This is a genomic window from Parabacteroides sp. PH5-46 (genome assembly GCF_029892785.1).
Classification (GTDB): domain Bacteria; phylum Bacteroidota; class Bacteroidia; order Bacteroidales; family Tannerellaceae; genus DFXE01.
In genome coordinates this window covers 1-57,671 of sequence record NZ_JARXXA010000001.1, presented here as the reverse complement: position 1 = coordinate 57,671, position 57,671 = coordinate 1, and the positions used below count along the sequence as shown (strand labels likewise).

Sequence of the window (57,671 nt, the reverse complement as noted above, 5' to 3'; positions counted from 1 at the left end):
CATCCAAAGAGCCCTCCCGAAGAGGTGGCAGAGCCACTATACTCAGACGCATCGTTTATCTTCCCTGAAAAAGAGGAATTCCCCTTCTTGTTTTTAATGGTTTGATTGCGGTCTACATCAAAATAGACATCTCCGACAAACACACAATTAACTGCTCTTCCGGCAATTCCACCGACAGCATCGGCGCCATTCACCGACACCAATTTATCGATGCTAAAGCTAGCGGGAGATACATCGATCTCCTTTTTTATATTCTTTACATAGCCAAATACCCCACCGGCCGATTGCTCCATCGCCGTGATACCGTGAACCGAAGTGATTGCATTACCACTCACCTTGTCTTTCTGCCAGTCTGCCCCATTCATATAGCCGATAAGCCCGCCGACAGCCTTGGTTGTTCCGCTGACAGAAGCTTGTTGAGTTAAATCCTTCAACGCATTCACCTTAACATTCTGCCAGGAGCCCACAAAGCCGCCTACGTCGTTCGTTCCACTGATACGGCTTTGCAATACCTCATTCTTCACCAACTCGATACCGATACTGGATTTGTCCGTATTCAGGTCACCGATATAAGCCGCAACATAGCCCACTCCCTTGATCGGAAGCTTTATCGTCGAACCGCTGATCGAGCTATTTCCCGTCAGTTTTGCCTTCCCGATCATTCCACCGAGATAGTTGCTCGTCGCTTTCAGAATGGCAATATCCTCATCTGCCTGTTCGACGCTGTATTTTAAGACAACATCCGCAATCGTAAAGCTACCTTTGATATCTCCTATCAAACCACCAACAAAGCCTTTCCCCTTGACAAAGAAAGAGGTTGTGCTTTGCACCTTAGAAATAGTTGTACTCAATCCGCTCTCCCCCTTTCCTATCAAGCCTCCGATACGTTCTCCTTCTCCCGACACATCAAGTTTCAGGGTTACATCCTCTATCGAAAGATTACCCGAAGCCGTTCCGATCAGACCACCTACGTTATTTGTGCCCTTCACAGAGCCGGAGACCGTGATATTCTTCAGCTTCACCGTACCCGACGAATGAGCAGCGACAGCGCCCACATTGGTTCCGGCATTGGAGATCTTCACGTCCCGAAGCACCACATTCGAGATAGAAGCCCCATTGAGCAGCGCACTGAAAAGGCCCACGTCCGAGTCTTTCGTTTCGTTGGATGCTCCATTATATGTCAGGCTCAGGATTTCGTTGCCGCCCCCATCATAGTTTCCGGCAAATGGATAGGAGACATGTCCCCTTCCGTCGGTAGCATCTCCTTGCATAGGTACTACCAATTCCGAGACGTCTTGTTTAAAGTATATCCCTTTGGCGTGGGTCGAATCATCTTTTAATACCAAGGACAACTTCAACATATCGTCAACCAGGTAGGGATTGTCTTTCGTTCCTTCGCCTTTGAAAATCTTATAATTCGGCTCTCGTTGTAAGATGGTCGAGACCATATCGTTCTCGAACGTCAGTTTGAACTGAGTGGCTACGATATGCGAATCGTCCACGGCAGCTAAAAGCAGCCAGTAATCACCATCCGGGATTACTTTGTCGACAGGAATATGCAATTCACAGATAATATCAGAGGACGTGATTTCTTTTACCCTTCCGTCAAATTCGTATTGGGCGTCATTGGTTAGCGAGCGAAGCTTGTGCCTGATCATCATCAAGCGGTCTATTGCCAACTCTTTATTAGGCAGTTTGAAAGTGCTCACTTTTATATCGCCGACCACTTCTATTTGCGAACCGGCCTCATTGGTAATTATTTCCGGCTGATTCTCCTTTTCGCAGGAAGAGTAGAAAAGCAACAGGAGGCATAATACAAAGGGATATACTATTTTATTCATTGGATAATTGTTTTTTATGTAATTATTGCATTTCTGATAGATTAGGAATCGGGTAGTAACCTTTTGAAGAGGAAGGGATACGCCACTTTGACCCATTACCTATCGACCAGCCCGTATAAAAAGAAGGCTGCGCGAGACGTTCCAGAGAAAGGGTATAACACTCCGAATTCGACAAGAGTGTATAACAACCCCTCTCAGTAATACTATTAGTCATATGGAGGTCATCTTTCCAGTCAAGGCCGCCGTTCAGGCAGTTTTCAATCACTGCATCGGAGCGCATATAGGCGAACGCATAGCCTTTCTTTCCGTCGCCATTACCCAGATTAATGCAGTCGTTTATTTGACAGTTTTGTTCCAGTTCACCCACGATACCACAGACCCTATCAGACATTCCTGTTATCTTACCCGCGTTGACACATTGGGTAATGATAGCGGAGTTTTCCGTATAGTCGGTTGCCGTTGAAACGACTGTATTTACTCCACCGATAATAGAGGCTGCACCGGCAGCGAAAGTAGCAAGTGCGGCGGCTGATCCTCCCGCTGTGACCACTAAAGAGGCAACGAATGCAATGCCGGCGACAGCGGAACATACACCACCAATCACCGAGAAAACCATCTCTTTATTCTTCTCTTTCAATTCCACCTCTTTTGCCCGATCATTCCGCTTGGTGTTCATCTTATCAATAAAACGTTCAGAATTGGCATACTCTTTGTCGGTGTTAGAGATATATTTGATTACATCGTTATACGATCTTCTGTAACTGTCAGTGATGCCATTGCTATTTAACTGTGAGTTGATGCTACTGAGCTTCATTCCTTTCAATAAGTTATCCGTCTTGTCCTGAACGATCTTTGTATATTGCAGATTTGACTGAGACGCATCTTGTTCCATAGAGGCAAACCAGCTTTCTAACTCCTTGTTATTAGCATTGACAAAAAGACTCACTACAGAGTTGGTCATAGAAGAGGCAACCAAGGCAGCATCAGCAATCGATTTGCCAATCTTAACAGCTTTTAAGATTTTATCAAATCCTAAAGTAACCCAATCGCCAACACCCGACACAATATAGATAGAGCCGATTACAAGATCCGCAATCTCCGTTGCTGTCCAGTCGTTTACATCTCCAATCATACCTACAATACCACCGGTGTTTCCATCAGCATTGTTGGCAACATCTCCAAAGTTACCACTATAATGAATCATCGTGCTATTACCGCCCAAGCCCAGAATACCACCAACGTGCTTGCCTTTTGCCTGAATGGGTGAGAAATTTTGGGTTAAAGCTAATATGGCCATATCCGCCTTTCCTACAATACCACCACAGTGTGAGGTGGCGTCGAGGCTTCCCACATTCGAAGCATTCAGGACAACACCACCGGGAAGGGCTCCCATAATGCCACCTACAAATTTTTTCCCCGTTATCATACCCTCATTCAATAAAGCGTAACAGTTCGCTTGTGATTCTCCACAAATACCTCCAACGCTCTCCTCTCCACTGATAGCACCGCTATTGATGGACGACTGGAGAACAACGCTGTTATAAATCGGGTGGGGATCGGTTCTTAAGCGGGTACTACCTAAAATACCGCCTACACCAATTTTCCCTTCTATCGTTTCCGAATTAGAGCAAGCTGAAATCAGCGCGATGCCCGAAGCTCCGGCAATTCCGCCCGTTCCCATCCGTGTATCCTTGCTGTTGGCTGTCGAACCTATAACCGGTGTTTCGTTTATGCACGATTGCACAATCAACGTATCCGCCGAACCAATCAATCCACCCACGCAGGACTGACTTCCTTCAACGATCTTGCTGCTGTTACGACAGTTCGTAATCTGACAGAAGGAGTATATCTGCCCCAAGCCCAATATCCCTCCTACGTTAAAGGAGCCTTTTATTGACGTACCCCCACTCACTTCGCAAGAATCCACCAATAGCTTGACGCGGGAGTCTACCGCCCCGATGATGCCCGCCGTTCCAAAGCCTCCTTCTTCACCGTCGATGGTGGAACCGGTTACCTGGCATTTGCGGATAATGGTGGCATCCCGACTGTTGCCGGCCGTAACGGCAGCACCTACGAGGGCAGAAGTAGCAAAAAGACCCAATACTTCGGCACGGTCAATATGTACATTGCTTATGACTGCGTTATTAACGTATCCGAAGAGTCCGACGCCAAAGGTAGATCCACGATGGCTCCACAGGTCTTCAATTTTATAGCCGCCACCATCGTAGTATCCCTGAAAAGGTAATCCCGGCTCATGCCCGATTGGAATCCAGCCATTGGCATTATCCCCTTTGAAGGAAACAAAATACAGATTGATATCCGCTACTTGTTGGTAGTATGCAGTCGGACTGAGTTGGTCGCGATTACCATCGAGGTCATTGACCAGCTTTTGCAGTCTATACAGATGATCATCGCTACTTATGATATAGGGATCATCCTTCGTGCCTGTACCAACGAAACCGACATTCTGGCTGTATGTGCTACGTTTGACAAAACCCTGAGGGTTCACCTCCAACAGATTACCCATACCATACGATTCTGTGATAGTGTCCCCTTCCGTCTGGTATGAATACTGCAGATAAAGCAGGCGATAAAGGCCTTCTTTGAGTCCGGCTTTCATCTCAAAATGGGATGTATCGCGCATACGCAGGTGGGTCGCTTCACGTTTGATGATTTCCCCGCTCTCGGTCTGGAAATAACAGGCCAACTCTAACGAATGGAATTTATCCGTTTCGTCGGTAAACATTAATTGGGAATGAATCCCATAATATGCATCCTCCTCTGGAGGTGGAATAATTTGTGGATCATCATCTTCGGTACAACCTTGCAGGAAGGAAAAATGAAACATTAGCACTAATCCGCATAAAAATAAATAGAGAGGACCTCTTTTTGTCATAAAAATAGGATATAAAAAGAATTATGTATATTTTTTCGCGGCAAAGATACTATCTTTTCTCTTACTAAAGCATAAACCATGTCAACATATTCTACACAAAAAGACAGCATCTACAATATTCCTGCCAAAACAAATTCAACATAAAAAGAAGCGAGCCTTCATTTCACTAAACAAAGACTTGCCAATGTGTCTAAAGATTAGTATCTTTAAGTGTCATTGGAAAACCCAATATGTGTTGACCCCTTAAGCCAAAATAGCTTTGACCTCTGAAAATTATTTAATATTGACCCCAAAGTATCCTGATAAGTGGGGTCATTTTTATTTTAGAAAATCATCATTAGGCTATAAACCATTGTTTTTCCTTTTTTTTAATTGATATACATTTCATTCATGGAAACGATAGAAAAGACAAAGAGATAATATATTTGTGTCGATTAACCCCACGCTCCGGCTTCGCCTCTGTGTGTGGGGGAAGGGACAGGAGCGTGAGAGGCACACATACCAAAATATAAAAACCCGCTTAAGTATTTTAAATACTATTAACGGGTTTTATTAGCATTAATTGTTATATAAACAGATTGTCTGTATATTACATATTATTATTTGTATGTTTTGTCATATCATTTATATTTCCATAATTCTAAACTATTCCATATTTTTTCAGCTTCTTTATGACCAGACGAATACGATTTTTCTATCCACTCTGCAGATTTTTTATTATTCTTGGTTGTACCTTTCCCATAATAATACATCAGCCCTAATTCATATTGAGCATCAGCGTTAGCATTTCCAGCACTTTTTTCAAACCATGGTAAAGCTTTTGTTAGATTATTCGCTTCTTTATAAATAAGAGCAAGTTGATATTGAGCATCAGCATTCCCCAAATTAGCACTTTTTTCAAAAAATTCTATTGCTTTCTGTGGATTTTTTAATACTCCTAAACCATTTTTATGCATATAAGCAAGATTCAAGATGGCTTCGGCATCACTCTGATCAGCAGCCTGTTGGTAATAAGATAAAGATTTTGAATAGTCGTTTGTCTCAATATAATAATCTCCTAATACTACATTAGCATGACTATATCCTTGTTGTGCACTTTCATTTAAAAGTTCTATCCCTTTACTTATGTTCTTATTTACCCCTAATCCTTTCAGATACATATATCCAAGATAATATTTACTACTTCCTTCTCCTTGTCTAACACTTTTTTCAAACCATTCTGCAGCCGTTTCATAATTTGCTGTAACTCCACGACCAAAATAATACATCAATCCTAATTTATTTTGGGCAGAGGCATTATCTTCACTAGCAGCTTGAGTATATAAAGTAAAGGCTTTTTGATAATCTTGACTCCCTAAATGTCCATAATAGAATATTTCTCCAATCATAACCTTAGCATCTACATTTCCCTGCTGAGCACTTTTATAAAAATGATCATATGCTTTTTGTATATCTTTTTGAACACCGATACCGCTATAATACATTAGCCCCATGTTGCATAAGCCTTCTGAACTTCCTTGTATTATACTTTTTTCAAACCATTTAATAGCCTCATCATATTCTTCTTTCTGACAATAATAGACACCAATCATAGATTGGGCATCAGCAAAATTTTGTTCTGCACTTTTTCTATACCATTCAAAAGCCAGATCCGAATTATGCGAAATACCTATACCATCATAATATCTTTTTCCTAATTCATACTGCGCCTTAGCATCTCCTTGTTCTGCTTTTATTTTTATATCTTGTGTTTCTTTAATCAGCTTTTCTTGTTTAATACGAAGTAAATCAGCTTTTGTGTATATTGGTACATTTTGAAAAGTATAGCAAAACCCATAAAATCCTTTTTCTAAACGTAATAAAAATCCAATATTTACATTTTGAAAAGATTTAGCAGAAGCATGAGTGAGAATACCGATAGTTCCTTTTAACCAAACATCAGTAGGTAAATCTATAGTCATCCTTGCTGGATAACTATCGCTATCTGGAATGCTTGATTCTGTTCCCAGAGTCAGAGATCTCATTATATAAGAATTTCCAATATTATCAACAATATTAGTTTTGCAGGCGGGATCATTATCATCAAAAAAATCCTCTCTCGATCCTATATTGACCATTTTTATAGGCTGACCAATATTATTTTTTATATAATATGTAATTAGAGTTAAATTCCCTTCTTTTATACAACTTTCAAATCGTATATCCAAATCTTTAATGGAACTCCTTACTTTCACCATTTCATATTCTTGAGCATGCGTATATGCACAAAAAAATAAAAAAACATATAACAACAAAAATATTTTTATCTTCATAATCAATGATTTAAATAGTTTATTTTAATAATATATCTACTCTGTGAAAAATTTAAATTAAATTCTAATTCTTGATTATTAAGAAGAAGACCTCCCTTAGAATCAGAAGTAACTGTTGCTAAATATTGATTTTCAATTTTAGTTAGTAAAAAATTTATTAGTGATTCTTTTTTTCGGGTTGATATTTTTTCTTCATTAAATCTAATCTCATATTCTATAGATGAAATTCGTGTTTCATTAATTTCGAATGATTCATATTTTCGAGTGTAATAATTATATTCATTTTTAGTTAACGGATTTAGGAAATTGAAATTAATTCGTGAAATATAAACATCGCTTGACAGATTTATTCTATCGTTAAATTGCCGCAATGATGAATTAAAGCGATAAGGTGTTGATATATTGGGGAATTGATTCTTTAAATCAGAATAAGTAAATGTTTTGTCTATCCCTCTAAATGCATTCTTCTGAGTAAATTGAATAAATTCATCCACAATCTCCTCTGTATTAAAGAAATCCGTCTCTACTATAGAAGGCCTTGACTCACCAAATATAGCAGTTATTATATCAACAGAAGAGTTTTCATAAATCGGATTTATCACATACTTACCACTATTGTCAATTATCCCAAACTTATCACTTATTTTCACAACTGCCATTCCATTATAAAATGGAGCAATAAAATCAAATTGAGGATTAATGATCATTTTCCCTTTAGAGTCAATAACACCCCATTTCTCCCCATCCATTGTCGCTCCTGTGAACTTGCTGTTGAAAAACGGTATTAAGTCATTAAAATCCTGAGGAATAATCATTTCATCTTCAACATTAACAAATCCGCTTTTTTTTCCATCTGTACTGACTAAGAAATTATCACCATCACTTATTATTGAATAATATTTTGGATTAATCTGATAGCTTCCTTCTTTATTAATCACTCCTGTTCTTTCATTTGCTAATGAAACTATAGCATATCCATCAGAAGTAAATTTTTGTGCCGAATAGAATTGCTCCTTAATAGTCATTTCTCCTTTTTTATTGATATAGCCAAATAATTCATCGAAAGAAGCATATGCTAATCCATTTGAAAAATCGCCAACAACACTGAATGAAGGCTCAATTATAATTTCTCCTTTTTTATCTATAAAACCCCATAGTTCAGTTCCGTCTTCTCTAATTCTTGAAAAAGCAGCAAGTCCTTCTCGAAAACACCTTACTTTTGCTGCTTTAGGCATGGAAAACATTTCTTTCCCTTTTTCATTTATGGCTACTGGATAACTATTAGCTTTTACAACCCAAGCTATACCTTCACTAAAAACTGTAGCATCAAAATATTCTGCAGGTATTTCTAATTCACCTTTACGATTTAGAAATCCAAATGCATATCCTTTTCCAATAGCATTGATGGATTTCCCATTTCCCTGATCGGAATTAACAGATACTAATGCATATTTCCCTCTGAACACAGAAGTTTCTTTAACTTTCACACTAGGTTTTAACACTTTACCTTTTTTATCTATATACACGAATGTTTCACCATCATAAAGTGGTATTAAATCCATTTTTTCACTACTAGTACAAGATGTTAACATAAGAAAAAAAACAAGATAGAGCTTAAAAGTTTTCATGATAAGTTTATAATTAATTAAGCAATGTTCATTTTAATAAAAAAATATTCAACAAAATATCAAGAGTGTTATGATATACTATTTTATCGCAATTCTTCCTCATCTCTTTGACAGAGATAGAGAAATAAATATTCTATAACACAACGAATTAAACAAGGATTAGGTTTCTATATTTTATATATGGAAATAATATTTTGTAATTTATTTTGATTTCTCATAAAAAAAACACTTACTTTGTGTTGTATTATCTTTAATAATACATAGTTTTCTCTATCTCTGTCAAAGAGATGGAGTTTTTTATTTTAAAGCCTTTGTAGTAACTCCTTTTGTTTTTGATGTTTTTCCTATGATTTTACGATTGGCCTGGTCTATCAGCGTATGGTTGAGAGAAGCTAAGTAGATACGAGTGGTTTGTTCGGAAGTATGTCCCATTCCTTCACTGATTACGGGTAGAGGGATGCCTTTGTTACGAGCAATGGTGGCCCATGTATGGCGAGCTGTGTATGTTGTCAATGCTTTTGATAGTTTTAATTGAGCTGAAATTATCTTTAAGCGATGGTTTTGGGAACGAATTGCTGTCTCGTATTTGATTTGTTGTCCGGTTTTGTATAGGATAGGAAATATAAAATCAGTTTCATTTGTTTCATTAACATATCGTTTGATGATCTCTTTCATACAGGGTTCAAGCCCTATTGATATTTGTTGTCCGGTTTTGGAACGACAATAGGAAATTATATCATTTGATACATCTTTTTTTTTCAAATTGGCCATATCAATAAAAGACATTCCACGGGTATAAAAACTGAATAAAAATAAATCACGTGCAAAAGCAAGGGTAGATTTTAACGTTATTCTTTGTAATTCTCTAATAACATTTTCATCCACAGCTCTTTTCTGTGTTTTAGCAACTCCGGTATATACTTGTTTAAAAGGATTTCCAGGAGGAATTATTGATTCATTAATAGCCCTGTTATAAACCGCCCGCAGAATCCGCATATAAAAAGAAATCGTATTCATAACCACTCCTCTTCGGATAAGGTATTCTTCAAACAACTTGAGTTCTTTAGATGTTAGTTGTTCCATGGAAACATCTTTCATCTTCCTGAATGAAGAGAAGCAACGTAAGGTTACTTCATATTTTTTTGCTGTATTTTCTTTACCTTTTTCTTTCAACTCCACAATTTTACTCTGCATAAAAACAAAAAACATTTTGGATGGATACTGTTTACGCCATTTCTGAATAATAAGTCCTTTTAATGATACCATAAATATTTATAATTAAGATTAGTGAATAAAAATCATATAAATGAAATAATAATGTATCTTTCACAAAGATTATTTTCTACATATGGATAAGAAAACGCATTTGAATTTGCTTTAAAGAGGTAATGTATTTGCGTCGAAGACGCTAACTATAGTTCTTGTCCTTATATATTATACATTTCAATAGTGAAAAACAAAATAATCATCAAACAGGATATTTCGTGTCACTATTTAAATATAAGGTATTTTTTGCTAACTCGTACTTTGAACAAAGTTGATGACTTTTTTGGTCATTATCGAAACTAACTCGCGGATTATTGGTATATTTACAATGTTTTTGTTGGATTTTTTTCAAAAATGAGCGAAATCATTTGGATGTTTTAGCACTTTCATTTGGATTATTTACCGAAATCATTTAGATCAATGAGCAGAGTGATCCAAATGAAGTCGCAAAATGAAGGGAAAAAGTCTCTAAAATAGTCATTTTTGGCTCAAAATCATCAAAAAACAGGCTCAAAATTGAATTAACAAAAAGAAAGGGGATCGAAGGAAGAATATAGAATAATGAATAAAGATTAGCCATATATTGTTTTTAATATTCAACTCTCACTACCGAATGCTTACAAAGTGTTAATTCTCAAGCTTCGATTTCAGCGTTTTTTTTGCATACTACTCCGGTCTGGGGTCAAATAGCACCGGATTTTGAGGGGTGTTTTGACAGATTGTAAATTATAGCAGATTGTGACAAAATGTTTTTTTGTGTCAGGGTGTTTTTTGGCTTTAAACGATCTATTGAAATATTTAACATATTTTTATTATTGTAATCTGAAAACTTTTGTTACGTGCCAAGGGACGGTACTAAGAAGACAAAGACGGAATACTTATTGTAAGATACACATATAAGGTTTACATATCTGCTAATATAACAAGTAGATAGGAGTCATTTAATTTCCTATTTTCGCCCAAATACTATTATTGCTAATGCTATTATAAACTTAAAAATTACAATTATGTCATTAAAACAATTTGCGGTTATTCCTATTATCATCGGTGTTTTGGCATTCCTTATTCAAGTGGTAGATCAACTATTGGCACCTATGATGCCTCCTGCTACAAATGTGGGCTTTAGTTGGATATGCTTCCAGTCGTGGGCTGTTTACTTCTTCTCGGGCTGTACGCTGAAGGGGGGTATCAAAGCCTTTATATCGTATGCTTTGGGTATTATAGTTTCTATCCTGATTATGACCATGGGAGGAGCTATGAGTCCGATACTTGGTTTCTGTGCCGTACCACTTGCCGTAGGAATAATGGCTTGTGCTGCTATCTTCCTCGAACGCAACGAGTGGACATCCTGTATCCCTGCCTTATTCATCGGAGCAGGCGCATTCTTCGCCTTTATGAATTATGTTCCGGGAGCTACCTTCGGCAATGCAGCATTCACTATCATGGTTTACTGTTTCATCGGGCTTCTGTTTGGTTTCATCACGATATTCTTCCGTTCCAAATATGAAGAGAAAGTAAAATCGGGTAAATAAACCAAAAAAATAGAATAAAGATGCATGCTTTTACAAACAAAGCATGCATCTTTGCTTATATAACTACTCAATTCTTATAAGATACATGAAAACAATAAAGGCTTATTTCTGCTTGCTTGCACTTCTATTTCCAATGTTTATAACAGCGCAAAATACCACCCCTCCCCTTCGGTTGGGAGTGGCCGGAATATCCCACGGGCATTTATGGGAAGTGATCAGCCGTGTAGACAGAGGCGACTTTGTTATTGTAGGTGTAGCCGAAAAAGACGACGAATTGCGCGCCAATAACGGCCTGCGGGGCAAAGTAGACGCTTCCCTGTTCTATGCCGACCTGGAAGAGATGCTCGACAAAACCAAGCCGGAAGCTGTCATCGTATATGAATCCATCTTCGACCATCTGCGCGTAGTAGAAGCCTGTGCTCCGCGAGGTATTCACGTAATGGTGGAAAAGCCCTTGGCTGTCAGTACCGCTCATGCCGAACGGATGGCCGAACTGGCACGGAAACATAGGATCCATTTACTGACAAACTATGAAACAACCTGGTATAACACCAATCACGAAGCGTATCGCTTAATAAACGAGGGCGTAATCGGCTCTATTACCCGGATCAATGTGTACGACGGACATCAGGGCCCGATTGAAATAGGTTGCGGCAAAGAGTTCTTAGACTGGCTCACCGACCCTGTATTGAACGGCGGAGGGGCAGTGATAGACTTTGGCTGCTACGGTGCGAATCTGGCTACCTGGCTCTTAAATGGGCAGAAACCCAAGAGCGTGTATGCCGTCCTCAACCAACAAAAACCGGCTCTATACCCCAAAGTAGACGATGATGCAACCATTATCGTTGAATACCCGAATGTAACTGTCCAGATCATGGCTTCATGGAACTGGCCGATGAACCGGAAAGACATGCACATATACGGCAGCAAAGGCTATATCTACCAGGATACCCCTACCGAAATGCGCATTTATGCCGAAAAGAAAGAAGTAAAAGAAATCGCTCCCTCGCTAAAGGCTCCCTACAACGATTCGTTCCTCTATTTCAGAGCCATTGTACGAGGCGATATCAAAGTAAAGCCGACAGATTTATCATCCCTGGAAAACAATCTAACGGTAGTATCTATCCTGGAAGCGGCCATTCGTAGCTCCCAAACGGGGAAGCCAATCTTATTCGATTAGCAGAACGTAGAACGGAACACGCAGAACGGGATGAGTCTTCAGCCTTCCGTGCTGCGTTCTGCGTGTTCCGTTCTGCCTTTTTAACTTTTTTTGCTTACTGTATAGCTACGGAATCCGGTCGTTAATGATAAGTTATAGTATATAGTACAATATTAATGACACCTTATTGTAGAAGAAACAGCATTCTTTATTTTATTTTATAAATTTTCAATAAGTTATATCTTCTTTTAAAACGAAAAGTATCATTTTTTTGCTTACATTTGGGGCATAACCTACTCATATTTTAAAGTATTATATCATGAAAAGAAGAGATTTTCTCGCAGGGTCGGCTATGTTAGGTGCAGGAATTCCTTTAGGAATGGCTCCAACAGTACTATCTTCCTGTAGCGGTACAACAGACAGCAAGACCAGCAATGTAAAAACCAAATCACCCGAAGAACTGGGTATGTATTCATTTGTAGACATCGCCCCCGACGGCAAGCCATTGAAAGCTGCATTAATAGGATGCGGAGACCGTGGTACAGGCGCTGCTACTCAATTCCTTAAATCTGGTCCTAATGTTTCAATCACAGCTTTGGTGGATGTTTTCCCCGACAGAATGGAAACCTGCCGCAAAGTATTGAAAGAAAAATTCAACAACGAAGTAGCTGATGCTAACTGCTTCTTTGGTTTTGATGCGTATAAGAAAGTGATGGAAATGAGCGATATCGAAGTAGTATTGCTTTGTACTCCTACCCATTTCCGCCCGGAACAATTCAAAGCTGCCGTAGAAGCCGGAAAGCATATCTTTATGGAAAAACCTTGTGCTGTAGACCCAACCGGTATCCGTACCGTAATTGCTTCTGCTAAGATCGCAACCAGCAAAGGCCTGACAGTTGTTACAGGTAACCAAAGACGCCACAGACGCGACTATTGGGAAGCCTATATACAGGTACAAAACGGTATGATCGGTGATTTAGTTTCCGCATCTGCCCATTGGGATCAGGGAGCTTGGTGGAACAAACGCAAACAAGCAGGATGGAGCGACATGGAATATTGCATCCGTAACTGGTTTAATATCCTTTGGCTAAGTGGTGACCACTTACTAGACCAAGCCATCCATAATATAGATATCGTAACCTGGTTCATGGGAGAACGCCCAACAAAAGCTGTTGGTTTCGGAGGACGCGCTCAACGTCTGACAGGTGATATCTACGACTTCTTCAGTGTAGACTATTACTATAACAATAACAAGCGCATGCTGGCAACAGCTCGTCAGATTGACGGATGCGACGGTAACGTATCTGAACAAGTATACGGAACCAAAGGGATGGTTCAACTCAATGACAGAGGCGAAATCAAGATCTTGGATTATAGCGGAAATGTAATGTGGGAATATGACTACAAGAGCAAACCGGTAAAGAATCCATATGATCAGGAACACGTACACTTGGTAGAATCTATCCGCTTGAACAAGAAAATCAATCAGGCAGAAGACTTGGCTTACTCAACTCAGGTGGCTATCCAGGGACGCGAAGCGGCTTATACAGGAAAACCAATCACATGGGATGAAATCATGGCTTCTAACCTACGCTATGGACCTGAAACCTACGCTATGGGCCCACTTCCTTTCTACAAAGAAGGTGTTGCTCCTAAGCCGGGTAAAGCTCCTGAAGCTCCTATCATGTAAAAAGCTCGTTGAGCTTTTTACAGTAGAACGGAACACGCAGAACGCAGAACGGGATATCACTTTTTCCGTACTGCGTACTGCGTGTTTTCGTTTTGCGATTAATATTGAGAGAAGGATTTGGAGACAAACTCCATGACCAACGGGAGTTCCATACGCCAGTATGACCAGGTGTGGGCTCCGTCTTTTACGCGGTATTCATGAGGGATTTCCTTCTTTTTGAACAGAATGTGCATCAGTGAGTTGCCTTCGTACAGGAAGTCGTCGTCGCCACAGCTCATATACCAGCGGATTTGTTTGATTTGTTTCAGTTGGTCTTCGGAAGCCGCTTTGATAATCTCTTCCACACTATGCCGTTTGTAATAGGCTTCTTTCTGCTTATCCGTTACTTTTACGCCTTCAGGGATTCTTAGTTGATCTAAGCTCCAACTACCCGTAGAAGCGCTCAGAGGAGCTGCTGCTGCAAACATTTCCGGATGGTGTAGGGCATAGAAGATAGTTCCGCCGCCACCCATCGATAGTCCGGCTACAGCCCGGTAGCGACGTTCCGTACGTACACGATAGGTCTTCTCGATATGGGGGATCAGCTCTTTGAAGAAGAAGTCTTCATAATTGAAGTCTCCCCTGATATCATTAAAGTAGCCCCGACGCTCGGTGTTGGCATCCGGCATCACGATAATCATACGGGATGCCTGTCCTTCGGCGATAGCCTTGTCGGCAATGTGCTGTACCTGTCCGAACTGTACCCAGCCGGTATGGTCGTCACCTCCTCCATGCAGCAGGTATAAGACTGGATACGACTGGTCGCTCTTCTCATAGCCGTCGGGTAGATAAATAGCGAATTTACGATCCATTTTCAGGATACCACTCTTTACGGTAAGTGTTTCAAATACTTGCCCCTGGCCAAAGGAAGCCATTGTAACAGCAAAAGCCATTACGAATAATCCAACTAGTTTTTTCATACGTTTAATATATTAAGTTCAACACAAAATTATTCTTCGGCAAATAAGGTAACAAAACTAATCGCCGGCATCTCGAAGGAGATACTTCCCTGACTACTCTGCACATCCGTTATTTCTGCCATCTTAAGCTGACTGTTCGTAGCATACACCTTTACTTTAGAGGCGGAAGGCAAACCTTTTATTGTCACCCGGCGAGAGGCTCCGTTATTCACCACATGAACGGCATACTTGCCTTGTGCAAGATTACCGAAGGCAGCACAATTCAAGCCTTCCTTATTGCAGTTAAACGGAAGGGCAAAAGACTGCTCAGGCGTATTGGCCAACTGCTTCAGGTTCCAGAAACGCTGCGTAGGACGCATGGGTCCATCCGAGCCAAAGATACCATCTCCCCAAAGGACAGAATAGTCTGAAGTGAGCTGCCATTGAAGAATAGAAAGCGGTTGACTGATCGCGCAGATACGGATATACAGATTGATCTCGTACAAGGCAAAGGTACTCTCTTTGAATATCTGCGGATACCTCCAGGCGGCGGCATCGGTGCTTCCTTCGCCTACGATGAGCGGCACATTCAGTTCGCGGGCTGCATTTCCCCATTTCTTCAGTGTTTCGTCGTCGCAACCTCTCCAGGAGTGGAAGGATACGGCGCCGATGTATTTATGAGTTTCCTTGTCTCGCATGGCAGGCAGGATAAAGTCGAATGTCGTAGCGTCTGAATTATCGCCCAGCAGCATCTTGGTAGCCAAGCCTTTGGAGGCCATATAAGCACCCAAGCCTTTGATGAAGTCCGCATGCTCCTGTGGGGTATGCAAGACATCGATCCCCAAGTCTGACTCATTGAACGAATACATCACGGCTTCTACGCCATAAGCCTGCTTCAGGTAGAGTAAATAGCTGGTCAGCGATTGGTATATCTTTTCTGTTTTTTGCGGATCCAAGCGGAAGGCTTGCACACCTCCGTTACTTACATACGAGGCCGGATCACCTTCAATTGCCCACTCAGGAGGGAACCAGGCGCTGACAATCACCGGCATACCGATAGCAGCCAGGCGCTGAGCCATCTTCATGGCAGCTTCTACGCGCGGGTCCATCTTGCCGCTACGAGCTTGGGCGAGGGGATCTGTGTTCTCTTCCGGATGCCAGTTGCGCCAGGGCATTTCCACACGTCCCCAGGCTACGCGCAGGTTGTTCAGGCAATAGTCCACCACTTGTGGGTCTTTTTGGCCTTGCAAGCGAAAGTTTCCTCCAAAGCCTTCAAACAAGCGTCCGGGATTCGTACGGTCTACTACTATCTCTGCTGCTTCATGGTCTATCTCGCCACTGGCTTTGATGGTATAGTTTAGCTTGGCAGACTGTCCTTTCTTTACGTTATCTCCCAGCAGATGAATGTAAATTGTTGCTACATCGCCTTCTTCTTTGGCAAAGGCAATGATGCGTTTAGAGAAGGTAAACACCAATTCATTTGTCTTTCCTTTGACAGAAAGGGTGGTTCCGGAAGCGGGCTGTAAGTCGGTAGTCTTAGCAGGCCAGATCTGCTCTTGCCCCACTTTGATGGTACCTTCGCCGTACGTTTTGAGCGGTAACTCAAAACATAAATAGGCAGCTACGGATTTACGGGTTGTATCAGAGGCAACAAGCAGGGATACATCAGCCACGCCCTTATCCTTATCTTCCACTATTTGTTCAAAGCGGATCTGCTCTACAACTGTCTTAACGGTCTGTTTCTGTCCGTTGCGGGTATATTCGGGGCGATACTGCCGTTCCTTTCCTGTTTCCGACAAGACATTCAAATCTTTATCTACCACTCGGAACTTCGACTCAAACTCCATCAATTGCCCGTCTACGCGGATACCGCTCATATTGCCCCAGGCCATTACTTCGGTTTGATCCGGAACAGAGAGGCTTGCTTTCAGCCTTTCATACATTTCAAAGCCCATCCGGCTGTTGTGATAGGGGCATCTCCACATACTAACCTTTGGTTGTCTTTTATCCGGCTGGCCTTCTTTGTTCAGTCCATAATACCATTCGCCATATTCATGGTCTATCAAGTTCTCCTTTATCCATTTCCAGGTTGTTTTTGCGGCATTGGCATACTTGGGATTATTAGTGATCTGCCAGGCATTTACAAAGGCTACTACCGACTCGGCCTGTGGCCACCAGTCGATCTTCTCTATCAAGCGCCCGTCTGCCTTTTCATAATACATATAGCCTGCTTTATTCCAGCCTTCTTTTAGCTGCACATCCGCCAGGCGAACTGCCATATCCTTGGTTTTCTCTATCAGGGCTTTGTCCTTCAATACCTCTACGGCTTCATACAGTAGCCACGACAGTTCGATATCATGCCCGTACGAGTCGATATCTTCCAGATTCTGCCAATCCATAGTAAGGAAGAGTCGTTGGTGATATCTTTTCCCATCTATTATCTTGTCATAAAATACATTGACTAATTCCGCCAGTTGCTCCTGCAAATGTGCATCCGGCCAAACGCGATACAGGCTGGTAAAGGCTTCCAATACATGTAGGTGGGTATTCATTGTCTTGGCGGCAACTCCTTTTCCGTCGTAGCCAAAGCGTTCCGGCAAACTCCAGTTTCTGGTAAACGATTCGATATATCCTTTGTTCACAGGATCGTATGCCTTTTGGAACAAGGTACGATACAAGGCTATAGCCTGTTCAAGGCTCTTGGTATCAGCCGTAGCCCGGTAATGTTCCGACAAACCGTAGATGGCATACGCTATTCCATAGGTTTGCTTCTCTGTGTTGCCCGGACTTCCATCCGCCTTCACACTCCAATAAGCTCCGCCATAGTCAGGATCGATAAAGTAATCAAAGAGATATTTCCTGGCACGGTCTGCCAGCAGTTTATGATTTTCGTTTTCAAACAAACGATAGGCTGCAGAAAATGTCCACAGAATACGGGCATTCAATACCAAACCTTTCTCCGCATCAGCTACCGGAGTGCCATCGTGCAGGATAGTTCCATAGAAGCCTCCTGAAGGGTCGGGCGCATACTTCTCCCAAAAAGGAAGGATGTTATACTGCAAATCATCTACTATTTCTTCACGCATCTGAGAGAGTTCAGCCTTATCCTCTGTTGCCGGAGAAGAAACGGGCAATAAGGAAAACAGAGCAAGCAATACTTGTACTAACATGGTTTCTACTTAATAAATAAACATTAGGGTTTCTATTTCTTTTTACCTCGTAAAAATAAGAAAATATTATGAAGGAACGGACGTTCCTCTAATCATTTCACCTAAAAAGATTGCCCAAACCCAACATCCGATAATCTTTTTGTCCTAAATGATTACAGGAACAGCCGTTCCGATAATCTTTTTACCCCAAATGATTACAGGAACGGCCGTTTCGGTAATCTTTTTTATATAAATGATTATAGGATACATCTTTTTACACTTTTTATTATGTCATTTGATAAAAAATAGTTAATTTGCAGACATTATTTATTATTATCGACACTATGAAAAAAGTAATCGCCCATCAAGGATTGTTTAAAGCATTAACAAATGCAGAACATTTTGATACGCATGATGCAATCATTAACTATGGAATGGATAAGCACATGCTTATTCCGGGACTTACTGCTGTATGGAATACGTATACGGCTAATTTTCTTGTTGAGAGCAAGAAATTTTGTCAAACTAAATCGCGACTGCCTACAAAAGAGCTGGCTCAATTAAATGTCTTGCGTAATGACAGCTTACGTAGTATTAATCGTACGGTAGAATATTATACTTTCAGCAAGAATAAGGCTAAAAAAGCAGCTGCTATACAATTAAAAGACTGTCTCTTACTATATAAAGGCACCGGCAGCAAATCCTATACGAAAAATTCGACTTTGATTACAGATCTTGTTATCAACCTGAAGGAAGAACCCAATAGGACGGCTGCAGGGTTACTTGAACTGGAGGAAGAAATAGATTTGCTGGAAACGCATAACAATGCCTTCAAAGCCCTTTATCGTACACGCGCACAGAAGAAAATGGAGGGACAGCGGCTGAAATTATACGATGTAAGGCGTACAGTGGATTTCTCGTTCAGCGCAGTGGCCGATGCATTGCTTGTTATCCGTCAAAGCATGCTGCTGATAACGCCCGGATCAGAGCACATTCCACTGATAACCAGTCTGATTGACACCTTCAATTCGTATATCATCACGGCGTCTGAAAACCTGTCGCGACGCACCTCTCGATATACCTTATCACTTGACGACGCTCAAGACGTAGCCCTTCCCTACGAGGGAAGTGATGCTGATAGAGGGATCGTTACGGAGGGCTTTGCGGAGGTAAGTGATTTGAACGTTCAGGGCCAGGGAGTTGGCGTAGGACTCGTTTCTCCAGATGCTGCCGAGCAGGAGATCGCGGCTGACGGCGACATTCAGATTGGTAGCCAGTATGCGGAGGATTTCGGCCTGGCGCGAGGTGATCAGTGTTTTACTGTTGCCGGTGCGCAACTCGTTGGTACTGTAGTTGAAGACGGTATTGCCGATACGGAAGACTTCTTCCTGTACACTTCCCGCAGCATTCATATCAAAACGCTCTTTGATACGGGCTAATAGCTCTTCGGGATAAAAGGGCTTGGCGATATAGTCATTCCCCTTGAGGCTGAAGCCTTTCAGTCGGTCGCTTTTGTCGGAGCGGTCGGACAGGAAGAAGATCAGCGTATGTTTGTCTTTCTCGCGTATTTTCTCGGCTACTTCAAAGCCGTTTAAGCCGGGCATATTAATGTCTAATAGTACCAGGTCGGGCTTCACAACAGGAAACTGCTCTACGGCCATTGTTCCGTTTCCGGTATAGGTTACGTCGTAGCCTTCCTTTTCCAGAAAGCGCTTTATTACAAGGGAGTACTTCAGGTCGTCGTCGGCAAATAATATTTTCAGGGCTTGTTTCATTGTGGCAGATATAAGGTTACAGATGTTCCTTTTCCCAAATGGCTCGACAGCGATACGTTGCCGTGATGCGCTTCGGTAATCAGTTTTACATAACTCAGTCCCAATCCGATACCGGGAACATCATTTCCCGGCAGGTTGGTTCCCCGGTAGAATTTGGCAAATACCTTCTCTTGTTCGGCATAGGGGATGCCGATGCCATTGTCTGAAACCGTCAGCCACAATTCGCGTCCCTTCTGCCGGGCATTGATTTCGATATCTACTTCGGCTCCCGAGTATTTTACGGCATTCTCTATCAGGTTGCTCAGTATATTGGCGATATGCACCGGGTCGGCCTCTATCCAGGGGGATTCCATTTCGTAGCGGGCTGATATCTTTACGTTCTTGCCACTTGGTGTATGCGTCAGGCGGATCACCTTTTCAGTCAGTTCTTCCAAGTTAAACTTCAAGAGGCGAAGGGGTGTTGATTCGTTGTCGGCACGTACCATGTCTTTCAGTTTATTCAGATAAGCCGAGAGGTTATCTAGTTCGAACATAGAATCTTGCAATACCTGCTCCGTAGCTGTTTCGTCGGCACGCATCTCTTTGTCTCCCAGGAAAGAAACAAAGGTCTTCAAAGTCTGCACAGGACGCCTGAGTTCGTGAATCATGGTATTGACGAAGCTCTCCCGCAATTCGCTGAGTTTCTTTTGCTTCAGAATGGTTTTTATCTGTAAAACCAGGCAAGCAATCAGCAGCAGTATCAATCCCAGAGCCAGCAGCAACTGGATAGTCATCCGCTTGAATACCGGCTGAGACGGAATACCAACCTCTATGAGTATCCCCTTTTTCTCAAACGGGCTATAGACATAAGATACAGCTATAGCGGGATGCAGCAGACTGCCCGACTTTTCCCATTGGGAAGTATACGGCACGGTATCTTGCTTGATAGTATAGCGGATGTCCGGCAGATCCGATGTAAGGATCGAATCGAGCAGGGCTTCATCAAAAGGATTGTTAAAATTCGTCACCGCCCGGTTGATACCCGCATGCATACTATCGGTAGATATTTGCATAGGGAAAGATAAATTCAGCCTGACAGAGTCTTTCGGCAGGGCAGTATGCCGTAATGAATCGTTGTCTATCATCTTCAAAGCCTTTTGGGCGAGGTCGATGCTTTTCTGAGCCATCGGCTTCGATTCGTTTCGATCATGGGTAAAAGAAAACGCCAGGTGTTGCTTAGCCATGCCTTCTTCCCCTGTATTGGAGTATTCGCTGTTTTGCTGAATGATATAGGTGTAAAACAGCTTGATATTGTTTTTGCGAATCGTATATTCCTTTTCGCCTGCCTGAAGGATCTTCTCGGCCAACTCCTGCGAGTAGGTGTCTGTTACATACTGGTATTGATTATACAGCCAATAGCCTTGCACCCCTATCAGCAGCAAGGCCGATGCCAGAGAAAGTATCCATATAATCCGTATGCGTCGTTCCATTTCTTTTGTTTTTGTCTTCTGCAAAGATAAAGCAGACGGTTTGAGATAACAATGTACACAGAGGCTTTTTATCTACGGAGTAATATTTCAGTAATAAAAACAAAGGCGGGGAAACACTTCGGGGAGATACATTTGCATCATGAGTCATCAAAATTTAATAACAAAAAGTAGAGCAATATGAAAAGAAAAATCAAAATGGCAGTTTGGCTGATAGCAACGCTACAGCTAATGGGCTTACAAGCTCAGATGGTGATCAACATACGAAATACCAATGACGTAGAAAAGCTGAAACCGATAGACGAGGTACAGTTTGCCGTAGAATACCAAACCTCCTTTATCTCCGACACCCTGAAACCGGATAAACCTATGGAAGAACTGATGATGCTGAAGGTGGGTAAGAAGAGCTCTGTGTATTACAGCTATGCCAAATTTCTGGGCGATTCGGTCTTTCGCGATCAAATAAACAAAGGCGTAGGGATGGATGTGATTAATGAAAGCCTACAACAATATCGAAGCATGATTAGTTACAAAATCTACAAAAACTATCCGGCGGGGAAGACCACTATGCTGGAACAACTTGCCATGAACCGCTATCGCTGCGAAGAGAAAACGGATATCCCCCAATGGGAGCTGCTTAGCGACACGCTGACAGTGCTCTCCTACCCTTGCCGTAAAGCGATCTGCCAATTTCGCGGACGTACCTGGGAGGCTTGGTATACTTCTGACATTCCACGAAGCGAAGGCCCTTGGAAACTACAGGGATTGCCGGGCATTATACTGAAAGCTCAGGATAGCAAAGGGCACTATACATTCGAGGCCATTGCCCTGGCGCAATATAATGGTGAAGAGCAGGTAGAATATGGAGACGAGGGCTTCGAGCCTATCTCACGCAAAGACCTCAACAAGATGTATGAACGGAATGCCGCCGACCCGGTAGGTTTTGTCAAGTCCTCAGCTCCCAATGTTACAGTCGTAGTAAAGGGAGAAGACGGGCAAAGTATAAAAAATCCTAAAAACATGCCTTTTAATCCAATAGAACTGGAATAACATGAAACATTCAGCCTGCCTCCTACGTCTAATTATATACATAGCACTTTTATATACTAATTTGCATCACACCAAAGCCCAGCACTTTCTTCAGGGAGTTGTAACAGAAGCCGGCACAGGACAGGCCATTGAAATGGCAACTGTTCAACTCCTGAAGAAAAGTGACGCGTCGATTGTAAGTTATACGTTCACAAATGCTAAAGGTGCCTTCTCCATGCCGCTAAGGCAAGTATCCGACTCCCTGCAGATCAGCGTTTCCCTTTTAGGTTACAAAACCTGGAAACAGCTCGTAGGAGACAAGCGACAATGGCAGATCCGGCTGGAAGAGCAGGCTTTCGCCCTGAAAGAGGTAGAGATTCGTCCCGGACGGGTATGGGGACAGCGCGACACGATCAACTATGATATATCACAATTCCTTACGTCTAAAGACCAGAGCATCAAGGATGTCATCCGGAAACTACCGGGATTAGACGTAGATGACCTTGGGAGAATATCCTACAACGGAAAAGACATATCAAACTTCTATGTAGAAGGCATGGATCTGACCGGCGGACGCTACAATCAGATTACAAACAACCTGGATGCCAAAGCTGTGGAAAGTGTTCAGCTACTCGAAAACCATCAGCCCATCCGTATCCTTCAGGACAAGGTGAAGACCGAGAATATCGCCCTCAACCTGAAACTGAAACCGGAGTTCCGCGACAAATGGTTGCTGACGTTGCGGGGAGGCCTCGGCAGTGACAAGTCTTCCCTTCTCTGGGAGGGATCGGCCCATGCCATGCAACTCAGCCGCAAAAGCCAAAGCGCCTATATATATAAAGGTGACAATACGGGGAAAGATGTAACGGATGAGCAGTTTCGCTTCTTCGACTACAGCTTCGGAAGGCTTCAGGAGCCGGATGCTCCCTCCTACCTGAGCCAGCCCTCTATCATGGCTCCACTGAAGAAGGAGAGGCTCTTGTTCAACGATGTGCATACCCTGTCGGCCAACCGCCTGTACCGAATAGGCGAAACCGCCCAGCTACGCATCAATGCCGGTTATACACACGACATTCGCAAACAGGAACGAGGCAGCGAAACCACTTACTATCAGCAGCATGACAGCATACACATTGCAGAAGAAAGTGACACACGCATCCGCTCGGATCAGGCAGAGCTTAGCCTCAACCTCGAGAATAATGCCACGGATTATTACCTGAGCAATCGCTTCAAAGCCATTGGAAACTGGGACAATAGCACCTCCCTTTTCTCCGGCAAGCAGTCCGTCCGCCAGCAAATAAAGACAGAGAACTGGGGGCTGCGCAACGACTTCAAGAACCTCTGGAATCCGGGAGAGTACACCCTCGAAGTCCGCTCACTGCTCCGCTATAATCACAGCCCCTCCCGCTTGTATGTGAATGACAACAAGGAAGCTATGCACCTCAATCAACTATATACGGATAACTCCCTGTCACTGATCAGGAAACAAGGGAGTGTCAATCATCAGTATACCGCTGGATTCACCGGACAGGCCAACAATATAAAGAACGGCTTCAGCCTCTACGGAATCCCCTCCTGGCAATGGAAGCGCAGCAAGTGGTATGCCAACCTGAGTATTCCATTAATATGGACAAACTTCCCGCAAGGTGAGCTGTCTCGTATGGCTGTAAATCCGTCTGTTTCATTCAACTATAAGCTCAACTATGCCTGGCGCTTCTCTGTCTCCGGCAGCTATCGCGAGCAATATGGCGACATCCTGAATTACCAGGCAACTCCCTACCAGACAGACTATCGGCATATCGTGTGGAATAGCGGCAAGCTCCCTACCCTACACATCCAGCAGTATTCTGTTTACGGAGAGTATAAAAGCACGGTCAAAGAGTTCTTTGCCTCCTTGTCTATAAGCCACAGCCGGAATGGGTCAGACCATATGTATGAACAGCTTATCGAAGATGGGAAAGTGACAATAGCCTCCCGTGAGTCAGACACCGACGGCTACGGATGGTCGCTCCGGGGAACGATCTCGAAAGGCTATTATGATTGGGGATTGAAGGCCTCTTTGGCCTACCTTTTTAGCCTCAACCGGGCAGAGCAGCTCAGCGAGGGAGTCCGCCTTCCCTTCAAAGCCAGCTATATGCAGTATGAGCCGAAGCTCAGCTGGTCGCCCTCCAAACATGTAGAGGCATCCTACCAGTCTACCATCCGCTACGGAGGCTCTACCATTGGCAAAGACACCCGGCTAAGCCCCCTCTGGAATGTGGTACAGAAAGCAGAAGTCTCTTACGAACTCTTCCCACTGGAAGTAAACCTCTCGGCAGAGCATTACTATAACGATGTAGGCAGCAGCAAGTCGGTAAACGCCTTCTTCGCTGACTCCGGTATACGCCTGAAACATGGCAACTGGCAGTTTGAAGCCCTCGCCTCCAACCTCTTCGACAAACAACAATACCGCTACACCGAGTACAACTCGCTGCAAAGCTACACCTCCTGGATCAACATTCGTGGACGCGAATTTCTCCTGGCGGCAAGGTATAAATTCTGATGGAAACCTATAGCTTCTTGTAGATTAGCTTTGAGAAGTAAACAGTTTCAAGTATATCAGGATTATGCGAGCAAACGAAAAGGCCGATATAGCAAGTCTCCGGAAGCTCCAGTTCTATTTCACCTGTAACTTCGTCCGTATAGGCACCGGTAGCCGTCTTCATGACGATCCGCTTTCCGATCCGTTCGAGGGTGATATGGTCCGGAGCTTTCCCTTCCCATTGCACCTCCTTGGTTTCCTGTCCGGCCAGGTCACGGTATTGAAGTGACGTAAGCCCATCCCCATGTACGCAGACGTCGGCATAACGAGACTTCCCCGTCAGAGATTCACGGATAATAATCCCCAACTTGCGATGCGCATCCACTCCATCCCCCACAAAACCAACCTTAGCCGAGAGGGAAAAGTCCCCCTTCTCCTTCCGCCACACCATAAAGAACTCGTCACTATTCCCCCACATATTCGTACCACCACCCGTCAGCAAATACGTCTGCGTAGTAGGATTATAATGCACCGACCCCTTTAGTTTAACAGCTCCAACATCACCTGAACCCTCAAACAAATCACCAACCGTCGCAGCCGTCAGCAACACCATACAAACGATCCCAAGCAAACCACAAAAAAACTTCACCTTTTTCATTTTCATACAAGTATTACATTCAAAAACAAATATATAGATTTGCTTCAATATAGCTCTATTTACTAATCAACTTTTTGTAAACAACAGTCTTTAGCAACTCGTCTTTGCGGGCGGAGGCGAGGGGTAGTTCTTTGCCTGCGATGATAATTCTGCCGCCGGAGATGGTGTCTATGTGGGATAGGTTTACGAGGAAGGAGCGGTGGATTCTGAAGAACATATTTTTGGGGAGCATTTCTTCTAAAGAGATCATTGTTTGGTGGATAACGATTACTTCTCCTTTCAGATAGAGTTTCAGATAATTTTGCATGCCTTCTACGTACAGGATATCTTCTCTTGAGATTTTCCTGAAGGCATCGGCTTGGCGAACGTATAAGTCTGAGGTAGCGGATTTTTCGTCTTGTTTTATTGAAATAGTTGATTTGAACACTTCTTGCGCCTTTGTTACTGCCTGAAAAAATCGCTGAAAGGAGAAGGGTTTTAATAGATAGTCGACAACATTTAAACGGTAGCCTTCCAGTGCATACTCCGAGTAAGCTGTTGTTATGATAGTCAGAGGGGCTTTTTCCAGCGATTCCAAAAAGTCAAGACCGGAAAGGTGTGGCATATTGATATCCAGAAACATCAGGTCTATCTCTTTCTTTTTGAGTATGCTTGCTGCTTGCAGAGCGGAAGTACAGGTATCGGCTACTTCCAGGAAGTCTATTCTCTGAATATAGTTTACAATGCCTTTTATGGCTACTGATTCATCGTCTACTATCAGGCAGCGCAAGAGGGATTCTTCTGTTTGTTTGGATACGATATTTGTCATTTTCTATAGCTTTAAAATCAATGTTGAATGGTATATTTTCTCGGTTTCTTTTACCGAAAAATCATATCTATCGGGGTATAAAATATCCAATCTTTTGATTGTATTAGTTAGTCCCAGTCCTGAGTTTTCATTCTTCTTATCTGTTATTATAGATTTTGAATTTTGTACTTCCAGAAAAATAATATCCCCTTCTTGCCGGAAATCAACGCTGATAAATCCTTTTTCAAAATCATCACGTGGGGCATGTTTAAAAGCATTTTCTATGAAAGTAATTAAGAGCAATGGAGCTATTTTTTTCTTCTTGTCTTCTACTTTCCATGAGCAATTTACATCCAGATTGTCTTCCCAACGTATCTTTTCAATGTCTATAAAATCGGTCAGAAAACTGATTTCCTGATCCAACGTAATCAATTCCATTTTGCTGCTGTATAACTGATAGCGCAAGATGTCCGAATATTTGATTAACAAAGAGGATGCCAAGTCTACATCATGCTGCATAAGTACATTAATATGATTAAGTACATTGAACATAAAATGCGGGGTTATCTGGCCCTGAAGGGTTTCAAGTTTGGATTCGATAAGTTCGTTCTGAAGTTTGAGGTTTATCTCGTAAAAACGCAGTCCGCAAAAGCCAAAATTCACCAGTAAAGTAACCAAAAAAGCATTCAGGTATTCACGCCCGAACGAATTCTCGTTTATCACTAATTCGGACGAGGGAAAGAAACCAGCTTTCTCCAACAGTAAAAAGCCATACAATATAAACGGAATAAAGAAAGCCGACAAAGCTGTAATCAGCACAAACTGCCCGATAAACAACTGCATTTTCCTCCGCTTAATCGCTTTTGTCAGCAAACTCCGGCTCAGATAAGTAGTAAACGGATAGGCACAGATCAGAACAGATATCGCAAGTAAACATCCTTCCAATACAGAGGAAGAAGACGTGTATATCAGACAAAGAATCAGCCCGAAAAACACCCAGATCAGATGAATAAACTGATTATAGTTTTTGAGATAATCTATTTTCATTCGGCAAAGCTAATGTATTCCTTACAGATATGCTACTCGTTCGTCATAAGCAAACAAGGGCTTAGTCAAAAAGTTTTCTCTGCTTATGAGCTTCTTCCGACATTTGCTCCATCAATAAAAACAAATGAATATGAAAAAAGTAACACTACGTATTATGTTGGGAATATCAATATTCTCCATCGGCACTACATCAGCCCAGACAAAGGTTTCAAACCAGGAAAAAGAGGCAGCCGTACATCTCAGTTTTATTCCCCCTTTGAGCACAAATGGTATCCATGCGGGGCAATATACAAACCATTTCTCTTTAAATCTGCTAGCAGGTATCTCCAAAAATGAAACAGCATTTACCTTAGGAGGGCTGGGCAATATTGTCCTGAACAATGCAAACGGGTTTCAACTGGCCGGACTTGCCAACTATGTAGGAAATAACTTTACAGGATTACAAGTAGCTGGATTAGTGAATATTGCCAAAAATGTATCGGGCGTTCAGCTAGCCGGACTATTGAATATTGCCAACCAAAGCGACTATCCTATCGGGCTGATTAACATCATAAAAGAAGGAGAAATGGGCATTTCGGCCACTTACAACGAAATCGGAACCACAGCCATCACCTTCCGCTCAGGAGGAAGGGTTACATACGGGATTCTCGGATTAGGATATAACCACAAAGCCAAAGAAAAAGAAGCATTTACAGCCCTCGGAGGTCTCGGCGCACATGTACATATTGCCTCATGGCTAAGGATCAACAATGAACTGACAATAGAGTCCGTAAACTGCTTCTCGGATGATGAAACAACCTTTAAAGCCGCTTATGCCCTCCTACCCGCCTGCAAGATAGGACAATACCTGGAACTTTTTGCCGGCCCAAACATCAACTACATGCAAAGCGACAACCCTGACAATCACAAACTATTCCCAAGCCATTCGCTCTGGAAAAAAGAACAAACCTCTAAGCTACAACAACTCTACATAGGCTATCAAGTAGGTATTCAATATATCTTTTAACCAGAACGCAGGCTTAATCCTTACTTCAGCAGCAGCTCCAGCATGTTTTTAATCCTGATTGCAACCCGTGGCATCAGCAATATCGTTGATAACCTTTACAACTTCGGCGATCTTCATACCGTCGAGGTCGGTGCCTACGGCTGCAATAAATTCAACAGTATCAAGAACGTAGAGGCCCAGATGAATCAACACTTCCCATAATCAGTTAATCTCCCATAATAACGGCTGTAAATCCACATCATTTTTTGTCATCCTCCGTAATTCCACATAAAGCTTTACACAGTGTTTGAACTGCAACAACTTTAGAAAGAATACTTTCGGATACTACTGAATCTACTTCAAGAAATCCGTTTCTTCGCAGTTTAATTATTAAAAATAACAAACATGAATACAAGAAGTTTACAAGAGAGTGTGAGTGAAATGAATGTTAGTGAGGTCATTAAAGGTTTTCTCTTCCATTGTCAATTCGAGAAAAATCTAAGCTCAAAGACTTTACGGGCATATACAACAGATTTGAAACAATTTGCTGCATATATAAAAGGGACGGAAGATGAAAAAAGATTCAAGAGTATGACTAAAGATACACTAAAAAGCTATCTTCAGAAAATTTCACACCTAAAACCCAAAACAATAAAAAGGAAAGTAGCCTCATTAAAAGCGATGTTAAACTACTTAGAGTATGAAGACGATGACTATATCAATCCTTTCAGGAAGATTAAAGTTCGCTTAAAAGAGCCTAGTCTTATACCATCCGTTATGACACTACATGAAGTAAAAAAAATATTAAGCATCATGTATAAAGAACTTGAAAATAATAGTAATGTAGATCGATATACCTATAAAGCTCTGGTTCGTAACATTGCGATTGTTGAAATTTTATTTTCAACAGGAATGAGAGTTTCAGAGGTTTGTAATTTGCAGTTGCAAGATATAAATCTAAAAAATGGGATTATTAAGGTTTTCGGTAAAGGGAGCAAAGAGCGCATGATCCAAATATGCCAGTCTGAAACTATCTCTATAATAAAAAACTATTACCAGCTGCATAGAACTCAGATAAAGGATGGAACTTTCTTTTTTGTAAATCGTCTAGGACTTCCATTATCAACACAGTCAGTCAGACTGATGGTGAAATCCTATGTTAACAGAGCTGGACTAACTAAGCATATTACACCGCACACCTTTCGACATACTTTCGCCACCTTACTTTTGGAAGAAGATGTTGATATAAAATATATTCAAAATATGTTAGGTCATAGTTCTATTGCAATAACACAGATTTACACTCATGTTAATATGAATAAACAAAAGAAGATTTTAACGACAAAACATCCTCGAAGAAAACTCCAGCTGGCAGGGAACGGTTGATAACTATTTATTATAGATGAAAAATCAATGGGATATTAGTGTTATTATAATCAGTTCAAACAATCCATATATAACCTTGTGTATTGATACTGTTTATGATCAAATGAGTGAAACGGATGAACTTATAATTGTTGATGACCACTCATCAAGCGATATTATTCAGAAGTTAGAGAAGTATCAAAGAAGAAACAATATTGAACTTATACATGCTGACAAAAAGGGTAACAGATCTTATAATAGGAATATCGGCGGGTACAAGGCTAACAAACAGATTCTACTCTTCATAGATGGAGATATGATACTTGATAGATATGCTCTGGAAGAATTGAGAAGGGCACACATGAATCGTAGTGAGATAGCATTTATAGGATCAACACATGCATCAAGATTTTCGGAATATCCATTAGCATTGTATTCTGGTATTACTGCTTATGTAAATGAAATCGAAGATTATGAAGGTCGAAAACAAATATTTGAGAATCCACTGTTTCAGGACAAACGAAGTTCTTTTTTTAAAGAGGATAAAAATCGTAATTTCTTTTGGTTGCATTATTTTACAGCATTCTGTTCTGTCGAAAAGAAGTGTTTTGAGACTGTGAAAGGATTTGATGAAAACTTTGAGAAGTGGGGAGCTGAAGATGTCGATTTTGGCTATAGGATATCACAACAAGGAGCGATCGGATTCCTTCCTTATTTCAGAGGGCTTCATATTCCACATAAACGAGATCTTATCTCCTGCGAATTTGACAATTATTCCAATATCTGCATGATGCTGGAAAAGTATAAGGTTTGGGAATTTGAGGTACTTGCCCAATATAAAGCCTCACCTAATCTTTTTGAAAATGTTTTTATGATGATCGGCAGAATGAGATTGATATCATTGAATCCGATTGACATTGAACCTTGTAAAAACAGCATATATATAAATACCATATCAGCCGAATATCCAAAGGGTAACATAAGTTACTATCTGGATGAAACAGAGGAAGAAACCGTCTACTTTATCGGGTTAAAATTAGGTTTTAAAAGTCAAACGTTCACTAATGCTTTTATATCCGATAATATTTTTGTTTATCCTCAGGTAATAGCTTGTGGGGTTCTTCAGGAAGCACTAAGGATCAGCCAAAATGTATATATATGCCGATCGGGAAATAAGATAAGAATAGATTGGGGAAATGAATTTAATATAAGTCTTTTCAGACCACAGTTTCGCCTTCATTATAATTCGATGGATATTATGGACTTTATATTCGTTGAAGAAGAAACTAAGCTAAAGGTATTGTCCAAAACTTTAGGTATTACACAAATGGTGAACTCTATTCCTCAATTACCCGACATGGAAGCATTGGCAGCTTTCACTGAAGAAAATAAGATCTTTGGTCATTCTTATTGTTTCATTGATCTTGTAAATGATTCAGGAGCCCAATCTGTAATATCTTTACTTGAAAGGGAAGTGGGTATCTTTATAGTTGGCCATTATAGGGTCTATTTGTATAAACAGAAAAATATTCGTGAGCATTTACTGAATGAGATTAAAAATTTTAAATTGCCATTGATCTTTTTAGTCGAAGATTCGGAAACACATAAAGGCACGGCTTTTTATGAAGAATTCGAAAAAAGAAATCACGATAAAGATATTCTTATTGACCTGACAGGTAATATCTCAATGATAGCATACTAATGCTAAATATTCGGAAATCCTATTTTTTTCTCCTTATCTTTGAAAAGAGATTTTGTTACATAGTTATCAAAAAAATCTTCAAATTTTTCATTGCTAAGTGTTCTTATCTTTAGGATATTTTCTTTGATTTGTTCATTAACAAATAGTTTACTCTCAATTGATTCTGGTATTTTTTTATTGAGCTTTCTTTCAAAAATCATTAGATCGGTGATGAATCCGCTCCATTTTTTTTCAAGTACATTCCATTCTGTCTTATCAACTATGATTGATAGTGTTTTGATAAAATTATCAAATGAAAAATCCCATTTGGAGGCTTTAAACTGCGCTATTGCACGAAGATGGAAACAGTTTATATATATATTTTTATTACCGTAAATTGCACATAGATCGGTAGCTTGGTTCACTAATTTTATAACCTCGTTATATACACTATTTTCGTATGATAAATATTTGTCATATTTAATGATTAGAAACATGGCTTTAACCAAGCGAATGATTATCTCATAAAATACCATATTGGTTTTATCGATACAACTTGAAACAAATTCTATTTTTGGTTCTACAGCAGCTAAATCATTATTCAAGATGTTAACACGTATAGCTTTAAGTGCAATTGCTAATTTTAGGCTGAATCGAATAGTATGTTCACTATATTCACAATATTTTTTGTATGCCATTGACCAAGCATCTATAATTTTATCAGCGTATAAATCTGCATCATAATTATGATAATAAATATCTCCTTTAGACTTCCAGCATTTCAAAATGCCTTCTCTGTCGCCAATATTTTGAGCTAAGTTCATTGCTTTAGAATTAGTAAACTCGGCATCTTCTATTAATTGGAGGTGATAATAAACCATTGTTTGTCTGATATACATGTTTATTAAAATCTCTTCACAACCAACATGGTCAAGCATTTCATTTTCAAGCAGATCTGTCAACTGCTTATTTTTCTTTAAACTCTCATCAAATTCCTGAAGGTTCAGCAAGTGACAAATATATTCTTCCAGTAACTTAAAAACATTAGCCAAATGTTCTGCGAATTTTGGATAATTACAGATAAACTGGTTAAATACTTTTTCGTTATAAATCAGGCACTTTGTCATTCCATGACGCTTTACGGTCATAGATTCGATCTGCCAATATACTTTAATATAGGTTTTTGGAGATATCGATTCTATGGATAAATCCAGATAATCACTTATAATATTAAAGATCTCCAAACTATAATTAAATTCCACATCCCGTTGCATTATTTTTTCTAATGCAGCGTCGAAATCATTTTGGTTTAACTGGTTCAATGATTTCTTCACCAAGAACAAAGAGAAGAAGAATTCATACGTATAGCCATATTGATCAAATGATTTTAAGAGTTTCCTGCGGAATTCTTCTGGCTTGGATAACAATGAATGCCTTGATATAAAATATTTCTCAAAGAATTGGTGCGAAAACCGAATATGATCATCCATGCCGATATTGATAAACCCAATCCGTTCGAGCTGCCTAAGCAGATTGTTATCACCAATTAGATCATTAAATACAATCAGAGGCAACGATTTTGTAAGGGCAATTACCGATATAAGGTCCTCATATGATTTTGTGAGAGTAAGAGAATCTTTAATGCTTTCGAGGAATAACTGTTCTCGTTTGCCTATTAAATCATTGATGGAGACAGGGGTAGTATTTAAACATATTTGGAATCTGTCTATGTCGTGTATATAATAACTGGTAGTGTCTGTGTGACGTATTACGCCTTGTTGTAAAAGATATAATATGAACTCATGCAGGAAAAACGGATTTGTGCCGCAGGTGTCTACAATTTTTTCAATAGATCTTTGATAAGTAATCGTATCGACTTCCCGATGCTCATCATATACTTTTATAAGACTTTCCTGTAAATATTGGATGGCCTCTTTTCTCGTAAATCCTTCTATTTGGGTATGGTAGTAACTATGCACCTCTTTAGAGGATAAATAGAGTAGACGCTTGTATAAATTATGCGTATCGGTGTCTGAATAGAGATAATCTAAATTGAAACTTAAAATTAGAGATGATACGGAAGTTCTTTCATCCATGTATTTAAGTAATAAATCTATTATCTCAATACTCAATTCGTCATAGGCTTGCAAGTTATCCAGAATAATGCTACATGATTTCCGACACAATAGATCAGATAGATATTTTACAACATTTTCTTTCTCTTTTGCTACATTAAAACTTTTGTCATACAATATTCTGCATGCATAATATTTATTGTCTTCGATATTGGATGAAAAACACAAATTGGTTTGTTTATTATCAAATAAAGGTAAATCTTCTAGAGTTGAAATTAATTTCTCCACAAAAAGCTTAGCGGTGATATCTTTCTCGTCAGCATCTATGTAACATACTTTATTATTGATGTCCTGACTGTAAAGATTCAATTCTTTAAGTATTCTGCTTTTCCCGACTCCGCTTGTGCCTGTTATTGTTATTACAGAGAAGTTATGTGTATTCCCGATATACTGGCCACAGTTATTCAATATTTCATAATACGAATCACCGATTAATGGTGTTGTGGCAATCCAACGACATTCAAGTTTTTGGTCGATTTTGCAGATTGTTTGTCGACCATCTTCTTCTTTTATGGATACTCGGGGAAATTTTATCTTTTCAGAATAAGATTTCACTCGCATTTTTAGTCTGATAACACTGCTACTGTTTGGGGGTATATTTTTGAGTATTTTATATTCGGGAAATAAAAGGTCTCTACTTTTGATGTGAAAATAATCTTTAACATTATCAATTATTGAAACTTCTATATTTCTTTCTTTTGAATGATGGTTGTATATATATAGATTTAATTCGAAGGGTTGATTTATGCCTATTACAATTTTCTTCCGATCGGACTCTTTTTTTTCGATTCTGTATTCATATTGAATATCTGAATGATGTTGTAAGATGTCAACTTCTTTTTTAAATGTAGGGAAGTACTTATTAAAATTCTTCATTGATGAAGAATATGTAAGTATTAGCTCCTCCAATGTTAAGTCATGATAAATATCCACCTTAGTCTTTGTCCTTTCCACATAGTCGGCAATATGCTTTTCGAAAGTTCTGTTTATGGGAGAATATGAAAAGATGATAATCTGTTTCGCATCATGAATAAATGCCATTAATAATGTCATTGAAACATCATGGACTGGCAATCGGTCATTTTGATGATACTTACACTCCAACCATATTTTTGCTTTGGCTTCTTCCAACAGATTTATAGTAGCCTCAAAATCGCGACTCCCGTCCCATGATTTTTTCGTTGCGTAGAACTCGATTCCGGGATACTTTAATTCTAATAGATCATGTACTAAATCTTCGAACAGTAAGCCATCAGATTTGAATTCTGCCCAATAATCAGTAGTTAAGTGATTCATCTATAATAAATAGTTATCAGTTGTTCGTCAAAGGTAAAAAATAAATATAAAACCCAAAAGAAACAAAAACTTTTTCGCTTCTTTTGGATTTTACTCTACAGTATTTTCACACAAACATAAATAAAATTTACTATATATTTCTGATAATTGGAATTTACAAGATTGAGAGAATAAATTGCTATGAATATAAAACTTAATGCTTGAGTAGACAGAAATAGCTTTGGGGTATAGTATGGTTTAATCTTAAAACAAAAAATATTGACATCGAAACATTAAAAATGTTATCTTTGTAATATAATCAAACAGATCTAATTATGAAAGAAAATTTCAATTATAAGGATGTCCCTTGGGATTACCTTCATTGCTTAAATGCACAATGTCCACGATCTGCCGATTGCTTACGCTTTCAGGTTACTCTTCATACTGATCAGGATCGTTCGTCTTTTTCGATAGTCAACCCGGCTTATGTTGCCGCCCGCGAAGAATGTCCGTTTTTTCATCTTGACCGTTTGACTCATTTTGCGTTGGGGATGAGGCGTCTGTTCGACAAAGTGCCTCATGCGAAAGCGCTTAAAATACGGAATATCCTTTATCATCATTTTGAGCGAAGTATGTACTACCGTATCCGTAATAAAGTGCGTCTTATTACTCCGAAAGAACAAGCCTTTATCCGGCAGGTTTTCCTCAATGAAGGGATTCAGGAGGAGCCTGTCTTTGACGAATACGTAGACCAATACGATTGGTAATACTTAATATCCCTTAATTTTTGTACATTTTCTCAACTTTTTCTTGGGCGTGAGAATGTTTTCTCATGCGGATGAGAACTTTTTCTCAAGCCCATGAGAATTTATTCTCACCGGCATGAGAATCTTTTCTCATCCGTATGAAACTTTTATCTTTTTTAGATCCTATCCATTAGAATCCGCTTAGCCATTTCGCCATTCACCTTTCTATTTTCGCCAAAAGCAACGCCACGCTCATTGAAGCGGCGTTCTATTTCCGCAATCGTATCCATGCCGATGCCTTCTTCACTCAAGCGGGTGGTCATACCGAGTGAACGGAAGAACTCGTCGGTTTTGGCGATGGTTTTATCGATACGTTCGTCACGGCTTCCTTCGGTGATGCCCCATACACGTTCGCCGTATTGGATGATCTTGTCGCCTTTACTTTCGCGCAGGATATTCATTGTTCCCGGAAGAACAATCGCCAGTGTGTGTCCGTGGGATAGGCCATGTAAAGCCGTCAACTCGTGCCCTATCATGTGGGTTGCCCAGTCTTGCGGCACGCCACCCAAGGCTACAAAACCATTGAGGCCCATGGTTGCCGATAGCATAAATTCGGCCATCAGGTCATAGTTTTGTTTATCCTTTTTAATCAGAGGAGCGATTTCAACCACAGTTTGCAGGATACCTTCGGCCCAGCGGTCCATCAAACGTGATACGGCGGGAACGGTAAGGTATTGCTCCATCACGTGTACAAAGGTATCGGTAAGTCCGTTGGCAATCTGGTTATCAGGCAGCGTAAAAGTAGTCTCCGGATCGAGGATCGAAAACACAGGAAAATTGGAATAGAAAGCAAACTTTTCTTTGGTTTCCTTATTGGAGATCACCGCTCCACTGTTCATTTCAGAACCCGTTGCAGGCAGGGTAAGAACAGTTGCAAGCGGAATGGTATTCATTTCTGCACCAGCCAATACCAGGTCCCATGCATCGCCCTGGTATAATATTCCGGCAGAGATCAGTTTTGTCCCGTCAATCACCGAACCGCCGCCTACGGCAACAAGAAAGTCTATCTTCTCTTCTTTTCCCAAAACGATGGCTTTGCGAAGGGTTTCGATGGCAGGGTTGGCCTCAATACCCCAGAATTCTACGGTGTGAAAGTCTTTCAGGGCTTCCATCACCTGAGTGTAAACATTATTCTTTTTAACACTTCCACCCCCAAAGGTTACCATCACACGCTTTCCGGCAGGTATTTCCTTAGCCAATTTTGCAATCATACCCTTGCCCATTATGAGCTTCACCGGATTTTGAAAAATAAAGTTGTTCATTATTATCTCTTATTTATTATTACAACAAAAGCATCTCCATCATATAAGAATACGAATATAAGGATTGTTTCTTTCTATTCTTCACTCTACATTCATCATTCTTCATTTATTTATTATCTTTGAGGATTGTACTTAAATGGTAAAACATGAAAACAAAACTTTTAATTTTAGTGTGTGGCATGACTGTGTTAGGAGCATGTAATCAGGGAGCAAAATTGGCTTATCCCGTAGCAGATAAGGACAATACGGTAGACACCTACTTCGGAACCGAAGTGGCAGACCCGTATCGTTGGTTGGAAAATGACACCTCGAAGGCAACAGAAGCCTGGGTGGAAGCTGAGAATAAGGTAACAGCAGCGTATTTGTCGAAAATACCCTTCCGTGATAAAATCAAACAACGTCTTACTGATCTGACAAATTACGAAAAGATAGGAACCCCATCCAAAAAGAAAGGAAAGTACTATTTCTTTAAGAACGACGGATTGCAGAACCAGAGCGTAATGTACGTAAAAGAAACGCTGGACGGGGAAGCAAAGGTGTTGCTCGACCCGAACAAATTGTCTGACGACGGAACTGTGGCTCTGAGCGGTATTTCTTTCTCAAACAACGGACAATACCTGGCTTACAATATTTCGCGTAGCGGTTCGGACTGGAACGAAATATTTGTGATAGACCTGGCAAGCGGTCAACGCCTGGACGACCATATCCTATGGGCCAAGTTCGGCGGTGCATCCTGGCATGGCAACGGCTTCTATTACAGTGCCTATGATGCTCCTGAAGCAGGTAAGGAGTACTCCAACATGAACGAAAATCATAAGATATATTACCACCAGCTAGGTACCCCGCAAAGTGACGACAAGCTGATCTATCAGAATCCGAAAGAACCCAAGCGTTTCTATTACGGAAGTGTAAGTGAAGACGAACGGCTTATGTTTATCTTTGAATCCGGAGCCGGAAGTGGTAATAACCTGTTTATTAAAGACCTTACCAAGGCAAACGCTCCGGTAATGGCTCTGACGGATGATATGGAGTATTCCTATGCTCCTATCGAAGTAGTGGGCGACAAGATCTATCTGATAACAAACTATGGGGCACCTAAATACAGGATTATGACAGCTACTATCGGCTCGCCGATGCTGAAAGACTGGGTAGAGTTGATTCCTGAGTCGGAATCGGTTCTTTCCAATGCCTCTATTATTGGTGGAAAACTGATGCTTACCTATGAGAAAGATGCTTCCCATCATGCCTATGTGTATAGTCTGGAAGGGAAAGAGGAACACGAAGTGAAGCTTCCTACCCTGGGATCAGTTTACTTCAGCGGAGACAAAGACGACAAAGAGACCTTCTATTCGTTCTCGTCATTTACTTTCCCGGCTACTATTTACAAATATGATCTGGACAAGAACCAGTCTGAGCTTTACCTGGCTCCTAAAGTAGCTTTTAATCCAGACGAATATACAACCGAGCAGGTATTCTTCGCCAGCAAAGACGGCACGAAGATACCCATGTTCCTTACCTATAAGAAAGGTCTGCAAAAAGATGGGGCAAACCCAGTATTCCTGTATGGATACGGAGGCTTTAACGTAAGCCTGAACCCGGGCTTCTCTACCAGCCGCTTGGTCTTCCTTGAAAACGGAGGTATCTATGCACAAGTAACCCTCAGAGGCGGTGGCGAATACGGAGAAGAATGGCACCAGGCCGGTACAAAGATGAACAAGCAGAATGTGTTTGACGACTTTATAGGTGCTGCCGAATACCTGATTCAGGAGAAGTACACCAATAAGGAAAAAATAGCTGTAAATGGAGGATCTAATGGCGGTTTGCTGGTTGGAGCAGTTGTAAACCAACGCCCGGACCTGTTTAAGGCAGCTGTTCCGGCAGTAGGTGTAATGGATATGCTTCGCTACCACAAATTCACGATTGGCTGGAACTGGGCGAGCGACTATGGCACAAGCGAAGACAGCAAAGAGATGTTCAACTATCTACATGCCTACTCGCCGCTGCACAACATAAAGAATGATGGAACCCCTTACCCTGCCATTATGGTAACGACAGCCGACCATGACGACCGGGTAGTACCCGCCCACTCCTTTAAATATGCCGCAACTTTACAAGCTGCCAATACAGGAGACGCTCCCAAGCTGATCCGCATAGAAACAAAAGCTGGCCACGGAGCAGGAAAGCCCATCAGCAAAATCCTGGACGAATCTGCTGACATCTACTCATTTATCATGTATAACCTGGGGATGAATGTAAAATAAAAGATCTGACGTTTTTTTAACACGAGAGGGTGTGTCATTTTGACACACCCTCTTTTTTCTCTTATATTCTGGTAAAAAATCAGACACTGATTAGGTTATATTGTTGTTTTCAATGGATTAAACTATCTTTGTCGCAGCAAAGCAGAATGTAGCTATCTCTGTCTTCTTTTGAAAGTTCGTATCTAAAACAATATTCATATTATATAACTCAATAAAAAATGAACAAAATTTTACTAATATTCATCGTATGCCTGTTGGGATATCCGGGACAAGCATCAGCTAAAATTTCCCTCACTTGGAAAGACAAAGGTGGTCGGAAACAATTACATATAAAAACAACAGAGAAGCAGCAATCTATCACGATTGATTGGGGCGATGGGAATATAGAGACGCAAAACAGTACCTCTTCGGTGAAGTATTTTTTGGAATTGAATCATTTTTACAGCAAGAACGATACGTATCATGTGACCATTACGGCCGTAAATCCGGCAAACATTATCAGATTTAATTGCAACGATAATTCAATCACAAGCTTGGATGTGAGTCAATGCACAGCATTAAAAGATTTGGAATGCGCCAACAATCAACTCACTTCCTTAGATCTGAGTCAATGCACAGCATTAATATACTTAAGTTGCTTCAAGAATGAACTCTCTTCATTGGATGTGAGTAAGAATACAAAATTAGAGAGTATATCATGCGGCAACAATCAACTGACTTCTTTGGAGGTGAATAAGAATCCGAAATTATTCCAGATATTTTGTCCCTACAACCAGATCACAACTCTGAATGTGACAGCGAACGCAGAATTGATCAATTTAGACTGCAATAATAATCAACTCGCTTCCTTAGACTTCAAATCCAACCCCCAATTAAGAGAGCTTTATTGTCATAGCAACCAACTCACCGCTTTAGATCTGGAAAACAATCCGGCATTGCAAACGGTTGAATGCTACCAGAACAAGATCGTTTCTTTGGATCTGAATAACAACAAAGAATTGCTGCAATTTTATTGTGATAATAATAATCTTAAGTACTTAAATATACAAAACAGCCTGAAATTAAATGGCCTGCATTGTTCCAACAATCAACTCGCCTCTTTAAATCTAAGCAACAATACGGCATTAACAAAGCTGTATTGTAGCAATAATAAATTCACTGATTTAAATCTGAAAAACAATGCTACATTGTTTGAATTGGTATGCGACTCCAATAAACTCGCCTCTTTAGATATTAGCAATAATGTGAAATTAATGGAATTATATTGTTCCAACAATCAACTAACCTCTTTAAACCTCAGCAACAATGTGGGATTAGAAAAGTTGATTTGCAATACCAATCAACTAACCTCTTTAGACCTCAGAAATAGCGAGAGATTAAATGAGTTGATCTGCAACGACAATAAACTATCAACCTTGAATGTGAGTAAGAATTCAAAACTCAAGAAGCTCCATTGCTACGATAATTATCTGCCTTACAATCAATTGGCAAATGTACATAATAACGGATCGACCTACTCCAGGGCGTTGAGGATGTCTCCTCAATACGCCGGAGAAACACGTTATCAAGAAGAAGACATCTCGCTCCTTTATAACGGAATAGCCAGCAAAATTTCGGTCGAAAACGGAGTCTCCGGAGTTGACTACACCTATATCAACGGTATACTCACCTTCCTTAAGACAGGTACATACACCGTTTCAATGACCCATGAGAAGGTTAAGGAAGAGCATTTTAAGTTAGTAAAAATTATCACGACCTACACCATAAGCCCTTGGGATATTTCATTCACATGGAACCCGACAAGCGAGTCCAAACTCCGTATAAGAGCCACCGAAGGCACCAATAATATTATGGTAGACTGGGGAAATGGAACGGTCACTACGCACAATAGCGATGGAGGAAGATATTATATCGACATACCTTATGCCAACGCAAGCGGACCTTATAATGCCAAAATAAGACGTGTAAATCCCAAACATGTATTGGATTATTTAGCTGTAAACAACTCAGGGGTAACCCAACTCGACGTGACCAATGCGCCCGACCTTTCAAGACTTTACTGCGCAAATAACAAACTGCAATCGCTCGATTTGAGTAACAACAAAAAGATTGACTATTTTGAGTGTAATGACAACCAGCTCTCGCTTGAGCAGTTGTATGACATAATGAACAACGGTGCGCCTTATGCGAATAGTTGTATTATTTCGCCTCAAAGATTACCTGAGACAAAAGTCATGATAGGCGATGTGATAACTATACCTTCCATTAACGGTACCTATTACGATGTTGAGGTAATTGCCGATAGGAATTATTATAACTATATAGATGGAGAGCTTACATTCATAAAGACTACCGAACAACCTATAAAGGTTTTCATGTTCCATCCAGATGTAGTCGACAAAGAGCAAGCAAAAGCAAAAGTAAGCATCTACTATACCGTAGAATATAGAAACTTCAACATCAACGCTACCGCCAACAATCCCCTCAATGGCAGTATCGTTGGCAATGGAACCTACAATTACGGGGAAACGGCAACCCTCTCTGTGTTGCTCGAAGGTAATAATCGCTTTATTAATTGGACTGATTCTGAAGGCAACGTTGTTTCAACCGAGAACCCGTATACATTTACGGTAACGAAGGATTTAGAGTTGATAGCAAAATTAGAACCATTAAACGCTTCCGGAATAGACAGCAATACAGCAATCGACCTGCAAGTCTATCCCAATCCGGTTGTAGATATGTTATACATCAACGCAGAGCGTGTTCAGTTGGTGAATATTTATAATCTACAAGGCGTATTAGTCATTTCGCAAAAGGGAGATATCCAATCAGTTGACATGGGTCACCTTTCTTCGGGAGGCTACATCGTGATTGTTAAAACAGCAAACAGTTTATACCGCAAAGTGATATTGAAGAAATAAGATTTATAGCATAACAAAAAAGAAGGTATCCGCTTTTGGACACCTTCTTTTGATTTTTATAAATCTTATATTTTATGTGTGATAACTTCTTTGTCAGTAATAACCAGATCCATCTTGATGTCGAAAGGTTCGACAGGAACTGTTTCTACCAGCTGGAAATCAAAACAAATGCCTATTTTGGGAACATCGGGATGGGAGGCCAAGAAGCGGTCGTAGTAGCCTCTTCCACGTCCCATACGATTGAGTGAGCGATCGAAAGCTACTCCCGGGACGATGATTAAGTCCGGCTCTTCAGTCGGCAGGCCTTCTTCGGCAAGCGGTTCCAATATGCCAAAAGCACCTGCTTTCAGATGCTCTTTCCCTTTATAAAGGAAGAATTGTAAATCGTCTCCTTCAACTAGCGGCAATAATATTTTCTTGTCAGAATGCCATTTGTCTATAAAATAGGCTGTTTGTACTTCTCCCGCGATGGCATGATAGAAGGCAATACAAGAAGACCGGCTAAAGGATTCCGTATCCTCCAGCCGGTTCATTATCTTTTCGGAAAGCTCAAGCAACGTAGTTTCCGTGTATTCTTTCTTTGTAGAGGCTAAAGATTGCCGCAGGAGTTTTTTTGCTTGCTGTAATTCCATGTTCAGACATCTTATCATCTAATGTGGGAAGCGATTTCCCTTCTTCTATGACTTTAACAGCCTGCTTGATCGTTTCATCATCTTTATAAAAGATCGGATAGAAGCCGCTATCTTCAAAGAAATTACGAACGATGTACGCATGTATATGCGTTTCGATCAGTTTGGCTGAAATATTGATCAGGGCAGGACGTTTCTTTACCCCTCTTGCTGCCGCAAAGTCCGTAAACTCAGCCAGCAAGGGTTGCTGCTTTAAGTAGCTGTACAATTCCTCGTAATTATCAAAGGAAGATAGTTTATTGTAATTCTCGTCCGAATACAGCAGAGTAAACAGATAAAGCACATTCGTACTCCGCACGATATTGTTGAAATAGGAAGTTACACCACTGGTATCGCTCGGAATAAAGATGTCGGGCATAATGCCTCCGCCGCCGTAAACGGTACGTCCGATAGAAGTCGTAAACTCCGGTAGATTGTCTATCTTGATGCTATCGGCAGAATAAAACTCACCATGCAAAAAGCGGTTGTAGATATCCATATCATAGTCTTCCGTTTTCCCCATCTGATATTCTTTCTGGATGGAGCGGCCAGACGGCGTATAATAGCGGGCAATGGTAAGCCGTAGCTGGGAACCATCCGTCAGCGCTATCTGAGATTGCACCAATCCTTTCCCGTATGTTCTCCGGCCGATAATCATCCCCCTGTCATTGTCCTGAATGGCTCCGGCAAAGATCTCACTGGCTGAAGCTGAGCCTTCGTCTGTCAGTACAACTAGCGGATTATCGATGCAAGTACCCGTTCCATTCGAAAATATATCATTCCGGGGATAAGCCTTCCCTTCCGTATAGACAATAAGTTGCCCAGCCGGAAGAAATTCGTTGATCATATTTATGGCAGCATCCATCATACCTCCTGAATTGCCGCGAAGGTCAACCACAAATGAATTACAGCCTTCTTGCTTTAGCTTGGCAATCGCCGTAATAAATTCGTTGTAAGTGGTACGGGCAAATTTAGAGATCTTGATATAGCCGATGTTTTTCTTTACTTCATAGGATACATCCACAGAGTACACCGGAACATCGCCACGGGTTACGTCAAAGTAGATAAGTTCGGGCATATCCCTCCGTTTCACCCCCAGAGTAACGGTACTGTTCTTTGCTCCGCGAAGGTTCTTCATTACATAGTTCTGATCTACATGCTTTCCCGAGAACACGGAATCATTAATAGTGATGATGCGGTCGAAAGGCTGAAGCCCTGCCTTCTCTGAAGGGCCTCCGGGTATAACACTAATAACCAAAATGGTATCTGTCTGCATATTAAAGGAAACACCTATACCGCTGAATGATCCTTCCAACTCTTCGTTTACACTTTCTGCATCTTCTGCCGGAATATACACGGAATGCGGATCCAATTCACTGAATATTTTAGGTATTACCCCTTCCACTAGCTGACCCACCTCTACGGTATCCACGTATTGCTCGTTAATGATATCGAGGATGTAATTAACCTTATTCCCGGTGGCATAACGGCGCATTCCTTTATTCTGAGAGCTTATATTCAGGTAATAATTGCCGATAAAAATACCCAGAGCAATACTAAAAGCAATGATTACCGGAAGCCATACATATAGTTTTTTATTGTTCATCTTATTTGTTCGTCCTTTCTTCTTTTATCTCTAGATAGTCCAACTCAATACCTGCGCGTTCCAGGAGGTCACACCCATCTTCCACACGATATTTCTCCGAGTAAACCACTCGTTTTATTCCGGATTGTATGATTAATTTCGCACATTCAATGCAAGGTGCCGAAGTTACATAGATCGTCGCATCTTTACTGCTGTTGGACGAGGCTGCTACCTTTGTTATGGCATTTGCCTCCGCATGTAAGACATAGGGTTTTGTCACATTGTTTTCATCTTCACATACATTCTCAAAACCGGAAGGGGTACCATTATATCCGTCAGAAATAATCATATTATCTTTCACAATGATCGCCCCTACCTGACGACGTTTGCAATACGAATTCTCAGCCCAGATCATAGCCATCCGCAAATAGCGTTTGTCCAGTTCGCCTTGTTTGCTCGCCTTTTCATCCATTAATCAATCCCTCCTCTTAATAATCAAGCAACAAAAGTAATTATATTTGAATTAATTAATGCCTGTTTGCCTTATTTTTTAATTCCGTTCCGTATCAGCAAGGCGTCAATAGACGGCTCTCTTCCCCGGAAGCGTTTATATAGGATGTCCGGATCTTCGGTTCCTCCTTTGGAAAGGATATTCTCGCGGAATGAGCGAGCCACTTCCTTATTAAAGATACCGGCTTCCTTAAACATGGAAAAGGCATCGGCATCCAATACTTCCGCCCACTTATACCCATAATATCCGGCTGCATAACCTCCGGAGAAGATATGTCCGAAAGCAGAACTCATCAGCGCACCAGGAACTGTCGGCAGAATAGCAGCCGGCTTCCAGGCCTTGTTTTCAAAGTCTTCTACATTGCCTTCAAAAGGCTTTGTCATTGTGTGCCAAGCCATATCCAACAAGCCGAAACTTAGCTGGCGGCAACAAGCATATCCGGCATTGAAGTTAGACGCGTCGATCAGGTTTTGTACCATTTCCTGCGGGATCTTCTCTCCGATTTGATAATGTACGGCTATTTGATCCAGGTATTCTTTCTCTGTCAGCCAGTTCTCCATTATTTGTGAAGGGAGCTCTACGAAATCACGATATACGCTGGTTCCGGTCAGCAGAGCATAGGTGCCATCGGCTAAGATACCGTGTAAAGCATGTCCAAACTCATGGAGCAAGGTATTTACCTCGTCATAGGTTAGGCGAGAAGGCTCTGTCTCTGTGGGACGGGTAAAGTTCATTACAATAATGATCTGCGGATTCCCCTGATCGCCCTCTATGCCTTTAAACTGAGGCTTTATCGTATTCATCCAGGCACCGGACTGCTTTCCGTCGCGCGGGTGGAAGTCCGTATAAAGGATGGCCAGGAATTCTCCGTTGGCATCGTATATTTCATACGTTTCCACTTCCTTGTGGTACACAGGTATCTCTGTATTTTTTCTGAATGTAATGCCATATAACTGAGTGGCAAGTCCGAATACGCCTTTCTTTACATTCTCCAGTTCAAAGTAAGGACGTGTCATTTCGTCGTTAACCTGAAAGCGTTTATCTTTCAGCTTTTCGGCATAATAACTCCAATCCCAGGGCATAACAGCCGTATCGTTCAAGCCTTCTTCTTTAGCGAAAGCCAGAATTTCATTATATTCTTTAATGGCCGCTGGCTTATAAGCGTCCAGCAACTGGTTCAACAAATTATATACATTAGCCGGCGTTTTCGCCATTGTATGTTTCAATGCATAATCGGCATAGGTATTGTATCCTAATAGGCGGGCCAGTTCCAATCGCTTGTTAACAATCTGTTTGATAATACCTTTATTATCGAATTCGTCACCTTTGTTTGCTACACTCATGTATTCGCAATACATCTTTTCGCGTAGTTCGCGTGAATCGGCATAGCGCAAAAAGGCGGTGTAACTAGGGGCAGAAAGATTGAATAACCAGCCGTCTTTGCCTTTATCTTTGGCTAAGGTTCTGGCTGCATCACGAATACTTCCAGGTAGTCCGGAAAGCTGGGTTTCGTCTGTTATAAGCCATTCGAAACGGTTCTTATCTTTCAGGGAATTTTGCTCAAACTGCAAAGATAGTATCGCCAGATCGGTACTTAGTTTGCGGTATGTTTCTTTGTCCTTTTCATTCAGGTCTGCGCCTTGTACAATAAAGGAATCGTAGGTTTCGCTTAGTAACCTGGCATTTTCGGTGTTCAGGTTTAGTTTCGCCCTATTTTCATATACGGCTTTTACACGCTTGAACAGGTTTTCATTCAGATATATATTGTTCGAGCTTTCCGAAAGCTTGGGAGAGATACGCTGGGAAATCTCCATCATCTCGTCATTGGCTTCCGCATTCAATACATTAAAGAAGGCGGAGTTTACCCGGTACAACAGGATACCGCTGCGTTCAAGGGCTACAATGGTATTCTCAAACGTCGGGGATTCCGGGTTATTGGTTATATATTCAACCTCTTTTTCCAACTGCGTAATCGCTTCTGCAAAGGCCGGTTCATAATGCTCAACCTTTATTTTATCAAAGGGAGGCGTAGCATACGGGGTATTACTATACTCACTTAATAGTGGATTCTGTGCTTGCAACATAACAAATGTATTTATAAACAAAACAATAAGAATATTACTTTTCTTCATAGCAATATACAAAAATAGTTGATTTCTTTTAGTTATTAGTCAGCGTTTCGAAAAACGACCTCTACTCTGTGTATTTTTCGAGGACTTATTCGTTCTATTTCCGGAAGGCTTTCCTCCTTTGCGCGAGAATCCCCGTTTATTCCGGGCATATTTGCCGGGTTCATACAAGGGTGTCTCTCCAAATTTGGGATCAATCGGTATCTTATAGATCGTTTTATCCAAAAACGTTTCTATCCGTTGAAATTGCGCCTGCTCTTCTATAGAGACAAACGTAATGGCAAGCCCTTTCCCGTCTGTCCCTCTGGCAGTTCGTCCGATACGATGCACATAATCTTCGGGATCATGGGGAATATCGAAGTTAACGACCAGTTTTATATCATTGATGTCAATTCCTCTAGAAACCACATCTGTTGCCACCAAAACATCTATCCGCCCGTTTTTAAACTCACGCATCACTTCTTCGCGCTGCGATTGTTCCAGGTCCGAGTGCATAGCGGCTACATTAAAGTCCATTCGTTTAAGCGTAGCGGCCAGTTCCTTTACCTTTACTTTGGACGAAGAAAATATGATCACACGCTGCGGACGATTTTGCCTGAACAGATCTTCCAGGATACTCAGCTTCTGCGTATCATAGCAGATATATGCCGTTTGCATAATCGTGTCAGGCGGACGGGATATGGCTACTTTAACTTCCTCGGGGTCTTTTAATATCGTTTTTGCCAGGGTACGGATCTTGGGAGGCATAGTTGCCGAAAACATAATGATCTGGCACGAAGCGGGCATTTGTTTATACACTTGTGTGATATCCTCGTAAAAGCCCATGTCGAGCATGCGGTCTGCTTCATCCAGCACAAAATAAGAAACACGAGACAGGTCTACGGTTCCCAGTTTGATATGGGATAATAAACGTCCGGGAGTAGCGATTACAATATCGGCTCCGGCTTCAAGTCCTTTTCTTTGCTGTTCCCATGTAACCCCGTCGGTTCCGCCGTAAACGGCTACAGCCGAAACAGGCACAAAATACGAGAAACCTTCAATTTGCTGGTCAATCTGCTGGGCCAGTTCACGTGTCGGTGCCATAATCACAGCATTGACAGCATCTACAGGGAAACCTCCCTTACTCAGTTCATTAATCAAGGGTAATACATAAGCGGCAGTCTTTCCCGTACCGGTTTGGGCACAGGCTATCACATCCTTCCCTTCTAAAATGATAGGTATTGTTAATTCCTGGATAGGTGTTGTTTCCTGAAAATTCATGGCGTCGAGCCCATCAAGAACGGCATCTTCCAGATTTAGTTCATCAAATCTCATTATTTATCATTAAAATGCGTGTAAAAGTAAGCAATTCCCACGAATAAATTAGCGTTGGCTGCTATAATAGCGTTTATATATTTTATCAAACGAACCTTCCTCTTTTATCTTCCTAAGCCAACTGTTCAGACTATCGGCCAATACAGGCGAATTTTTCCGTACAGCCCAGGCTTGCAATTGGGTAAAACTAATATCCGTTTGTATATCTATTTCCGGCAGTTCTCTTTGAAAAATGGTAGCGTCCTGCAAATCGCATACGGCATAATCGATGTCTCCTTTCGCCACCATCATAGCTAATTGCTCAGACGAATAAGCAGGATCTTCCACTATATAAAGAGAATCCCCTATCTCATGCTCCAAGTGCTGCAAACGCAGCAGAGCCGGAGAATTCTGGGGTACATAAATTTCTTTGTTTGCCAGATCCAGTTGGCTACGAATCGGTGCAATTCCGTTGTTAGCCTCTGCCGTCCGTTGGAGGAGCACTTGCCTGTTCATCACGATTGGTTCCGTAAACAAATAGTTTTCTTTCGTTTCTGATGTTACCGGGATATTGCGGGCAATAATATCACAGGTATTTTTGTTTAGGGCTTCAAAACTTTTGGGCAATCCTGTTTCCAGGAGCGTCTGTACTTCCAGTCCCGATACACGGGCAATCGCCTGGCTCAGTTCATACTGAAATCCTTCAATCGTATCTCCGGAAATATAATAGCCTGAAGGACTATATTCTGTTATGATGCGCAGGATTCCTTCTTCTTCTATTTCCGCATAATCGCGAGGGAGAATGGGTTTCCGGTAGTTTTTCCCAAACCATATCACAAACATCGTTGCAACTGCCAGGAATAACAGAAACAGATAAACCGTGAGCAATTTACGCGACTTCATCATCATACTAATTATTGAAGACTACGGAAATTCCCATCTTTAACACCATGGGATTCATCGGGTAATGCAGCAGGGAGAAGGATTCGGGCTTATCGATAAACATTGAGCCTAAATTATATCCCATAATGAAGAATCGAGCCTGTTTCAGGTGGAAATTCACATAGCCGTTCAGCAAAGGATAATTGCCTATCTTCTTAGTGTCTTGCAGCTGAAACTGCTGAGTAGCCGGTTCGTAATACGGAGCATAATACTTGGTATTATAATGAACATCCGCCCCGAACTGTACCGACAGCACCTTGGCCAATTTAAACTGTACATACATATTAGACGACACCGTAAGGTCGGGAAGCGGAATCACATTCTGATCACTGCTGAACTGGTATGCCGCCTCTGTTTCCCAACCAAATGCGCGAAACTTGAAGTCTTGTTTCAAGCGGGCGGTAATAACCTGCAAATTACTTCCGTGTTGGTACGGATAGCCATCCAGGCCGAAATACACATAGTTTTGTATGCTTTCAAAACCGGCAGACAAGGTAGTCCCTGTAGATGCCAGATGTATGTCGCCTCCGGCATAAAACTGCTTAACTTTACTCAGCTTGGCTGTTTTATTCTCCGGCTGGTCAGGATCCCACCAATAAAACCTGGAGTGATTATATCGCTGGTAAAAGGCCGGTGTAACGTTCCTTATGTATCCATTCGCCTTAAAGGAAGCCTCCTTGCCTAATAGTTTGAAATTGGTCTGCAAATCCCCACTGAGCCTGAATTCGCCAAGGTCGTCGCCGATTAACGCGAATTCTCCCCGGGCATTATAGGTTAGTACGGAACCCTGCCTTTTAGACAAATCTCCCCCCAGATAGGTAGTAAACTCATCGTATATCTTAACAAAGGGAAAATCCAGGGTAGAAGGGTTGGGATTCACCCCGCTTCCTTCCGTTCGGTTATAAGTCAGCCCGTCTATGGCAGCGGGTAATTGGAATTTTCTTTTCTCAAATGTAGCAAAAGCGGTAAGCCCGAATTTGGCCCAATCCTGAAAACCTTCCCGGAGTGAAAGCGCGAAGGTATTCTTCATATTCCAGGCAGACGTAAGATCGTTTAACGTAGGATCCAGTCCGAAAACATTCTCTAATTTCCGTTGGTTGGGATTATATACTTCAACGCCTGCATCCGGTTTCACGTAAGCGCTGTCTATATTTATTTTAGAGATAAAACGCCGCCGGTTATCCTCATATTCAAAGGTATGAATAATGCTGGAAACAGGCACGAATACTTCTATCGGATTGCCTTCTTCATCTGTTTGAGACAATTCCCTGGTAAAGCCCAGATTGTAGCGGTGTGTAAGGAAATACTGCTTGCCACGCACACGATTCCAGGTATCATAATAACGTACCGGATAGCTTTTTCTATCTACCTTTTGCCGACCAGTTTCAAACTGCTCAACATTGGTAATATATTCGTCGTTACTCAAACCTCCATTCTCGTAATTCACAAAATTATAATTATTCAGATAGGCATTCAACTCGTATCTGTCTGAACGGTAACTACCAAAGATCCGATAACTTAACAGGCTATTTCCGTTACTTCTATACTGTCCGCGACTGTAGATATAATCGGCCTCGCCTCCCATATTAAACCGTTTACCGAAGTTCCAGGTCATCACGCCCTTCAGCTGGTCTTCGCGCTTATCAGAGGCGCCTCCCTGCGTAAACGTAACATTGGTATAAGGTAGTTTGGTATCGTAATAATTAACATTCTCCGGTGTCATGATATAGTAGTCGTAGGCATCGGCAAATATGAAATCACGGGCTTCTTTCCGCTCGGAAAATATACGGGTCTGCGCCGGAGAACCCAGATTAGCCAGATATCCTACACCCAGCGACTTGGCTTCTACCAGAGTAGAATTACCGAAGTTCAGGTAATGTGTATCCATCGGGGCTATATAGGCATCACCAATCTTGGAAGTCAGCCGATAAGCAGTGATCCGCTTTCCTTGTAAAGCGGCGCTGTCGGGAATCAATAAGCTATCGGGGATTTCTTTTTGAGAAGAAGTAAGATTCGACATGGAAAAGCCTCCTCTTCCACTACCTCCAGGATTTCTTTGTCCTGCAATGGGGACAGAAATCATAATTGTCATCAAAAAGACCAGTATGTATAAGGTATACCTCATGGCTTGCAAAGATATAACAAAAGCAGGTTTCACGAAAGAAACAGTCTGTCTTTATATTTTTTTGGGTAACAAGCTATCCAAAATAGCACACGGGCAAATAAATACAGGACACGAGCAAAATTAAGCGAGACACGTCTCATTACTGATAGCCTCCGCCCAAGGCTTTGTAAAGATACACGACAGAGAGTAATTCATTAAGTACGGCGTCGTTCAGGCTTAACTGGGCATCCAATAGGCTTCGTTGCGCATCCAATACATCGATATAATTGGTAACTCCGTTGATATATTGCAAATATGCCAGTTGGACGTGGCTTTGGGCAGAAGCCTCCAAGCGGGCACGGGAAGCCCGTATATCTTTTGCCTTACGCAGGCTGACAATGGCATTGTTTACTTCTTTAAAAGCCTCGAGCACATTTTTTTGATAGGTGTACACTTCCTGTTCATAGCGAGTTCTTTCTGCTTTCAGTTTGGCCCGGTTCTTTCCCATGGCGAAAAGCGGGGTGAGTAGATCTCCGGCAATGAACCAGGCCGGACTTTTCAAGAGATTTCCCAATTCGTCACTTTCCACTCCCAGGTTTCCGGTAAGCCTTATTTTGGGGAAAAGGTCTGTTTGCGCCACTCCTACCCGCGCATTGGCCTGGCGAAGTTTCTGCTCTGCCTGCCTCATATCCGGTCGGCGTTCCAGCAAAGAAGAAGGTAAGCCTACCGGCAAGGTTTCCGGTAAATGTTGTCCTCCAACGGACAAGCCTCGTGGTATATCTCCGGCATATTGCCCCAGCAAAAAGCTCAGGTCGTTTTCTTTCAGTTTGATAGCCTCTTCCAGACCGGGCACCAGGGTTTCCGTACGGGCAAATTCTATATCCGCCTGCCTGTAGGATGTTTCGGAAGTAAGCCCGCCTTCAAAGCGTAGCTTAGCCAAACGCACGCCTTCGCGCCGGGCATCCAGTGTTTGCCGCACAATCGTTAGTTCATTATCCAAGGCCCGCAACTCATAATAAGCAGCTGCTACTTCGGCTACAATGGTCAGTTGCAAAGCTTTCCGGGCTTCTACCGTTTGCATGAAAGAAGCAACAGCCGCCTCATTTGCCCAACGAAGATTTCCCCATAAATCCAATTCCCACGACAAAACGGCCTTGGCCGAAAATTCAGGATCGGGAGACGGATTGTCTCCGCCATAATTCAAACGTTCCTTCTGTGCATTCAGGCGGGCATCAATAGAAGGAAACATATTGGCAAAAGAGATACGCTTCGTAGCCGCCATTTCCTTGATACGGGCAGAGGCTATGAGCATATCTTTGTTGTTATCCAATGCCGTAACAATAAGCCTTTGCATAACGGTATCCGTATACAATGCCTGCCAGGAAATATCTTCTACCGAAGAGGTATCGGCATACATCTCCAAACGCTCCGGTAAATGCAGGTCCGGACGGATATATTTCTCCCCTATCTTACAGGAAGATAAAATCGTTAGTGCAATGAGTATGCTTAGAATATTATGTTGTTTCATTTTGCTTTCCTTTTAACAATCTTACCTAAACGGATTTTTCCTTTCAGTTTATAAACCAGCACAAAGAAGAAAGGTACCAATACAATTCCGACGGTAATAGCTACCAACATACCGAAGAAAACACCCGTTCCGATACTATGGCGCGAAGCTGAGCCCGGACCACTGGCCAACACCATCGGAAGCATCCCCAGTACAAAAGCAAGGGAAGTCATCAGAATCGGGCGAAAACGCATCCTGGCCGCATGAACGGCTGCTTCTACAACAGAAACGCCGGCATCCGTCTGTATCTTGGCAAACTCTACTATCAGAATCGCATTTTTAGCCGCCAGACCAATCAGCGTTACCAAGCCTATCTGGAAATAAATATCGTTATTCAAGCCTGTAGCCCAAACCCCCAAATAGGCTCCTAAAGCAGCGACCGGCAGCGATAAAAGCACGGCAATCGGAACCATCCAGCTCTCATACAGAGCTGCCAGGAAAAGGAATACAAACAGAAACACCAGTGCCAGCACAAAGCCGGTTTGCCCTCCCGCCTGCTTTTCCTGGTAGGAAAGTCCGCTCCATTCCAAACCGATATTCTCCGGCAGATGCTCGCGGGCAATCTTCTGAATAGCTGTCATGGCTTCACCGGAACTATATCCCGGAGCAGCAACGGCATTGATAGAGGCTGTGGAGAACATATTGAAGCGCCGGATTGTTCCCGGCCCGGTAGTATATTGCGTGGTACCAAGTGCTGTCAGCGGAATCATGGATCCGTTCTGAGCTCTTACAAAGAAGAGGCCTATATTGTCCTGAGTTGCCCGGTAAGGAGCCTCGGCCTGTATGTACACTCTGTAGATACGGTTAAACATATTAAAATCATTAACATATACAGAGCCCAGGTAGGCTTTCATTGTCGAAAAGATGTCTGACAAAGGAATGCCCAGGAATTTAGCCTGATCGCGGTCTACATCAAAATATAGCTGAGGAATCTCAGACTGTAAAGCAGAGGAGACACTTCTCAGTTCCGGAGCTTGCGATGCATAATAAAGAAAGGTGTCGGTAGCCATCACCAGGTTGTCCCAGCTGGCATCACCACGGCCTTCCAGTTGCACTTCTATCCCGCCGCTTTCGCCTAAGCCCGGAATAACCGGAGGACGGTTCAGATAGGCCTTGATTTCCGGATAATAATAAAACTCCTTACGCGCTTCTTCCATAACGTCCGAGACGCCCATTCCGGAAGATTTACGCTTTTCCCACGGCTTTAATATAACAGTCAGCATCGCACGGCTTTGGGATGTTCCAACGCGCGAACTGCTTCCAGTTACATTCTGCACATAAGCCACGGAAGGCAAGCCCTTCAGAAAATCAATGGCTCGTTCTGTCACGACACGCGTACGCTCCAGGGTGGCTCCTTCCGGCATTTCCAGCTCAACCGTGAAAAATCCCTGGTCTTCTTCCGGAATAAAACTGGTAGGTATCACATGGTTTAATACATAAATAAAGATCAATACCATACCAAAACCCGCCAATACCCGCTTAGGGAAGCGTATCGATCGGAACAGAAGCTTTGTATATTGTTTATTTCCTTTATATAACCAGATATTGATTTTTCTGAAAATGAAATGCTTTTTCTTTTTAGCCGGACGCAGGATAATGGCACACATCGCCGGACTTAAGGTCAAAGCAACCACCAAAGAAAGTAATACGGAAACGACTATCGTAACAGAAAATTGCCTGTAAAGTAGTCCGGTGATACCACTCAGAAAACTAACCGGCACAAACACGGCAGCTAGTACTAAGGAGGTAGCGATCAGGGCTCCCGACAGTTCTTTCATCGCTTTATGGGTAGCCTGTCTGGGAGTCAGCTTTTCTTCCTCCATAATACGTTCTACGTTCTCTACTACTACAATCGCATCATCTACCACAATACCAATTGCCAGAATCAACCCAAGCAAGGTGAGCATATTCAGCGAGAAACCCATCATAAGCATAAAGCCGAATGTTCCGATCAGCGAGATAGGTACAGCGACAGTAGGGATCAGCGCCGCCCGCCAGTTTTGTAATGACAGAAAGACTACCAGGATAACCAGGAACAAGGCTTCAAACAAGGTTTTATACACCTCATGGATGGATTGCGAAATATACTCCGTCATATCAAACGGGAACATATAGTCCAGGCCTTCCGGGAAATTCTGGCTGATTTCTTTCATGGCTTCCCTTACGTTCTCGGCTACTTCCATTGCATTGGCGCCCGGAAGCATATAGATGCCCAAGATGGCTGCATTCTCCCCATTCAAACCACTCTCGGTAGAATAAGACGAGGCTTCCAACGAAATACGTGCCACATCACGCAGGCGCACGATTGTACCGTCTGTATTGGCACGTACAACAATATCTTCAAATTCTTTTACGGTAGAAAGACGTCCATGAGCAGTAACAGGCAACGTAATATCAACATCCAGAACGGGTTGTTTACCTAACTCTCCAGCTGCCGATTCACGGTTCTGATCTTTCAAGGCGTTCTGCAAGTCCTGCACGGTTAGCCCCATATTGGCCAGGCGGTCGGGATACACCCATATCTGCATACCATAATACCGGCTACCGATATTAGATACACGCCCAACACCGGGAATACGGCGTAATACGTCGAGAACATTAATGGTGGCAAAATTACTCAGGTATATTTCGTCAAAACGGGGATCTTCCGACAAAAGGCTCAGGGTCATTAACTGACTGGGAGCCTGTTTTTCTACAGTGATCCCGTTTTGTACTACTTCGGCAGGCAAACGTGATTCGGCCAGCTTGATACGGTTCTGCACTTCTACAGCCGACAGGTCCGGATTGGCACCGATATCGAAGGTGATAGTAACCGACAATCCCCCGGAGTTTGAGCTGCTGCTCTGCATATAAATCATCCCGGGCGTACCATTCAATTCCTGCTCAATAGGTGTTGCCACCGCCTGGGAAACCGTAAGCGCACTAGCTCCCGGATAAGAAGCGCTAACCCTCACAACAGGAGGCGTAATCTGCGGATACTGGTCGATAGGCAACGACACCAAACCGATAATTCCTACAATAACAATCAGGATAGATAGTACCGTAGAGAACACCGGACGTTCTATGAAAAAACCCGGACTCATTCGGCATCCTCCTCTCTGAAGATGCTCAGGGTTTCCTCATCTCCGGATTCAATGGAGCGGACTTCCATACCGGGTGTCAGCTTATGATACCCTTCTATCACGACATTCTCACTTTCTCCCAAACCTCGTTCTATAACAATGTTGTTCTGTATTTCTGGACCTATCTGTACAAATCGTTTTTCTGCTTTATTATCCCGGCGGATAATATATATAAAAGCGCCCCCCTTCTCTATCGAAACGGACTTTCGAGGTACCACAATGGCTCTCTCACGTACATCCAGTAAGAGCTTGACTTTCGTAAATTGTCCGGGAAGCAGACGCTGGTTCGGATTAGACAACTCTGCCCGCACCCCAAACGTCCCGGTTTGAGGATCAACAATAGGATCGGCAAAATCCACATAGCCGGTTATCGGATACTCGGTATTATCAGCTAACGTTACCGTAACGGTAGGTTGCCAGGAACGTGTCGTATCCTGCACGCCGAAACGTACGTTCCGACGCTCTGCACGCAAGTAATCCAAAGCCGTCATCTTGAAGTCTACCAACACCGTATCACTCTTAACAACTGCAGCCAACTTGGAGTTGACTCCCGGACCAACCAAAGCGCCAACATCTACAAAACGTTCGCTGATATATCCTGCTATAGGAGACTTTACAGTCGTATAATTCAACTCTAATTGAGCCTGCTCCAGGTCGGCTTTGCTGATCGCGATATTCGCTTCTGCATCTTCCAACGCCGCAGTTGCATTATCCAAATCCAGCTGACTGGCAGCATGTTGCTCGTATAAAGGCTTCAGACGTTCTACGTCTCGCTTGGACTTGGCAGCTTGAGCTTCAGCCTTCTTCAGTTGAGCTTTTGCCTTCTCCAGCCGGGCTTTATATTGCAATGAGTTGATTTGAAATAAAGGTTCATTTAGTTGTACAAATTTCCCTTCCTTGAACAACATTGCTTCCAGATAACCTTCTACACGCGCATGCACTTCCACATAACTAGCTGCACGAATACGTCCTACATATTCGCCATAAATCTGAACATCACTTTTTGCTGGTTTTTCTACGATAACAATGGGTAGTTGTACTTTTTCCTTCTCACGACAAGCCGACAACAAAAAAAATAAACCCACCATCAGTAGCAGAGTTTTCCTATTTGCAATTTTCACCATCAGGTTTTCCTATTAATAACTATTCTATATAAGAAAAAGAATCAACGATCGATTGTTCACACAATATCGTTAAATAACGTTAGACACCCCCTATAAACAAAAAAAGAGACTGATTCTAAAAGAATCAGTCTCTTTATAATAAAAAGCGGCAGCTACCTACTCTCCCACAAACTGCAGTACCATCGGCGTGGTTGGGCTTAACTTCTCTGTTCGGAATGGGAAGAGGTGGAACCCCAACGCA

At 41.8% G+C, this 57,671-nt stretch carries 35 protein-coding genes, 1 rRNA gene and 2 pseudogenes (1 of these 38 running past the window's edge); 12 read left to right on the top strand and 26 right to left on the bottom strand.

Annotation, left to right across the window (positions count from 1 at the left end; translation table 11 throughout):
* The 5 genes from M2470_RS00190 to M2470_RS00170 all read right to left on the bottom strand — a co-directional run.
* Nucleotides 1-1,841 carry the 5' portion of a hypothetical protein gene (locus M2470_RS00190; RefSeq protein ID WP_280743319.1) on the bottom strand. Its footprint begins 1,123 nt before the window's first position, so only the first 1,841 of its 2,964 coding nucleotides appear in the window; the start codon lies at nt 1,839-1,841; the stop codon falls past the left edge of the window.
* A 22-nt stretch (nt 1,842-1,863) separates the two neighbouring features.
* Nucleotides 1,864-4,737 (bottom strand): hypothetical protein, encoded by a 2,874-nt coding sequence (locus M2470_RS00185; protein WP_280743320.1) that lies wholly within the window; start codon nt 4,735-4,737, stop codon nt 1,864-1,866.
* Between the two features lie 620 nt (nt 4,738-5,357).
* Nucleotides 5,358-7,049: an SEL1-like repeat protein gene (locus tag M2470_RS00180; RefSeq protein ID WP_280743321.1), complete on the bottom strand. Its 1,692-nt coding sequence runs from the start codon at nt 7,047-7,049 to the stop codon at nt 5,358-5,360.
* Between the two features lie 2 nt (nt 7,050-7,051).
* On the bottom strand, nt 7,052-8,677 hold the full coding sequence (locus M2470_RS00175; protein WP_280743322.1) for a WG repeat-containing protein: 1,626 nt from the start codon (nt 8,675-8,677) through the stop codon (nt 7,052-7,054).
* A 297-nt stretch (nt 8,678-8,974) separates the two neighbouring features.
* Nucleotides 8,975-9,943, bottom strand: coding sequence for a site-specific integrase (locus M2470_RS00170; RefSeq protein WP_280743323.1), 969 nt, complete (start codon nt 9,941-9,943; stop codon nt 8,975-8,977).
* A gap of 1,007 nt (nt 9,944-10,950) precedes the next feature.
* On the opposite strand from M2470_RS00170, the gene M2470_RS00165 reads away from it, so the two are divergent.
* The 3 genes from M2470_RS00165 to M2470_RS00155 all read left to right on the top strand — a co-directional run bounded on the left by M2470_RS00165 (nt 10,951) and on the right by M2470_RS00155 (nt 14,324).
* Nucleotides 10,951-11,475, top strand: coding sequence for a DUF1097 domain-containing protein (locus M2470_RS00165; protein ID WP_280743324.1), 525 nt, complete (start codon nt 10,951-10,953; stop codon nt 11,473-11,475).
* Nucleotides 11,476-11,608: 133 nt separating this feature from the next.
* The gene (locus M2470_RS00160) at nt 11,609-12,655 is read left to right on the top strand and encodes a Gfo/Idh/MocA family oxidoreductase (RefSeq protein ID WP_280743363.1); all 1,047 of its coding nucleotides are present in this window, start codon (nt 11,609-11,611) and stop codon (nt 12,653-12,655) included.
* A 298-nt stretch (nt 12,656-12,953) separates the two neighbouring features.
* Nucleotides 12,954-14,324, top strand: coding sequence for a Gfo/Idh/MocA family oxidoreductase (locus M2470_RS00155; protein WP_280743325.1), 1,371 nt, complete (start codon nt 12,954-12,956; stop codon nt 14,322-14,324).
* Nucleotides 14,325-14,422: 98 nt separating this feature from the next.
* Here M2470_RS00155 and M2470_RS00150 read toward each other — a convergent pair whose 3' ends face one another.
* The gene (locus M2470_RS00150) at nt 14,423-15,283 is read right to left on the bottom strand and encodes an alpha/beta hydrolase-fold protein (protein ID WP_280743326.1); all 861 of its coding nucleotides are present in this window, start codon (nt 15,281-15,283) and stop codon (nt 14,423-14,425) included.
* A gap of 29 nt (nt 15,284-15,312) precedes the next feature.
* The gene (locus tag M2470_RS00145; RefSeq protein ID WP_280743327.1) at nt 15,313-18,432 is read right to left on the bottom strand and encodes an AGE family epimerase/isomerase; all 3,120 of its coding nucleotides are present in this window, start codon (nt 18,430-18,432) and stop codon (nt 15,313-15,315) included.
* A gap of 323 nt (nt 18,433-18,755) precedes the next feature.
* Between M2470_RS00145 and M2470_RS00140 the strand changes: the two are divergent.
* Nucleotides 18,756-19,343: pseudogene (locus M2470_RS00140) on the top strand (DUF6261 family protein); the annotation flags it as partial.
* Between the two features lie 153 nt (nt 19,344-19,496).
* Here M2470_RS00140 and M2470_RS00135 read toward each other — a convergent pair.
* On the bottom strand, nt 19,497-20,186 hold the full coding sequence (locus tag M2470_RS00135; protein ID WP_280743328.1) for a response regulator transcription factor: 690 nt from the start codon (nt 20,184-20,186) through the stop codon (nt 19,497-19,499).
* Nucleotides 20,183-21,655: a HAMP domain-containing sensor histidine kinase gene (locus M2470_RS00130; protein ID WP_280743329.1), complete on the bottom strand. Its 1,473-nt coding sequence runs from the start codon at nt 21,653-21,655 to the stop codon at nt 20,183-20,185. The genes M2470_RS00135 and M2470_RS00130 overlap by 4 nt, the downstream gene beginning before the upstream one ends.
* 177 nt (nt 21,656-21,832) lie before the next feature.
* On the opposite strand from M2470_RS00130, the gene M2470_RS00125 reads away from it, so the two are divergent.
* Together M2470_RS00125 and M2470_RS00120 are read left to right on the top strand one after the other, a co-directional pair.
* A complete protein-coding gene (locus tag M2470_RS00125) occupies nt 21,833-22,702 on the top strand; it encodes a GLPGLI family protein (RefSeq protein ID WP_280743330.1) in 870 nt (289 codons plus the stop codon).
* Nucleotide 22,703: 1 nt separating this feature from the next.
* Nucleotides 22,704-25,223, top strand: a complete 2,520-nt coding sequence (locus M2470_RS00120; RefSeq protein WP_280743331.1) for a carboxypeptidase regulatory-like domain-containing protein — start codon at nt 22,704-22,706, stop codon at nt 25,221-25,223.
* A gap of 7 nt (nt 25,224-25,230) precedes the next feature.
* On the opposite strand, the gene M2470_RS00115 is transcribed toward M2470_RS00120, so the two are convergent.
* The 3 genes from M2470_RS00115 to M2470_RS00105 are packed head-to-tail and all read right to left on the bottom strand — an operon-like array spanning nt 25,231 to nt 27,694.
* Nucleotides 25,231-25,866, bottom strand: a complete 636-nt coding sequence (locus M2470_RS00115; protein ID WP_280743332.1) for a hypothetical protein — start codon at nt 25,864-25,866, stop codon at nt 25,231-25,233.
* 49 nt (nt 25,867-25,915) lie between these two features.
* A complete protein-coding gene (locus M2470_RS00110) occupies nt 25,916-26,668 on the bottom strand; it encodes a LytTR family DNA-binding domain-containing protein (RefSeq protein ID WP_280743333.1) in 753 nt (250 codons plus the stop codon).
* Nucleotides 26,669-26,671: 3 nt separating this feature from the next.
* The gene (locus tag M2470_RS00105) at nt 26,672-27,694 is read right to left on the bottom strand and encodes a histidine kinase (protein ID WP_280743334.1); all 1,023 of its coding nucleotides are present in this window, start codon (nt 27,692-27,694) and stop codon (nt 26,672-26,674) included.
* 130 nt (nt 27,695-27,824) lie between these two features.
* Between M2470_RS00105 and M2470_RS00100 the strand changes: the two genes are divergently transcribed.
* Nucleotides 27,825-28,700, top strand: a complete 876-nt coding sequence (locus tag M2470_RS00100; RefSeq protein ID WP_280743335.1) for a hypothetical protein — start codon at nt 27,825-27,827, stop codon at nt 28,698-28,700.
* Nucleotides 28,701-28,775: 75 nt separating this feature from the next.
* On the opposite strand, the pseudogene M2470_RS00095 reads toward M2470_RS00100, so the two are convergent.
* Nucleotides 28,776-28,892: pseudogene (locus M2470_RS00095) on the bottom strand (arginase family protein); the annotation flags it as partial.
* Between the two features lie 192 nt (nt 28,893-29,084).
* Between M2470_RS00095 and M2470_RS00090 the strand changes: the two are divergent.
* Together M2470_RS00090 and M2470_RS00085 are read left to right on the top strand one after the other, a co-directional pair.
* Nucleotides 29,085-30,065 carry a tyrosine-type recombinase/integrase gene (locus tag M2470_RS00090; protein WP_280743336.1) on the top strand — a complete coding sequence of 327 codons (981 nt, stop codon included), beginning with the start codon at nt 29,085-29,087 and terminating at the stop codon, nt 30,063-30,065.
* Nucleotides 30,066-30,081: 16 nt separating this feature from the next.
* The gene (locus M2470_RS00085; protein WP_280743338.1) at nt 30,082-31,746 is read left to right on the top strand and encodes a glycosyltransferase family 2 protein; all 1,665 of its coding nucleotides are present in this window, start codon (nt 30,082-30,084) and stop codon (nt 31,744-31,746) included.
* A 2-nt stretch (nt 31,747-31,748) separates the two neighbouring features.
* Here the strand turns inward: M2470_RS00085 and M2470_RS00080 are convergent, their stop codons facing one another.
* Nucleotides 31,749-35,156, bottom strand: a complete 3,408-nt coding sequence (locus tag M2470_RS00080; protein ID WP_280743337.1) for a hypothetical protein — start codon at nt 35,154-35,156, stop codon at nt 31,749-31,751.
* A gap of 314 nt (nt 35,157-35,470) precedes the next feature.
* On the opposite strand from M2470_RS00080, the gene M2470_RS00075 reads away from it, so the two are divergent.
* On the top strand, nt 35,471-35,902 hold the full coding sequence (locus M2470_RS00075; RefSeq protein WP_280743339.1) for a DUF6078 family protein: 432 nt from the start codon (nt 35,471-35,473) through the stop codon (nt 35,900-35,902).
* 155 nt (nt 35,903-36,057) lie between these two features.
* On the opposite strand, the gene M2470_RS00070 is transcribed toward M2470_RS00075, so the two are convergent.
* Complete coding sequence (locus M2470_RS00070) at nt 36,058-37,203, bottom strand: iron-containing alcohol dehydrogenase (protein WP_280743340.1); 1,146 nt, start codon at nt 37,201-37,203, stop codon at nt 36,058-36,060.
* Between the two features lie 146 nt (nt 37,204-37,349).
* Between M2470_RS00070 and M2470_RS00065 the strand changes: the two genes are divergently transcribed.
* Nucleotides 37,350-39,464, top strand: a complete 2,115-nt coding sequence (locus M2470_RS00065; RefSeq protein WP_280743341.1) for a prolyl oligopeptidase family serine peptidase — start codon at nt 37,350-37,352, stop codon at nt 39,462-39,464.
* A 218-nt stretch (nt 39,465-39,682) separates the two neighbouring features.
* Nucleotides 39,683-42,385: a T9SS type A sorting domain-containing protein gene (locus M2470_RS00060; RefSeq protein WP_280743342.1), complete on the top strand. Its 2,703-nt coding sequence runs from the start codon at nt 39,683-39,685 to the stop codon at nt 42,383-42,385.
* A 65-nt stretch (nt 42,386-42,450) separates the two neighbouring features.
* Here M2470_RS00060 and M2470_RS00055 read toward each other — a convergent pair whose 3' ends face one another.
* The 11 genes from M2470_RS00055 to rrf form a co-directional block, all read right to left on the bottom strand.
* A complete protein-coding gene (locus M2470_RS00055; protein ID WP_280743343.1) occupies nt 42,451-43,017 on the bottom strand; it encodes a 5-formyltetrahydrofolate cyclo-ligase in 567 nt (188 codons plus the stop codon).
* Nucleotides 42,935-44,659 (bottom strand): S41 family peptidase, encoded by a 1,725-nt coding sequence (locus M2470_RS00050; protein WP_280743344.1) that lies wholly within the window; start codon nt 44,657-44,659, stop codon nt 42,935-42,937. The genes M2470_RS00055 and M2470_RS00050 overlap by 83 nt, the downstream gene beginning before the upstream one ends.
* Nucleotide 44,660: 1 nt before the next feature.
* Complete coding sequence (locus M2470_RS00045) at nt 44,661-45,110, bottom strand: dCMP deaminase family protein (RefSeq protein ID WP_280743345.1); 450 nt, start codon at nt 45,108-45,110, stop codon at nt 44,661-44,663.
* A 71-nt stretch (nt 45,111-45,181) separates the two neighbouring features.
* On the bottom strand, nt 45,182-47,233 hold the full coding sequence (locus M2470_RS00040) for a M3 family metallopeptidase (protein ID WP_280743346.1): 2,052 nt from the start codon (nt 47,231-47,233) through the stop codon (nt 45,182-45,184).
* A gap of 87 nt (nt 47,234-47,320) precedes the next feature.
* Nucleotides 47,321-48,592: a DEAD/DEAH box helicase gene (locus M2470_RS00035; protein ID WP_280743347.1), complete on the bottom strand. Its 1,272-nt coding sequence runs from the start codon at nt 48,590-48,592 to the stop codon at nt 47,321-47,323.
* 48 nt (nt 48,593-48,640) lie between these two features.
* The gene (locus M2470_RS00030) at nt 48,641-49,474 is read right to left on the bottom strand and encodes a transporter substrate-binding domain-containing protein (protein ID WP_280743364.1); all 834 of its coding nucleotides are present in this window, start codon (nt 49,472-49,474) and stop codon (nt 48,641-48,643) included.
* A gap of 7 nt (nt 49,475-49,481) precedes the next feature.
* Nucleotides 49,482-51,638, bottom strand: a complete 2,157-nt coding sequence (locus M2470_RS00025) for a putative porin (protein ID WP_280743348.1) — start codon at nt 51,636-51,638, stop codon at nt 49,482-49,484.
* Nucleotides 51,639-51,777: 139 nt separating this feature from the next.
* On the bottom strand, nt 51,778-53,145 hold the full coding sequence (locus M2470_RS00020; RefSeq protein ID WP_280743349.1) for an efflux transporter outer membrane subunit: 1,368 nt from the start codon (nt 53,143-53,145) through the stop codon (nt 51,778-51,780).
* Entirely contained in the window at nt 53,142-56,267 is a 3,126-nt protein-coding gene (locus M2470_RS00015; protein WP_280743350.1) for a multidrug efflux RND transporter permease subunit, read from the bottom strand. The genes M2470_RS00020 and M2470_RS00015 overlap by 4 nt, the downstream gene beginning before the upstream one ends.
* Complete coding sequence (locus M2470_RS00010; RefSeq protein ID WP_280743351.1) at nt 56,264-57,394, bottom strand: efflux RND transporter periplasmic adaptor subunit; 1,131 nt, start codon at nt 57,392-57,394, stop codon at nt 56,264-56,266. Before M2470_RS00010 ends, M2470_RS00015 begins: the two co-directional genes overlap by 4 nt.
* 179 nt (nt 57,395-57,573) lie before the next feature.
* A 5S ribosomal RNA gene (gene rrf / locus M2470_RS00005) occupies nt 57,574-57,671 on the bottom strand; the annotation flags it as partial.

Coding starts and splice junctions, on each gene's coding strand:
- M2470_RS00185 (WP_280743320.1), bottom strand. CDS start 4,737: ATGACAAAAAGAGGTCCTCTCTATTTATTTTTATGCGGATTAGTGCTA.
- M2470_RS00180 (WP_280743321.1), bottom strand. CDS start 7,049: ATGAAGATAAAAATATTTTTGTTGTTATATGTTTTTTTATTTTTTTGT.
- M2470_RS00175 (WP_280743322.1), bottom strand. CDS start 8,677: ATGAAAACTTTTAAGCTCTATCTTGTTTTTTTTCTTATGTTAACATCT.
- M2470_RS00170 (WP_280743323.1), bottom strand. CDS start 9,943: ATGGTATCATTAAAAGGACTTATTATTCAGAAATGGCGTAAACAGTAT.
- M2470_RS00165 (WP_280743324.1), top strand. CDS start 10,951: ATGTCATTAAAACAATTTGCGGTTATTCCTATTATCATCGGTGTTTTG.
- M2470_RS00160 (WP_280743363.1), top strand. CDS start 11,609: ATGTTTATAACAGCGCAAAATACCACCCCTCCCCTTCGGTTGGGAGTG.
- M2470_RS00155 (WP_280743325.1), top strand. CDS start 12,954: ATGAAAAGAAGAGATTTTCTCGCAGGGTCGGCTATGTTAGGTGCAGGA.
- M2470_RS00150 (WP_280743326.1), bottom strand. CDS start 15,283: ATGAAAAAACTAGTTGGATTATTCGTAATGGCTTTTGCTGTTACAATG.
- M2470_RS00145 (WP_280743327.1), bottom strand. CDS start 18,432: ATGTTAGTACAAGTATTGCTTGCTCTGTTTTCCTTATTGCCCGTTTCT.
- M2470_RS00135 (WP_280743328.1), bottom strand. CDS start 20,186: ATGAAACAAGCCCTGAAAATATTATTTGCCGACGACGACCTGAAGTAC.
- M2470_RS00130 (WP_280743329.1), bottom strand. CDS start 21,655: ATGGAACGACGCATACGGATTATATGGATACTTTCTCTGGCATCGGCC.
- M2470_RS00125 (WP_280743330.1), top strand. CDS start 21,833: ATGAAAAGAAAAATCAAAATGGCAGTTTGGCTGATAGCAACGCTACAG.
- M2470_RS00120 (WP_280743331.1), top strand. CDS start 22,704: ATGAAACATTCAGCCTGCCTCCTACGTCTAATTATATACATAGCACTT.
- M2470_RS00115 (WP_280743332.1), bottom strand. CDS start 25,866: ATGAAAATGAAAAAGGTGAAGTTTTTTTGTGGTTTGCTTGGGATCGTT.
- M2470_RS00110 (WP_280743333.1), bottom strand. CDS start 26,668: ATGACAAATATCGTATCCAAACAAACAGAAGAATCCCTCTTGCGCTGC.
- M2470_RS00105 (WP_280743334.1), bottom strand. CDS start 27,694: ATGAAAATAGATTATCTCAAAAACTATAATCAGTTTATTCATCTGATC.
- M2470_RS00100 (WP_280743335.1), top strand. CDS start 27,825: ATGAAAAAAGTAACACTACGTATTATGTTGGGAATATCAATATTCTCC.
- M2470_RS00090 (WP_280743336.1), top strand. CDS start 29,085: ATGAATACAAGAAGTTTACAAGAGAGTGTGAGTGAAATGAATGTTAGT.
- M2470_RS00085 (WP_280743338.1), top strand. CDS start 30,082: ATGAAAAATCAATGGGATATTAGTGTTATTATAATCAGTTCAAACAAT.
- M2470_RS00080 (WP_280743337.1), bottom strand. CDS start 35,156: ATGAATCACTTAACTACTGATTATTGGGCAGAATTCAAATCTGATGGC.
- M2470_RS00075 (WP_280743339.1), top strand. CDS start 35,471: ATGAAAGAAAATTTCAATTATAAGGATGTCCCTTGGGATTACCTTCAT.
- M2470_RS00070 (WP_280743340.1), bottom strand. CDS start 37,203: ATGAACAACTTTATTTTTCAAAATCCGGTGAAGCTCATAATGGGCAAG.
- M2470_RS00065 (WP_280743341.1), top strand. CDS start 37,350: ATGAAAACAAAACTTTTAATTTTAGTGTGTGGCATGACTGTGTTAGGA.
- M2470_RS00060 (WP_280743342.1), top strand. CDS start 39,683: ATGAACAAAATTTTACTAATATTCATCGTATGCCTGTTGGGATATCCG.
- M2470_RS00055 (WP_280743343.1), bottom strand. CDS start 43,017: ATGGAATTACAGCAAGCAAAAAAACTCCTGCGGCAATCTTTAGCCTCT.
- M2470_RS00050 (WP_280743344.1), bottom strand. CDS start 44,659: ATGAACAATAAAAAACTATATGTATGGCTTCCGGTAATCATTGCTTTT.
- M2470_RS00045 (WP_280743345.1), bottom strand. CDS start 45,110: ATGGATGAAAAGGCGAGCAAACAAGGCGAACTGGACAAACGCTATTTG.
- M2470_RS00040 (WP_280743346.1), bottom strand. CDS start 47,233: ATGTTGCAAGCACAGAATCCACTATTAAGTGAGTATAGTAATACCCCG.
- M2470_RS00035 (WP_280743347.1), bottom strand. CDS start 48,592: ATGAGATTTGATGAACTAAATCTGGAAGATGCCGTTCTTGATGGGCTC.
- M2470_RS00030 (WP_280743364.1), bottom strand. CDS start 49,474: ATGAAGTCGCGTAAATTGCTCACGGTTTATCTGTTTCTGTTATTCCTG.
- M2470_RS00025 (WP_280743348.1), bottom strand. CDS start 51,638: ATGAGGTATACCTTATACATACTGGTCTTTTTGATGACAATTATGATT.
- M2470_RS00020 (WP_280743349.1), bottom strand. CDS start 53,145: ATGAAACAACATAATATTCTAAGCATACTCATTGCACTAACGATTTTA.
- M2470_RS00015 (WP_280743350.1), bottom strand. CDS start 56,267: ATGAGTCCGGGTTTTTTCATAGAACGTCCGGTGTTCTCTACGGTACTA.
- M2470_RS00010 (WP_280743351.1), bottom strand. CDS start 57,394: ATGGTGGGTTTATTTTTTTTGTTGTCGGCTTGTCGTGAGAAGGAAAAA.